This window comes from Methylophilus sp. YYY-1 (assembly GCF_029132825.1).
Taxonomy (GTDB): Bacteria; Pseudomonadota; Gammaproteobacteria; order Burkholderiales; family Methylophilaceae; genus Methylophilus; species Methylophilus glucosoxydans.
This window is the reverse complement of sequence record NZ_WOVG01000002.1, coordinates 115,344-171,182: the sequence shown is the minus strand read 5'-3', so window position 1 is coordinate 171,182 and position 55,839 is coordinate 115,344. Positions and strand designations below refer to the sequence as shown.

Below are 55,839 nucleotides of genomic sequence, written 5' to 3'. Positions count from 1 at the left end.
GCCGCCCCCGATCTGCGATCCACAACCAGCGCCCGTCTTTATGTTGCATGCGGATATCGCACTCATAAAAGGCAATCTCGCCTTTGAGGTGCTGTTCAACCAAGGCCATGGCCATTTTCCAGTCATCCGGATGCGTCAGACGTTTTGGCGCCTCTACGCCTAAAGGCTGGATCTCTTCGAGTTGATATCCCAAAATTTCTGCCCAGCGATGATTAAACTGGCACACTCCGGTTTGTACATTCCACTCCCAGGTGCCCGCACGCGTCGCATCAATGATTTCAGTCAGACGCAATCGCTCCAGCTCCAGCTCGGCACGCTTGCTTTCAATTTCAGCGGTTTTTCTTTTCACCGCGAGTCTTAGCATAAACACCAGCAATACCAAACTCACGGCAACGATGAATGCCACAGCCAACATCCATAACGCTTGCCCTTCATAGAGGTCTTGCTGCAAGGGACGGCCCTTCCATCGTGCCTCAATCGCAGCCATTTCAGCCGGGGTGATGGCCGCCATGCCTTTTTCAATCAAGGCCAGAATGGGCTCATTGCCCTTTTTCACCGCCCGGTGAAACTCGCCGTGATAAAGGGTAAAAGCACGCAGTACTTTTTGATCCGCCTTTGCGCGATACAGATAATAGCTAGCCGGATAATCATCCATACACAGGATCTTGATTTCGCCCTTGAGCGTGGCGGTGATCATCTCTTCATAATTGTTATATAGCCGAAACGATTGAACCCCGGCTTGCTTCAGGTGAAAAATACAGCCATCGCCTTTTTGCACACCGACGGTAAAGCCACTCAGATGGTTGGAAGATGCCAGGCCACCTATGCTTTTATGCGCATAAATGCCCACCGGGAGCGTGGCATAAGGGGTACTGAAACTGAAGCGCTGTTCACGTTCTGGATCCTGATAAATCATCTCGATCACATCAGCATGCCCGCTCAACAATTGCTGTAGCGCCTGCTCCCAGACCATGGCAAGCAGGGTCACCTTAACCCCGGTTTTTTGCTCCCACAACTTCCAGGTATCCACCACAATGCCCACCGTATTGCCATTTGCGTCCTTAAACAAATAGGGCGGGTAATTATCATCACTGGTAACAGTAATGGTCTGTTCTGCACATCCGATACCGGGCTGCATCAAGCCCATGAAGCACAGCATGCAACCAGCAAGTATCGATACCTTTCGCATGGCGAAATACCGTAGAGATCTCTTTGCACCCTGATGAATCACGTTGACGCCACCCCCGCGGCACCATAGAGATGGTCACCTTATAGATTGATAACAATTCTATGTCGAACAATTATTTATCTTGAGAAATATGATGCATATCGCACATTGATAAAGATACATGAAAATAGCAAAGGCCTCTATCAGAAAACGCAAATCTATTTGCGTTCTGCTGAGAGAGGCCAGTGAATACTGCTTTCGCAGAGTCTATGAGCGACTTATGAGGTCTGGTGTAAACTAAGCATCTGGTGCGCCAGCCTTGATCTTGGCGATCCAGTCTTCCACCTGAATGAAGCCTGCTTGTTGTGCTTTTTGTGCATCGGCTTCAGAGATCACGTCTTGCACAAACTCCAACCGTTTCCATTCAGCCAACGGGGTTTCGCATTGTGCAGAGGGGACGTAGCGCGAGGCACTCTCCCGCTGATAGCGGTGAATATAGCGTGGACAGTTTTGCCAGAGCTCAGACAAACTTACCTTGACAACAAACTCAGCCTCTTTGTAATGCGCCAACAAAGCTGGATCGGTTGAGACCTCACTGACGCCCTGCAAGCGGATACGATGCGGGCGCTCAAATGAAATAAACAGCAGCCCTACCTCGCCGTTACCCACCATATTGCCTACCGACAGCTGCATACCGTTGCCATTGTAGATCGGGAACATCAGCGTCTGGCTGTCCAGCACGCGGACAAATCCAGGAAAACCACCTTTGTAAGACACCGTAGGTCTGCCATTATGGTCCACCGTAGACAGGAAAAACATATCCAGTGACTCAATAAAGCCCTTGGCATCCTCATCAATTTCCGTTTTACAGGCAATTTCCTCAATACGGTCAGCCAGTTTTCTGGTGCCCTGCGCATCTTGCACCTGTCGATGTATCTCTCCGAATAAGCGACTCATAACTCCCCCAATTGGTTAAACGTAGGTTTGCAGCAATCAATCCATTGACTGCAGCTATCTTAGCTTGTTTGGCGCATCATACTTGATTTAAACGGCACTATGTATGGTCTGAACAGTGGTTTCAACGAAAGGGGAACGATGTCTACAGGCACCAAACCGGCAAGCATCGCAGATGGGAAAAGACAGGCGCGCTCAATCTGGTGATGCCGAATGCTGTTTCACCGCAGAGCCACAAACATCAAAAAGCCCCAGTGATTGAGGGGCTTTTTGATGCGTTTTTGATGATGTTAGGACTTGAAAAACTGGATAGGAAAACTGCGCTTCTGATCATCCACACAGATTCCATCACCAATCACGTAGACGCTACCCAGCAAGCCATCGCCCTCAATATTGATTTTAAAGTCACAATTAAGCACGGCTTTTTGGTTAGCAATTAAAAAGCTTTTGCCTGAATAGGCACGACGAACCACCGCATCAGAGGCACTTTGTGCATCCACCGTACGGATCACCGGGGCCACCGTACTGGTGGCGGTCCACTTGCCAGCAAGCTTGCCATAAGGTGAGTCGTCGAAGTCGATATCGCCATCGTTACTAATATCATTAATCATGATACTTCCCGTATAGACCGCCCCATCCGTACCGATCAATTGCGCTTTATTTTTATAGACGCCCAGCTTTACCATGTTTACAGAACAGCCCGCCAACAGCAATATCGCTGTCAGCAATACACCCATTTTTTTCATTCACCGGACTCCCTTAGCCAGTTATTTATTCAATGCACACCCTCATGCGCAGCCTTACCGGTTAACACCGTTATGATTAGTCTAACAGTCCTTCACTTATTTTTGATGACAGGTGCTTTCCGTTGTAGGCATAAGTTTGACGCCTCCGCGAACACGCATTATCCATCATAGTCTAACTTAACGCATACTCACAGTGTTATATAAAAAACTGTATAAAAGCCTTTATATTTTGCATTTCACGCCGTTATAGTCACATACAATTTACAGATAAATTATCCAAAAACCATTGGGGGTTGAATCATGGCTTGCCGCAGAGTGAAAGGGCTATGTTCGGTCGTCCATATTCTTGGTCGCCTGTGTCTGATGCTAGGCATAGGTTTTAGCGGAGCAATGCTACAGGCAGAAGAAATTTTGCCAGGCGAGTTCCCACCATCAAATGCATTGGCACTCACCACACAAGAGCGTGATTGGCTGCAGCAGCACCCACGCCTCAAGGTCGCAGTGAAAAGTGGCTGGATGCCCGTAGAGTTTCAGCTGGAAAATCACAACCATGCCGGTGTCTCCATCCAGTATCTGGAGCAGATCAGCCAGCTCACCGGTTTAACATTTGTTATTGTCAACGATCATGACAACCTCACCCCGGCTGACGCGCCGCTCATGACAGGGATACGTGGTCAAAATCCGCCAGCCGGCTTTCAATTGCTCAAACAACCCTATCTGGTCACAGTCAATGCCATTTATATGGCCGCTAATCACCCTCTGGCACATCATGAAATCAGCCTGCGTGATCTCACAGACAAAACGGTTGCCGTATTCAAGGGCGGCCCCGTCGCACAAAAACTTAAAAATGAATTCCCCACGATCAAAATCAAACTGATTGATATCGCGGATGAGGCGTTTGATGATTTGGAGTCGGGCTATGTCGATGCCTACGTTGGCAATGAGCTGGTCCTGGACTACCACATCGACTTGCATAAAATCCAGAACATCAAGAAAGTAGGCATCACCGCTATCACCAGTGACGTCTGGATGGGGGTAGACGCAAATCTGCCAACGTTGGTCAGCATACTCAATAAAGCGATACAACAGATTGGCACCAATCCGCCCGAGATTATGAATACCTGGAAAGCCTCGCCTGCGCCAGAGCGGACACAATACCTGATTGCGGTCCCGGGAGTGCTTGCCTTGCTTTTGTTTCTGCAACTGCTAAAAGTCTACCGCAGCAGCAAAAAACAGGCGGTGGCCGCACAGCAGGAGATTTGGTTCCAGGCTAATCACGACTTTCTCACCAAGCTCCCTAACCGCTTTCAGTTAAAAAATGAAATTGAGCAGGCCATGCAACAGGCCCGCGAATCCAAGCAGTCCCTAGGGGTCATCATTATTGATCTCGATAACTTTAAGCAGATTAACGATACGGCTGGGCATGCTTTTGGCGACGAAGTGCTGATCCAGGTCGCCGCACGCATACAATGCATGATACAACCGCCCAGCCTCACCGCCCGCTTTGGCGGAGATGAGTTTTTGATGATGCTGCCAGGCATTGATCAAGCAGGTCTACAGGCTCTGTGTGAAAAACTATTGCAAGTAATGTCGCCACTCTTCGAGGTTCAGTCCAAAACAGTAAGCGTGTCTATGAGTATAGGGGCGGCGCTTTTTCCCGACCATGGTCAAGATGCCGACGAGCTGATTATGTTTGCCGACCAGGCGCTGTATCAGGCCAAGAAGTCAGGAAAACATCAATGTGTGCTGTTCAATCAGGCCATTTATGAAGAGTTTGCACGCAAAATGCAACTGATCGAGGCGCTTAAAGAGGCAATTCCCCAACAGCAACTGTCACTGCATTATCAGCCCATCTTTCGCTTGAGTAATCTGCACTGTGAAAAACTGGAGGCCTTGTTACGCTGGCAACACCCGCAACTGGGCATGATCCCGCCAGACGTGTTTATCCCCATTGCAGAAGAACATAATTTTATTATTGCGCTTGGCGAATGGGTGTTTGCACAAATCATTCAAGACCTGCAACAGATCCAGCAACAGTTTGGCAAGGTAGAAATCTGCATTAATATTTCGTCCCTGCAATTTGCACACCCTGCCAGCCTGGAGCAATTTCTCGTCACCCTCAAAGCACAACATATTCCCGGAGAACAGTTCTGTTTTGAAATCACCGAACGGCTATTGCTGGACTCCTCAGTCAATACAATGGCGATGCTCAGCAATCTGCACCATGCAGGGATTAAACTGGCGATTGACGACTTTGGGACGGGCTATTCCTCGCTCGCCTATCTGCATAAATTCATGATTGATTATGTCAAAATTGACAAATCCTTCATCAGCAGCCTGACAGAAAATGAAAAAAATCAGGCCTTATGCAAAACGATGATTTATATGGGCAATCAGCTCAATATCAAACTGATTGCCGAGGGCGTAGAAACACAGGATCAAGAAACCCTGCTCAAGCAGATGGGCTGTCACTACTCACAAGGTTACTTAAGAGCAAAACCGCATCCACTGATTGCTGAAAAAGAATCGCTCATTCAGCAGGATTGAATCGCATCAGATCGTTAGACCACCCTTACTGAAGGGCACTGAGCCGATCAATCTCGAGGTTGTTTTCTATGGTATGACATTGCAACACTTCAGCATCGCCCTTCACCAGCGTCAGCTTCTCTACCGTATTGATATTGCTGGCAAACTTGCCATCCAGTTCGCCACATTTTTTTGTACGATGGCTAGCAAAATTCAAATACTCTTTTTTTCTGCCCTCAAGCTGAACGGCAGGTACCGCGCTATCGTTCATATAGGCCGCATAGGCACTTCTGAGCCTGAGTTCGGATACACTCCAGATATTAAAAACAATCATCTTTTTGGAGTTGTCTTTTTGTAAACTCTCTTCACTTGTTGCTGCAGGCACCGGATTCGCTGCCACATGTGCATGGGGTGCTACAACTGTCGTTGAGGCTGGCTGCTCGGTGGCTGGCTCAGGTGATGCATTTTTTTTGTGAGCAAGGGTATTCGTTTTTTTGCCCGCTTTTTTCACAGGCATCCCCTCTGGCTCAGGGGCTGGCGTCGTCTCAGACACAGCCTGTGTCAGCTCGCTGGTTACTTGTGCGCTCACCTCGGGGGCAGCCACGGCAGAGACCTGATTTTGAATACGCAGGGTTGCTGCACTGCCCTCTTCGCGCTCCTCTCCCTTGATAATCAGGCCAAGCAAGATGACGATCAGCACACCTATCAATAGCACATTGATTTTACCAATCTGGATTTCGCCACGCTGAGTAGGCGCAAAATGATATGAGCAGTAGATCATGGTAGGCAAACCCTTATCCCCAAGGGTTGTGTTTGATGTTGAAGACAATGCATATTTCCACAAATTCGGTCAGGTATAGTTTTACGCCAATAGGATATGCAATCTCTAACAATGCCTTAAAAAGAAATAAATTTCAATCATTGCCATTATGTTTACACCCTTTTTCATACATTCTCACAAATGCGTAGCCAATCAAGGCAGCGCATTTAAGCCATCACACGTTTGACTGCACGAAAATGAACCGGCTGCACAGGCAAATGAGCCGTTGCAAGATAAGTGCGGGCAAGGGGTACCTCTTGCTGCAAGCGCGGCTCTGCAGACGACGCCATCTCTTCCTCGGCTTCCTCACGAAACAAGGCATCTCTCAAATGCGTATCCGCACCATCCTCATTGATCATGGGCGCATTCGTGTAAGTCAACTTGCCATTGAATCCAACGAGTACTTGAGTATCAGCAGGCACGATCGCTGTCGCTTCCACCGCCTTTGCATGCACTTTGACTGACGTTGAATCATCTACCGACAGAATCGTGAAGTACATTCCAATGCACATCACAATTAAGGCCGCAGAGACCGCGCCCATTGTAATGGCAAGTAAAGAGAGTGCGCTTGTAAATGTTCGTGGTGATGTTGTTTTTGGCATATTAACCTCCCCAATCACTGATGACTGTTTTCACACAGCCTCTATGATCCAATAATCAACCACCTGAACGAATACACATCAGGCTGAACCTCTTGTAGGAATTTTCGTACAAGACAGGACAAAACCAGGATCAGTGGTGACCTTGATTTAAAATGAGAAGATTTCAGCCATACAAAGTAAAAAAGCACCTCCGAAGAGATGCTTTTTTTGCATTGAGATCAATATGCGTTTAATCGAATGCAGGGTTTGGTTTACCCCGCTGCACATAACCGAGGTTACGTTCAGTGGTCCTAGTGGTAAATCAAGCCCTCAGTCGCATCATGCCGGGATAGCACCAAGTTGCCTATAGGAGTTTTTCCCGAATTCATTCATCAACAAACAACCCTCCCTATTTGGTGATGGCTAAAACCATACCGCTAGCATCTTTCGTTGCCAGGCAGCGCCAGTTAGTGATGATGCTCATGCTTGTTTTCTTTGCTACCGTCTTCGTGATGATGCTCATGTTCATTTGCATGGCCGTCACTCCCATGATGGTGCTCATGTTCATCCGCATGACCATCTTTGCCATGGTGATGCTCGTGCTCATCCGCATGGCCGTCCTTACCGTGGTGATGCTCATGCTCATCCGCGTGTCCGTCTTTACCATGGTGGTGCTCATGCTCGTCCACGTGCCCATCGCTCCATTTATCCGCAGCAATCACATTCGTTGTAGCTGTCAAATAGAAAAAACCCAGCACTAAAGCCGCAATGACTTGTTTAGGATTACCCATCGTTTACCTTTCAAAAAATCGGACTTTCATTCTAGTAAGCGCGTGATTTTTAATCAAATACTTCATGGATTAATCCGTGTTGCAGCGGTAATGAAGATTCAGTTAGAGGATTATCGGATCGATGCAAGTTAAGCAACTAAGCCCGATGGCTTATGTACGCCAGTGCACGGAGCATTCAACTGTCGTCTGGAATACTTGTATGCACTAGGTACTAAGTGCCTCGATTCATACAAGGAGAAACACATGGCACACACATTACATTTACCACAGGCAAAGAGTCATCGCCTGTTGTCCTGGGGCTTGGCCCCCGCATTTACAGCATTGTTGCTGCTAAGTGGTTGCGCCTCAACACCCAAACCGCCAACTTCTGCTTTGCAAGCCGCGGAGCAAGCCATCGCGAGTGCAGAAAGAGCAAGTGTTGCGGATTATGCTGCAGTCGAACTGAGTACCGCACGCGACAAACTCTCTGCAGCGCACAGCGCAGTACAAGAACAAAAAATGATTCTGGCACAACGCCTTGCCCAACAGGCACGCGCTGACGCTGAGTTGGCCTCCGCCCTAGCCGAAGTGGCAAAAGCCCGTGTGGTTAACGAGCAGATGCAAAAAGGGACTGACACATTAAAAATGGAAATGAAGCGTAAGACAGGAGATCAATAATGAACACACAAATTTTTAACGCTAGAACACTCATATCCACCGCTGTGGCATCCGTCTTGTTGGTGGCATGTACAGCCAGACAAATACAACCAGAAGCGGTCAACAATGCCCAGACTCGGTTAAGGGCTGGCTAATGAAACAGGGCATCCATTCAGATCGCCTCGTGACTGCTGGCAAGGGTGAAACCTCACCAGTCTCGGGCAATGATAGTGCATCTGGGCGCCAGTTAAACCGTCGCGTTGAAGTCATCATTGAAAATACAGGTGCTAATGTAGATGAAAAAACATAATGACTCTCAGCTGTACCGAATGCGCATCCTCTACGCATAGCACAATAAGAAAAGGGCTTAGGATTCAACCTAAGCCCTTGATTCTATTGATGGCCCCTCTATGAGTCGAACAGAGCACCAACGGATTATGAGTTTTTACTAACACATTGTTTTATATATAAATTAACCCGTCAATGCTCGTCAAAAACCGCTAAAAATGTCACGTTACAAAATGAATAAAGCCTATGACTTCACATAAGCCTTTAATGTATTTGGTAGGGTGTGCCAATATCTACACCCAAGACAAACAGATTACAAGTTGCGTTAACTTATTGATTTTAATTAACATTCAACCGCCAACGCTCGCCATAAATCGCTAAATTATTGAACGCTCAAGGGTTCTTCGATGTTTGCGTATGTCTTGGAAGATAACGCATTCAGAATCCAGTTATCACGTCCTAAAAAAGCCGTTCCAATGGCTTATGTGAAGATTTCAAGCGAATATCTCACCTATCGCACACCAGCGCAGGCAGAAGCGCATTTGCGTGAATTACTAAGCCATTGGGGCGCTGTGCAGTCTATTGCCAATGTCAGTCGCATTGATCTCTATTTAGATTTTGTGAGCCATCAGGCTATGAATGAATGGGATGAGAATGCATGGGTCACGCATGCAGGGGCGATTAATCGTTATTCGATAGACCGACACTTCACCGGCTGGGCGATTGGCCTTGGTGGGGTGATTGCCATGCGTTTATACGACAAAGTGACTGAGATTATCAAAAGCCAAAAGAATTACTTAATCCCTTTATGGCAACAAGCGGGGCATCAGATGGGTGATCCTGTGTGGCGATTGGAGTTTCAGTTTAAGCGTGACTTTCTCAAACAAAAAGAAATTCAATCACTGGATTTGTGTTTAGCCAATCTAGGCGGGTTGTGGTCGTATGCCACCACTGAATGGTTAAAACTGACTATCCCGAATGAAGCAGACCAAACACGCTCGCGTTGGCCTGTGCATCCCCTTTGGGCGGCTTTATCGAGTGTGGATTGGGAAACCAACGATTCACCGTTAAAAAGCCGTTTTAAGAATGATAGAGCGCCATCTGAGGAAGCCTGTTTAGATCGTGGCTTTAGTGGACTCACCACCTGGATGGCAATTCATGGCATTGATGACCATCAAGAAGCTTTACTCAAATACACATCGGCAGTGAGTAAGCATATCTATGCAATAGCTAATCGTATGGGTATTCCTGTCGATGACTTCATTGTCGGCAAGGTCGCATTCAAGGCTCGGCTATTCAATACGATGAATAACAACCTGATCGAAGAAGACTTGGACTATCTCGCAGAGGCTTATCGTCGCGCAGCAGATGGGGAATAACACATGAAAACAACCGACCTGCCTCTGCCCGATAAGCGTTGTTTATCCAAAAAAGAAGCGGCCTCCTATTTGGGGATAGGCATCACCTTGCTGGCTGAATTGCGTATTCCTGCCGTTAAACTTGGTCGCCGTCTGGTCTATGACAAAGTTGACTTGGATTTATGGTTAGAGGAATATAAACGCGGCGAGCAGAGACGGGTTGGAAAGGATTTATTATGGACCAACCCAAAGACGGCGTTTTCAGACGCCCCGACTCCCGGTATTGGTGGATCAACGCCACCTTACCAAACGGACAAAGAATACGCGAGAGTGCTCGGACTGAAAACAAAACCGAGGCGTTAGCGTACCTTGCCAAGCTCAAGCATGAAGCCTATTTGGAAACATTTTTAGGTGTAAAGCCAAAGCGGAGTTGGAAAGAAGCAGTTCTTCGTTATCTCTCTGTCAAATCGTCCTTGAGAAGTTTTGCAGACGTAAGGCGTATTGTTCGGAATCTTGATCCTTATGTCGGCCATTTGATGCTGCATGAAATTAACGGCGACGTTATTTGGTCGATCATCCAAGGTGAATTGAACAAGGGCAATAAGCCTGCGACTGTGAATCGATACCTGGCAACCATTCGTTCACTGCTGAGAATGGCACGTGACGAGTGGCAATGGATCGATAACTTTCCTAAGGTGAGATTGCTCGGCGGCGAGGTGGAACGTGATCGTTGGCTAACAAGACAGGAAGCGGAAACATTAATCGCTTGTTGTCCTGAGCATTTAGCCGCGATGGTGCGTTTTGCTTTAGCAACAGGCTGCCGAGCCAGTGAGATTAAAGGTTTGGAATGGAATCGTGTCGATCTGGAAAGGCAGACGGCATGGCTTAACCAAACCAAAAATGGCACGCCGCGAGGTGTTCCATTAAATGCAGACGCGATTGCAGTTCTGGAAGCACAATTGGGTAAACATGCCCGCTATTGCTTTACCTACCAAGGTAAACCGATTCGCTGGGAGTTATCCAATGATGCTTGGCACAATGCCTTAGCAAAAGCCAACATTGAGGACTTCCGCTTCCATGATTTGCGCCACACTTGGGCTTCTTGGCATCGTCAGGCTGGCACCAGCACCGATGAATTGAAGGACTTGGGCGGATGGAAAACACGCAGTATGGTGGATCGCTATGCAAAGTTTGCCACAGAGAATTTGAGGTTTGCCGCCTCAAGGATAGAACAGCGCGATGGCAGCAACGTTATACCGTTGTCACGTTCTGGTCACGTTGAAAGAAAAACGGCTTAAGTGAAATTCACCTAAGCCGTTGATTTTAAATGGTGGCCCCTCTGTGAGTCGAACACAGCACCAACGGATTATGAGTCCGCTGCTCTAACCAAGCATGAGCTAAGGGGCCGGAAAGCGTGGGATTATAAACTAATCCTGACCGTTTTCTAAGAAGCTGCGCAGACGCTCCGAGCGGGTCGGGTGACGCAGTTTACGCAGGGCCTTGGCTTCGATCTGGCGGATACGTTCGCGGGTGACGTCAAACTGTTTGCCGACTTCTTCCAGCGTGTGGTCGGTGTTCATTTCAATACCAAAGCGCATACGCAGCACTTTGGCTTCGCGTGGAGTGAGTGACTCCAGCACTTCGCTGGTGGCGTCACGCAGGCTGGCGTAAACCGCTGCGTCCATTGGGGCCAGTGTGGTGTTGTCTTCGATAAAGTCGCCCAAGTGGCTGTCTTCGTCGTCACCAATCGGCGTTTCCATGGAGATCGGCTCTTTGCTGATTTTGAGGATTTTGCGGATTTTTTCTTCCGGCATATCCATTTTTTCAGCCAAGGTGGCAGGATCAGGCTCAAGACCAGTTTCTTGCAGGATCTGGCGGCTGATACGGTTCATCTTGTTGATGGTTTCGATCATGTGCACTGGGATACGGATAGTACGTGCCTGGTCAGCGATAGAACGCGTAATCGCCTGGCGAATCCACCAAGTGGCATAGGTAGAGAATTTGTAACCACGGCGGTATTCAAACTTGTCCACGGCTTTCATCAGGCCGATATTGCCTTCTTGAATCAAGTCGAGGAATTGCAAGCCACGGTTGGTGTATTTTTTAGCAATAGAGATCACCAGACGCAGGTTGGCCTCGATCATTTCGCGTTTGGCGCGACGGGCACGTGCTTCGCCGGTGGTCATTTGCTTGTTGATTTCACGCAACTCTTTAATTGGCAAGCCGACGCGGATTTGCAGGTTTTGCAACCGCTCTTGCTGGTCCAGAATAGAGTGTCTAAAACGCTCTAAACGCTCACCGTAGGCAGGTTTACCTGCCAGCTCATCATCCAGCCAGTTGAGGTTGATTTCGTTGCCAACAAAGCTCTTGATGAATTGCTGGCGTGGCATATTGGCTTTTTCTACGCAGAAATCCATGATTTTGCGTTCGTGCGTACGCACTTCTTCGACCATGTTACGCACTTGGTCGCACAAAGCTTCAACCTGTTTGGCAGAGAAGCGGAAAGCGGTCAGCTCGTCGAGCACTTGCTGATGCAAAGTCTTGTACTCGGCATCGTTGGTACCTTTAGCCTCGCGGATATTGTTCATTTTGGTATTGGCGGCACGAATCACGGCAAAGCGTGACAGGACCTCTTCTTTGAGTTTTGCCAAGGCCTCTGCCGAAAGCGCAGATGCTTTGGCATCGCTGTCTTCGTCCTCGTCTTCGTCTTCTTCGTCGGCGGCTTCCTCTTCTTCAGCATCCGCCACGGCCAAGGCGTCATCCAGACCGAGGTCGCTGTCGATCAAACCATCGACCAGCTCATCCACGCTCATTTCGTCTTTTTCGACTTTGTCCACCATCTCCAGCAGTTGGGCGATGGTGGTTGGACAGGCGGCAATCGCCTGCACCATATGCTTGAGGCCGTCCTCAATACGCTTGGCGATCTCAATCTCGCCTTCACGGGTCAACAGATCAACGGTACCCATTTCGCGCATGTACATACGCACGGGGTCAGTTGTACGCCCAAACTCTGAATCAACCGTAGCCAATGCCTGCTCTGCTTCTTCAGCGGCATCTTCATCTGTCACGGCAGGGGGTGCATCAGACATCAGCAACACTTCGGCGTCCGGGGCTTCTTCATACACCTGGATACCCATGTCGTTGATCATGCCGATAATGCTCTCGATCTGCTCGGAGTCTTGTACATCATCCGGCAGGTGATCATTAATTTCGGCGTAGGTCAGGTAACCGCGCTCTTTACCTAATACAATCAGGGTTTTGAGGCGTGTACGACGTGCCTCGGCATCCATTGCCTGGGTGGCGGGGTCTTTGTGTGTTTCGACTTCGTTGATTCCGAGTTCTTTGTCTAAACTTTTATCTGCTTTGGGTCTGGCCATGGCCGATTCCACCTCTAAAATGATTGATGCCGAGTGCTGGCAAACGCTGCAGGCACATCACTCGATTTAACATTACGGGAAACCCTCTATTTTACCAGATTTTTGCACGTTTTTTAAGCATGCCCTCACGGTTTTTAGGGAATTACCGACTAGCGCTTGCTGGTTAATTGCCGCAAGGCTTCACGATCTGCTTCAGACAACATTGAAAATGGCTTTTCAGTTAACTGCCCCAACAGGGAATTTTCACGTGCAGTGACCGCCATGTCTGATAATTGGGTACATGCCCCCTCAAATTCAAGCGTAAAGTCCAGGCTTTCATCCAACAAAGACAACTCGCGCTGCAATTGGTGTCGTAGCGACTCAGAAATATAGGGCGCAATCATCTGCAACAGCACCACAGGACGAGACTCAGGCTTGGCAATCGCTGCCTTCAACACCACGCGCAACATCTGCGCCTCATCACTCTCACCCGCCACCTGCTCGAGTAGCGCGGCCTGCGCCCATTGTGGCCGCATGAGCAACATCAACGCCAAACGCAGATGCAAAGATAACGGCGTACGCGAGCGTTGACGCACGGCTTTTTCCTTGGCTTTGGCGGTATTCGGCAATTTCAGCATGCGCTGCATTTCGCCTTGCGCCAGACCGGTCATCTCGGCGACCTTTTTACGCAACAGCATGGCATAACGCGGCGCCTGAATTTGCTTAAGAATGGGCTCGGCGTCATTCAAGAATTGCACTTTATCCTCTTGCGAGGCCAGCGGGTTATGCTCACTTAAATGCTGAATGATATATTGCGACAAGGGCATGGCCTGATTCATCTTGGCCTCAAAGGCTTCTTTGCCAAACTCGCGCACAAAGCTGTCGGGGTCATGCTCGGCAGGCAAGAATAAAAACCGCAACTTGAGGCCATCTTTGATGGCAGGCAAGGCATTCATCACCGCGCGCCAGGCCGCAGTCCGCCCGGCTTTATCGCCATCAAAACTGAAAACGATTTCATCGGTTTGCCGCATCAGCTTGGCAATATGAAAAGGCGTAGTCGCCGTGCCCAACGCCGCGACGGCATATTCAATGCCATACTGCGCCAGCGCCACCACATCCATATATCCCTCCACCACCAACACCCGCCCCGCATCACGGATGGCGCGGCGCGCCATAAACAAGCCATACAATTCGTGCCCTTTTTGAAACACGGGCGTTTCCGGCGAGTTGTAATATTTGGGACTGTCTTCAGGGTTAATTACACGCCCCCCAAAGCCGATGACTTCCCCTTTTTGGTTATGGATAGGGAACATGATGCGGTCACGGAAACGATCGTAGCGACGACCCTGCTCGTTTTGCACCACCAGCCCGGCAGTTTCCAGCGGCTCGGCATCATATTGCGGAAAAACGGTTTGCAAATTTTGCCACCCGGCTGGCGCATAGCCAATCTGGAATTTTGCCGCGACCTGCCCGCTTAAGCCGCGTGCTTTCAGGTAATCAATCGCCCGCGGTGATTTTTTTAACTCGGCTTTGTAATAATTGGCGGCCTGCTGCAAGGTCTCTTGCAAACTGAGTAGCACGGCTTTAGACGTTGGTGCAGGCTGGTTGGGATCACGCTGCTCCTGTGGAACGATCATGCCGACTTGCTTGGCGAGGTCATGCACGGCCTCGACAAAGCTCAAGCCGTTATATTCCATTAAAAAACTCAAGGCCGAACCATGCGCGCCACAGCCAAAGCAATGGTAAAACTGCTTGGTCGGACTCACGGTAAAACTGGGGGATTTTTCGTTATGAAACGGACAACAGGCTGAATAATTGGCCCCGGCTTTTTTCAGCGGAACAGACTTGTCGATGACATCGACAATATCTACGCGATTAAGCAGTTCTTGAATAAAACTTTCCGGGATCATAAATGCAAGTATCGCTGATGCGGGTCAAAAAAACAAAGGGCGCAAATGCGCCCCTGACTCAATGCCTGCAAAAACACACTATCCCAAGGCAACCTTGATCAAGCCAGACACTTTCGCCATATCTGCCTTACCGGCAACCAATGGTTTCACTGCACCCACCACTTTACCCATATCCTTGGCACCCGCTGCACCCGTTTCAGCAATCACTTTGGCGATCACCGCATTGATTTCTTCTTCGCTCAACTGGGCAGGCAAATAAGCCTGCAACACGGTGACTTCAAATTTTTCCTGATCAGCCAAATCCATGCGGTTAGCGCCTTCAAATGCAGCAATCGAATCACGACGCTGCTTGAGCATTTTCTCAATGGCGGCAATCACGGCATCATCGTCCAACTCAATACGCTCATCCACCTCGCGCTGCTTGATGGCGGCTTGCAACAAACGAATCACGCCCAGCTTGGGCATGTCTTTCGCCCGCATCGCGGTTTTCATATCTTCAGAGATTTGTGCTTTCAGGCTCATAGCGGGGATTATTCTCAATTAAAGAAGGACGTTAAAGCGTATGCTTTAAAAACAGCTAAAGGTTGCGGAAATCCACAACCTTCGCATATTTTTTTTCAAACCGGGTAGCCAAGGGATGACTTACCCGATTTGCACATCTACTTAAAAAATTAGTAGAGTTTGGTAGGCAACTGTTGGTTGCGCAGACGACGGTACTGACGCTTCACCGCGGCAGCTGCTTTACGCTTACGCTCCCAAGTTGGCTTCTCGTAGAACTCGCGAGCACGCAAGTCGTTCAACAAACCGGTTTTCTCAATCAAACGCTTGAAACGGCGCATTGCAACGTCAAACGGTTCGTTCTCTTTCACACGAATAGCGGTCATGTAATTCCCTATCCTTCAAATATTTGGTTAGACAATGGTGCTTGCGGATTGATGCAGCACTGAAAACCGCGTATTCTATCGCGCTTATTTGGATTTATCAATCCTTTCTGCAAAAAAACGTATGCGAGACTTATCTTAGATGTTGGTATTGGGTATCGAGTCTTCTTGTGACGAAACCGGAGTGGCATTATATGACACGCGCCGTGGGTTGCTGGCGCACGCCTTGCACTCGCAAATCGACATGCATGCAGCCTATGGCGGCGTCGTGCCGGAACTGGCCTCCCGTGACCATATCCGCCGTGCACTCCCACTCACGCAGCAAGTCCTGGCGCAAGCCGATAAAACCCTGCAAGACCTCGAAGGCATCGCTTACACGCAGGGTCCAGGCCTGGCGGGCGCCTTGCTGGTGGGCACCAGCATTGCACAATCGCTGGCCATGGCCCTGAATGTCCCGTCTGTGGGAGTGCATCACCTGGAAGGCCATCTACTGGCACCCATGCTCGAAGAAAACCCACCCGCCTTCCCGTTTGTCGCCTTACTGGTCTCAGGCGGACATAGCCAACTCATGCGCGTCGATGGCATTGGCCAATATGAACTATTAGGCGACACGCTGGACGATGCGGCTGGCGAAGCCTTTGATAAAACAGCGAAACTCTTGGGCCTGGGCTATCCCGGTGGCCCGGCGGTGTCTAAACTGGCCGATCAGGGCAAGTCACAGTTTCAACTGCCGCGCCCCATGCTCAACAGCCCGGATTTAAACTTCAGCTTTAGCGGCCTGAAAACGGCCGTGTTGACGCTGGTGAACAACCAGCCAGAATTGAATGAAGAAACAATTAAAGATATTGCCTGGGAATTTCAAGAATCCGTCACCGAGATTCTGGTGCACAAATGCCTGAAGGCACTCAAACAGACAAAGCTCAAACGACTGGTGGTGTCTGGCGGCGTAGGCGCCAACAAACGCCTGCGTACCCGGCTCAATGAAACCGCTGCCAAACGTGGTATCAGCGTCAATTATCCACGCCTGGAGTTCTGCACCGATAACGGCGCCATGATTGCCTTTGCCGGTGCGATGCGCCTGCACGCCATGCAGCCAGGCAAGCAGGATTACAGCTTTAGCATCCGGCCGCGCTGGGATTTGGCTGAGCTCAAAACCCCTCAGTGATTGCCTGCTAAAAGGCGTTGCTGAGCGGTATTTCTACCGCCGATAAAATCTAAAAAAGATTCTCAAAACGATCTCCCCAGTTTTCACATCTGGGCTTATCGGCAGTTAATTATTTCTTTCCAAAACGGCTTTCAGTCCCAGCCAACAGTTTTTCAATATTCGATTGATGGCGAATAATCAAAAACGCGGACATCACCACGACCACCGCCACATACACCGGGTAAGGTGACAGGAACTGCCAGGCAATCAACGGTGCCAATACGGCAGCGACAAGCGCAGACAACGAAGAAATGCGGCTGATTAAAAACACCGCCAGCCAGACAGCCACCACACTTAACGCCAGCCAGCCTGAAAAGGCAATCATCACGCCCAATGCCGTCGCCACGCCTTTGCCACCTTTGAATTTATGATAAATCGGATACAAGTGACCAATAAACACAGCCAACCCTACCAATGCCACCACATCCATCAACATACCCGCCTGCAGTGCCAACCATGTCGGCAACCACCCTTTGAACGCATCGCCCAGCAAGGTCAAAATCGCAGCGGATTTTTTACCGCTACGCGCCACATTGGTCGCGCCGATATTGCCACTGCCTACGGTGCGTGGATCTGGCAGGCGGTACAGCTTGCTGATAATAATGCCAAAAGCAATCGAGCCTATCAGGTAAGCCGCAGCGATCCACACCAATGCTTCAATATCAAAACCAATTTCGTTCATGCGCTTAATTCCACTGAAATGCAGCCGCTTAGCCAGCCACTGCACGATGTTGTATGATGCCGAATAATACTGGATTCCAGCCTGCGCGGAAATAAAAGGACACAGATTCATGGACACAATTTTTCTCGAACAAGTCAAAGTGCAAACCAAACTGGGCGTGCCAGAATGGGAGCGTACAGTGCCGCAAACTGTGATTCTGGATATTGAAATCGGCTACGACTTTAGTAAAGCCTGCCTCAGTGACGCGATTGAAGACACGATTGATTATGGTCAGGTAGTCGCCCGCATTCGCGAAACATTAGCCGAGCACAGTTTCAAACTGGTTGAGTCCTTGGGTGAACATATATGCCAGCTGATTTTGCAGGAATTTAAAGCGCAGAGTGTGAAGTTGAAGGTGAGCAAGCCGGGTATATTGCCGGGACTTAGAGCCCTAGGCGTGATAATAAACAGAACGTTATAAACGCAAAAATACTTAGGGAGATAGCAAATTGCTCAACGAAATTATTCAATCAACAGAATTTATATCCGCTTTAATTGGCTCTGTTATTGGGGGGGTGGTTGCGGGGTTTTTCAGCATCTTAGCCGTAAATAAAACGCATATTCATCAAAATCTACTGCTAGAGAAAAGCAATGAGGAGCTAATATCATCCTTATTGCAAGCCATTCACGACGAAATTGAAACCGTTTTTGAACGATATCAAGAAACAATGGGTGCGAGGCTTGAGTCATTACATGATGGTCAACCACTAAACTATTACTATCCTGTAGTCAGTGATTTTTTCACTGTATATAACGGCAATACTTTCCTGATTGGAAAAATCAAAGACAATGACCTTCGCCGGCAAATTATTAGAACATACACCTTAGCGAAAGGGATGACTGACTCATTTAGATTAAATAACGACTTAGTTAACAAACTTGAGTTCGCAAATAAACTCTTCTTAGAAACCAAGCTAGATTCGCATAAAGAACAAATGATTGCACATCAACATGGCTTAATCATTTATGCAGACAGTTTGAAGAAGTCCCACGCCCAATTAAAAAGTGAGGTTAAAACTCTCTTAAGAGCTTTACAAAAAAATGGTGTATTAAATGAGAAGTAAAAACAATCAACCTCTAGGATGATGCACCTTATGCAGCTGCTGCAACCTCTCCCTCGCCACATGCGTATAAATCTGCGTCGTCGAAATATCCGCATGCCCAAGCAACATCTGCACCACGCGTAAATCCGCGCCATGATTGAGCAAATGCGTGGCAAACGCATGGCGCAACACATGCGGGCTGATATGCTGTGAAATCCCCGCCTGCAAGGCATAACGCTGGATAATGTGCCAGAACGCATGCCGCGTCATGGCATCGCCACGTGTGGTGACAAATACCGCGTCACTCAGACTGCCTTTTAAAATTTCTGCGCGGGCGCTTGCCAAGTAACGGTCTATCCACTCGGCCGCTTCCTGGCCCATGGGCACCAGGCGCGTTTTGCTGCCTTTACCGGTGACGCGCACCACGCCATCTTGCGTACTCACTTCGCTGATTTTGATATTCACCAGCTCTGAGACACGCAATCCGCTGGCATAGAGCAGTTCCAGCATGGCACGGTCTCGCATACCAAGCGGCACATTCACATCCGGGGCATTGAGCAAATCTTCCACCTGCGACTCACTCAGCGTTTTTGGCAGTGACCTAGGCATTTTGGGCGCTTCGATATGCAAGGTAGGGTCTTGCTGAATCAGATTGGCGGCCAGCGCGTACCGGTAAAAACGGCGCAAGGTGGCTATCAGGCGGTTAATACTCCGCACCTTCACTTGCGGGAAACGATGGGCAAGATATGCTTGCACATCATGCGACTGCACCTCCCACAAAGTATGGGTGTGCTGCCTGCACCACTCGGCAAAACCTTTTAAATCATTGCGGTAGCTGGATAAGGTATTGGGCGACAAGCCATCTTCCAGCCAGAGCTGATCGATAAAGGTATCGATTTCAGGAAATGCTGCCGCCTCGGTCAAAGAATGCGCTTTTTGCTGCATCGGCGTTTATTTGCGGCCTTGCTCATGGGTGAGCAGCCAGCGTTTAATCTCCAAACCACCGTCTATGCCTTGCATAAATCCGCCCAGCCCATGGCTGGCAACCACCCGGTGACAGGGATTAAACAAGGGCAAGGGATTGGCGCCACATGCATTGGCCACGGCACGTGGGCCAGAGTCCACCGCTGCCGCCAACTGGCTGTAAGTCCAGGTTTCACCGACAGGGATCGCACGCATGGCCTGCCAGACACGTTGCTGAAAAGCCGTGCCGAGAGTGGAGTGAATAGGTTGCCAGACCATATGCGGATTTTTAAGATAAGTGGCGACTTGATCGGCCACGGCTTGCGCACGCGGATGGGGGCTGGCTTTGACGGGCAATGCATGTAGCAAGAATTGCAGCCGCTCACCGGCCTCATCGCTACGCACACCAACAAAGCCAAAGGGCGCAGGCACTAATGCATCGAGTTCATCATCAAGACGGTTCATGCGCCTATTTAACTGTAATCTTGGCCCGGGTGCAACCAACTATCATTAGAATATGGCAATAAAAAAGCCCTTCAACTGAAGGGCTTTTTGCTGCAACGCTTGAATTAAGAGTTGTCTGCTGCGATGTCTTTTTCGCGCGCAACCAGTTTCTCTTTAATACGTGCAGATTTACCTGAACGCTCACGCAAGTAGTACAGTTTAGCGCGACGCACGTCACCACGACGTTTCACTTCGATAGAAGCGATCAGTGGGGAGTAAGTCTGGAATGTACGCTCAACGCCTTCACCTGAAGAGATTTTACGCACGATGAAAGAGGAGTTCAGACCTCTGTTACGCTTGGCGATTACAACGCCTTCGTAAGCCTGCACCCGTTTACGGTTACCTTCAACCACGTTTACACCTACAACTACGGTGTCACCTGGCGCGAAGTCAGGGATAGCTTTGTTTAAACGAGCAATTTCTTCTTGCTCTAACATTTTGATAATGTCTGCCATGTCAGTTCCTTTTAATTGTAAAGTGACTCGTTCCTACTCGACGCCTTTTGATGCAACGTCTTTAAGTAGCCTAGCCTCTTCTTTCGTCAACGGCCTTTCAGCCAATAAATCCGGGCGTTTAGCCCTTGTTAGCAGCAGCGATTGTTGTAATCGCCATTGTCTAATCTTTTCATGGTGCCCGGACAACAATACGTCGGGCACCTTTAATCCTGCAAACTCTTCTGGGCGCGTGTAGTGCGGATAGTCGAGCAGGCCATTCACAAATGAATCTTCCTGCGCCGAATCAGCATCGCCAAGTGCCCCAGGCAATTGGCGGATGATAGCATCCAGCAACACCATGGCAGGCAACTCACCGCCACTTAACACATAATCGCCGATGGAGAGTTCTTCATCCACCAAGGTATCCAGCACGCGCTGGTCTACGCCTTCATAGCGGCTGGCTAACAGCACCAGCCCCGGTAATGCTTTGAGCTGCATCACTTTTTCGTGTGTCAGCGGTTTGCCCCGTGGCGATAAGTGGATCACCCTGGGCGTTATTTCTTTCGCACTTAAGCGCGCTTTGGCTTCGCCAATGGCATGCGCCAGCGGCTCCGCCAGCATCACCATGCCTGGTCCACCACCATATGGCCGGTCATCAACGGTGTGATGCACATCCTGCGTATATTGGCGCGGATTGGTCAGGGTTAACTGATACAAGCCACGCTGTCTGGCACGACTAGTAATCCCGTATTCCGTCAGTGCTGCAAACATCTCAGGAAACAAACTGATCACTTCAATCTGCATCATGAGCTGCGCTTTCTTTTAAAAATCGGCATCCCACTCCACAAGCACGGTCCCCGCCTGGATATCCACCTCTGGCACAGCGTCACTGGTAAACGGGATCAAACGCTCGCGATACTCTTCGCGCAGTTTGCCATCCTTGCCTTTGACCTGTGTCGGCTGCTTTTCACGCACGACCAGCACATCGTTCGCGCCGGTTTCCAGCACTTGCGTAATCTTGCCGAAATCCACGCCTTCAGTATTGCTGACTTGCAAACCAATCAGATCAGACCAGTAATACTCGCCCTCTTCTGTCTCGGGCAAGGCCTCACGCGGTACAGCAATTTGCTGACCTTTGAGCGCAAAGGCGGCATCTCTATCGCCCACCCCTGACAACTTGATCAGCAACACATCGTTATGGATTTTGGCTTGCTCTACCGTCGTTTCACGCCAATTCGGCGCTTTACCGATCCACCAGGCTTCGTAGTCCAGCAGGCCATCCAGATACTCAGTATCAGGCACGACTTTTACCCAGCCATAAACGCCATATGGGGCGACAATGCGCCCCATCACAACCATGTTCTCAAACGCCATCTGTATTCAGGCGTTGAAACAATTACTCAGCAGCTGGCGCTTCAGCGGCAGCTGCTTGTGCGGCGGCAGCTTCTGCAGCAGCAGCGTCGGCTTCTGCTTTAACCTTGGCAGCGGCTTCTGCAGCGGCAGCAGCAATGGCTTTCTCTTTGGCAGCTTCAGCTTTAGCAACTTCTTTCGCTTTCGCAGCAGCCATGCCTTCAACGCCTTTAGCGTGGAATTTAACCAGACGTGCTACGGTGTCGGACAGTTGTGCACCGTTCTCAACCCAGTATTGTGTACGTGCTTCATCGATACGCAGGCCTTCAGCGCCAGCGCGTGCAGATGGATTGTAGAAACCAACGCGCTCGATAAAACGACCGTCACGACGGTTGCGGGAATCTGCCACAACAACGCTGTAAAACGGGTTCTTTTTGGAGCCACCACGTGATAAACGAATAACGACCATAATCTTGTTCTCTTAAAAATGAATTTCTTTGCAGAAAGGCGCGGATTATACTTGATTTTTTAAAACAGTGGCAAGTCTTTTTCACTCACCTGACGATGCATTCCTGTACAGCGTCGGATCAGCCACGCCTGCTTGTATAAATCCTGCTTTGCGGAAGCGGCAGGAGTCACACACACCACACGCGGCGCCTTGACCATCGGCCTGATAACAAGAAACAGTTAAGCCATAATCCACGCCCAGCGCATGGCCGGTGCGGATGATGTCAGCCTTGGTCATATCGATCAACGGTGCATGCACGGTAATGGTTTGTCCCTCCACCGCAGCTTTAGTGGCCAGATTGGCCATTTGCTGGAAGGCTTTGACATATTCACCACGGCAATCAGGGTAGCCGGAATAATCCAGCGCATTGACGCCGATAAAAATATCCCGCGCCTGTAACACCTCGGCCCAGGCCAGGGACAAGGATAGCATAATCGTATTGCGTGCCGGCACGTAAGTGACAGGAATGCCCTGCGTCTCTTGCTCAGGGACTGCGATCGCATTGTCAGTCAGTGCCGAACCACCAAACAAGGACAAATCCAGCTGTACGGTTTTATGCTCGGCTGCCCCCAAGGCTGCCGCAACGCGTTGGGCGGCCTGCAGCTCAACATTATGGCGCTGATGATAATCCAGACTCAGGCAATAACAGTCGTAGCCTTGCGATTTGGCAATTGCCAATACCGTACTTGAGTCCAGGCCGCCCGATAATAAAATCACCGCCTTAGGGTTTGCTGCTGTCACGCTTATACTCCTTGTTTCTCGCCCCAGAGAATTTTATGTAATTGAAGCTGCATACGCACCTTGAGGTGATCTTGCAAAATCCAGCTGGCCAAAGTTTCGCCACTGACCTCATGAAAGCTGGGCGAAAATAACTGATCGCAATCGACCGGGAATGCCCGGGTCTGCAACATCAATTTGGCCCAGTCATAATCTTCCCGGCTGCAAATCACCCATTTCACTTCATCACCGGCTTTCAGCAAAGGCAAGTTTTCCCAGCGGTTTTTTTCTACTTCACCCGACCCAGGCGTTTTGATGTCCATAATGACTTTCACGCGTGAATCGACCTCGGCGATATCCATGGCACCACTCGTCTCCAAAGACACCTGATAGCCAGCATCGCCCAGCCTGGTCAGCAATTCGATACAGCCCTTTTGCGCCAGCGGCTCGCCGCCGGTCACGCAGACGTAACGGGTATCGTAGGCTGCAATCTGCTGCATGATGTCATCCAGCGTCATATTGCTGCCGCCTTTAAACGCATACTCCGTATCACAATAACCACAACGCAATGGGCAGCCGGTCAGGCGGATAAAAATTGTAGGTAGCCCGACACGTGAGCTCTCGCCCTGCAGGGAGTAAAAAATCTCGAAAATTTTGAGTGTGGTCATGGGGAAACTAAAAGTAAACGGGCAGATATTGCTATCTGCCCGCTATTATCGCTGAAATAAGGTCATTTCAATAACGAAAATCTGCTATTTGATCGTTTCGAGCACTTTCAAGCGTTTTTGCGCGCTAGGTGTCACTTCAGCCGATGGATAGGCCGCAATGAGATCCTTCAAGGTCTTTTTGGCGGCCGGAATCTGCCCCAACTGAATCTGACTATTCGCCAGATTGAGCATGGCATTCGGTGCCAAGGGATGCGTCGCATAACTCTCCAGAAACTTCTGCTGTGTGGCAGCAGAGGATTTGTAACTCTTGAGTGCAAACTGGGTATATCCCATGCCGTACATGGCATCTGGCACCAGCTTGCTATTAGAGTAAGTCTTCAGGAACGCATCATAGGCATTAAAGGCCTCTTTGTACTTGCCTGCCTGGTTGAGCGACTCTGCCTCGGCAAACGCGCTGGTTTCCTGCTGGGAAACATCAGCTTTTACATCGCCAGTCGTGCCACTCGCGCCTGCGACAGGTAAGCCTTGACCATTTGTCACTGATTGTGCCAAGGTTTCCAGCTTGCGCACACGCGTATCCAGATCGGTATAAGCCGCATTCTGCTTGGTACGCATATCCTCAAGCTGATGTGTCACCACTTCAAGATCACCCTTCAGTTGCGCCACATCCTGACGGAGCTGCTCCAGCTGATTCTGCATGTCCAGCAAACCCTTGCCGTTGATCAGCATTTCCAGACTTTGCACGCGTCTGTCCAGCGATTGCTGGGTGCGCGTCAGGTCTGTGATGGCTTTTTGCTGTGCATCATAATCTGCACCCTGCTTGGTTTCGAGCTCAAGAATACGCTTTCTGGCTTCAGTATCATCGAATAAAGCCGCCTGGCTGACGGTAGACACCGTCAAGCCAAGGGCCATCAATACCGCAGCGTATCGCAAATTACTGACCTGCATAAACGATGTCTACGCGGCGGTCTTGCTGGAAGCAACCGTCATCCGCGCAGTTTTGTTTCGCACGCTCTTCACCGTAGCTCACAGTTTCGATCTGGCTATCGCTCACGCCCAATACGTTGAGGGCATTTTTCACAGCCACGGAACGACGCTGACCCAATGCCAGGTTGTACTCGTGTGTGCCACGCTCGTCGGTGTTACCCTGCAGTACCACTTTAGTTTGTGGGTGGGCGATCAGGTATTTGGCGTGGTTAGCGATCAGGCTCTTGTACTCTTCACGAATCGCGTCGCTGTCGTAGTCAAAGAATACCTGACGCTTGGCCAATTCAGCGGCACTCAACTCGTCTTTGCTGGTATCCACATCAACGGTTTTGATATTGATTTTGTCTGTGTTTGCAGAGCCATCATTACCATTGCCGTTTTGTTTTGCCATTGGGCGAGTCACGCTGGAATCTTCAACCTTGGCTGGGTTCATCGGGGTGCTTTTACAAGCGGTCAGCACTAATGCCAGTGCTGCAATTGTCCAAATACTCTTGTTCATACTTTCTCCTTAAAAATGATTGACTGAATAAAATTAACCAAAAAGACGATAATTGTTACGACTACTTGGCTGAAGCTTGTGCAGGACCCCAGGCGGGCTCACGAATATCACCGCCGGCCTCAGACAGACGCTGTCTGACCAGACCATCCACGGTCACTGTCGCCAAGGTCCCTTTGCCGCCCACCCGGGTGGCATACATGATGGTGCGTGCGTTCGGGGCAAAGCTCGGCGACTCATCTTGCGCGCCATTGCTCAGCAGTTTGACATTTCCAGACGCCAACTCCTGAACGGCTACTTTAAAAGAACCGCCGTCATTGCGAATATAGGTTAAATACTTGCCATCGGGTGAAAAGCGCGGGCTCACGTTATAGCCACCCTCAAAAGTCACGCGCGAAGGGGAGCCACCAGAAGCAGGCACCTTGTAAATCTGAGGACGTCCGCCACGGTCTGAGCTGAAGTAAATAAACTGGCCATCAGGCGAGAACGCTGGCTCGGTATCAATCGCACTGCTTTTGGTGATTTGCTGCAAGTTGGAACCATCCGCAGCAATAGTATAAATCTGCGAGTTGGCGCCATAGGTCAACACCACCGCCAATTTGCTACCGTCTGGCGACCAGGCCGGGGCACTGTTATTCCCCTTGAAGTTAGCCACCACTTTGCGCTCACCCGTGTATAAGGACTGCACAAACACAATCGGTTTCTTTTTCTCAAAAGACACGTAAGCCATCTTGGTGCCATCTGGCGACCAGGCCGGTGAAATAATCGGCTCATTCGACGAAACCAGCGTTTGTGCATTGTAGCCATCGTAATCCGCAATTTGCAGCGTAAAGCGCTTACCTGTTTTGGTAACGTAAGCAATGCGCGTGGCAAAGGCGCCAGGCTGACCGGTAAACTTTTCATAAATCTGGTCGGCAATCATGTGCGCGACATGGCGATACTGACTAGCAGAGACGGTATAGGTCAGTTGCAGCAACGCCGTTTGCCGCAATACATCCATCACCTGCACCGAGATCTTGAGATTGCCGTTGCCTGTTGACTGCACTTCACCCAGGCTCAAACCTTGTGCCTTGAGCGCAGTCCAGTCGGTATATTTGATTTGAGAAGCATTGGTCGGCAATGCCGGCATACCACTGGTATTGATAATACGGAACATGCCACTGCTACGCAGGTCGTTACTGATGATCTCATGCAAACGGCTTTGTGCTTGCGGATTGTCTGTCTCGGCCATCGGCAGAATCGCGACTGGAATCTGAATGGCACTACCGCCACTGATCTCAAGCTCTAGTGCCGCATGGGCAGGGATAACCGACAGCAGCGCAACGAATCCGGCAAAAATAGCCGTAGCAAATGCGTGCATCAAACCTCGTGTGTGTGTTTTCATGGTGACAATATTATTCATCTGGTTTGCTTATATATCTGAATTATAACGAAAAGCCGCTTCATCGTCATTGCTTGCTTAGCCACGTGGCTTCAACTTCAAGCGAATCTGATCTACCATTTTTCTACGTGCAGCAGGATCATCCGGCAAATCGAAGGGCTTGGCCGCCAAAATGGCACGGATCACTGCATCATCACAAATGGCATCGCCCGACCCTCGCACCAGCTTGGGCATGCCGGAAATATCTCCCGAATTCATCATCTGGATATCCACCAGCAACTCGGGGTTAGAGACGGGGCACAAGCCGGGGTTCACATTGCTACGGATTTTGCGGCTCATCAAGCCCATGTAATAACTGAGCACAGACGGATCAACCGCTGCAGCCGCCGCCGACTGCTGTGCGTCCAACTCTTGTTGGCGCATCGCATCCTGAATTTTTTTCAGCTTTTCTTCCTCCTCTTGTTTACGCAAGGCTTCCTGAATTTTTTTCAGTTTTTCTTCCTGCTTTTTCTGCTCAAGTTCCTTCTTTTTCTCTTCATCTAGCAGGCGCTTCTTCTCTTCCTCCTGCTTTTTGAGTGCAATTTCCGCCTCTTGTTCCGCTTGCTTGACTTGAGGCGCAGGCTCAGGCTTGGGTTGCGGTTTAGGTTCTGGCTCAGGCGGCTTGGGCGGCGGTGTCGGTTCTGGTTTGGGTTCAGGCGGTGGTGGTGGCGGTTCTACCGGCTTTTCCACTGGCTTGGCAGGCTGTTTACTGGGCAAGCTATCCCACAAGGTCGCCTCCATCACACTGGGGGTCACGTGGACCGCTTTCCAGTCAACCATAAAGATCATGCCCAAGCACAGCAACACGTGCATGAGCACGGATAAGATGGCTGCCCGTTTGCGTATCGCCTGATCTTGTGGGGAGTAAGTAACTTTCATGCGCTTTAAGCAACCTGCCCGTTATTTCTCATTCTGAAACAGCAAACCAACTTGATTCACCTGCGCCTGTTTGAGCAAATCCATGACGGACACCACCTCACCATAAGGCGTGTTTTTATCTGCAGACACCACCACCGGCTTTTGTGTCTCAGACAGGCGCTGACGGATCAAAGCCAGCATATCGTCACGCTGCATCTCTTTGCCTTCCATCATCACTGTGCCTTCTTTTTGCACGGTGATCACAATCGGGTCACCACTCTGCTTGAGCGCCTGCCCGACTTTGGGCAACTCCACCATACCGGGATTGGTCATGGGCGCGGTCACCATAAAAATCACCAGCAACACCAGCGTGACGTCGATATAGGGGACGACGTTAATCTGGTTCATCATGCGACGTTTACGCGTTCTGCTCATCGCGGCTCCTATCAGGCTCTACGTTGCAAAATGTTGGTAAATTCTTCGATAAAGCTCTCGTAACGGACAGAGAGGCGGTCTACGCCCGCGGCAAAGCGGTTATAGGCGATCACGGCTGGGATCGCGGCAAACAACCCGATCGCAGTCGCCACCAGCGCCTCGGCAATGCCAGGGGCAACCTGGCTCAATGTCGCCTGCGCAACGTTAGACAAGCCACGGAAGGCGTTCATGATGCCCCATACTGTGCCGAACAGGCCGATGTAAGGACTGACCGAACCTACGGAAGCCAAGAATGGCAGGTGCGCATCCAGATAATCCAGTTCGCGGTTATACGCTGCACGCATGGCACGACGCGTCGCCTCCATCACATCACTGACTTCGGTATCTTTTTGCTGCTTGTAACGGATAAATTCTTTTAACCCGGCCTGAAAAATGCTGGCCATGCCTTGAGGTGTTTTGCGACCAGTCGTGATGCGCTCATACAGCTCGTTCAAATCACCGCCGGACCAGAATTGCGCTTCAAACTGATCCACATTTTCGTTGGCAGCCTTGAGTGAAAAAACCTTAATGAAGATATACCACCAGGACGCTAGTGAGGTCAGCAGCAGAATCAGCATCACCAGCTGAACTGGCAAACTGGCCCCGCTCACCAGGGTAAAAATCGACATATCGTTCGCTACATTCATGAAGACTCCAGTGCAATTTTGATACGGGCCGGAATACCCGTGGGTTTAAATGAATCCGCATCGACACAGGCGACTTTCACCTGTGCCTCAATTAAAATCGTTTCATCACGCATGACCTGCTGCTGGCAGCTAAAACTGCCACGCCCCATCTCCAGCAACTGCGAAACCACCCGCAACTGGTCATCCAGCCGGGCCGGTTTTTTAAATTGTAGCTGCATGCTGTGGACGACAAACAACACTTGTTCTTGCTGCTTGAGCGCGCTTTGGTCAAAGCCCGCAGTCCGCAACCACTCGGTGCGCGCACGCTCCATAAAATTCAGGTAGCGGCTGTGATAGACCACACCACCGGCATCGGTATCCTCGTAATACACACGTACAGGAAACTCAACCATGTTATTGCCCGGCATCTTGCCATAAATCGACTGACACCATGCTGACAGGCGCTTTCAAGCCAAAATGCTGGTAAGTCAACTGCGTGGCCACGCGTCCGCGCGGCGTGCGCATCAGATAGCCTTGCTGAATCAGATAGGGCTCCAGCACATCTTCTATGGTGTCACGCTCTTCACCAATGGCCGCGGCAAGATTGTCCAGTCCCACTGGCCCGCCACCAAACTTTTCAACCACCGCCTGCAATAACTTGCGATCCATCACATCCAGCCCTTGCTGATCGACATCCAGCATTTTCAAGGCGGCATCGGCAATCGTATCGGTCACAATGCCATCCGATTTGACTTGCGCATAATCCCTGACCCGACGTAGCAGGCGGTTGGCAATCCGCGGTGTGCCGCGTGAACGTCTGGCAATCTCCAGTGCCCCGGCCGCTTGCATTTCAACCTCGAGCAAGTTGGCCGACCGCATGACAATCTTGGAGAGCTCGGCGTGACTGTAAAACTCCAGCCGCGCCACAATGCCAAAGCGGTCACGCAAGGGGTTGGTCAACATGCCCGCGCGCGTGGTCGCCCCCACCAGCGTAAAAGGCGGCAAATCCAGTCGCACACTGCGTGCTGCAGGTCCTTCACCGATCATGATATCGAGTCGGTAATCTTCCATGGCCGGATACAATATCTCCTCAACCACCGGGCTCAGGCGATGAATCTCGTCAATAAATAAGACGTCGTTGGGTTCAAGATTGGTCAGCAATGCAGCCAGATCGCCGGCCCGCTCCAACACCGGGCCCGAGGTCATGCGCAGGTTCACGCCCATCTCTTTAGCCACAATGTGAGCAAGGGTGGTTTTACCCAGACCAGGCGGGCCGAACAGCAGCACGTGATCAAGCGCCTCTTGCCGGCCACGGGCCGCATTAATAAAGATTTCGAGTTGACCGCGCGCCTTCTCCTGCCCCACATACTCATCCAGATGCTTGGGGCGCAAGGCACGCTCAAGCGCCTCTTCTTGAGTGCTGGCAGTAGCGGGAGCGACGAGTCTATCGGTTTCTATCATGGGTGATGGGCGATGAAGTGCAATGCAATACTCAACAATGAAGGCCTCATGCCGCGATTGAATCAGTTATTTTTGTCATCATACCATGCAGCGTATGACTATTACAGACTCGCGCTCGGCCTGGCCGGACTACTTGGCCAGATACTTGAGCGCCTGCCGGATACCATCGCTCACACTAATGCCAGGTTCCAGCAACTTCAGGGTCGCAGCCGCCTCACGCTCATGGTAACCAAGCGCCACCAGTGCATTGAGGATATCATCTGTCGCCGCTTTGACGGCCGGTTGCGCCGAGGTGGACCCCGTCACCACAAATTTGTCTTTGAGCTCGAGTAACAAACGCTCGGCCGTTTTTTTGCCGATGCCGGGAATACGCGTCAGCAAGCCGACTTCTTGCTGGCTGACAGCGAGCATCAAATCATTCACGCTGACACCACTCAAAATCGCCAGCGCAGACTTGGCACCAATGCCATTCACCTTCAACAATTGCTTGAAGGTGTTTTTCTCTTGCTCACTGCCAAAGCCATACAGCAGTTGCGCATCCTCGCGCACCACCATATGCGTCAAAATCTGCACAGGTTGCCCCAGATCGGGCAAATTATAAAAAGTGCTCATCGGCACCTCTACTTCATAGCCCACGCCATTGCAATCCACCACAATCAAGGGTGGGGACTTTTCCAGCAAGCGGCCATTCAGGCGTGCGATCATATCAATCTTCCATTTCTAACTCTGAAGCCGGTCGTCGCCAAAGCCCCCAGGCCCTGACCGCCATGCGCATGACAAATCGCGCAAGCCAAGGCATCCGCAGAGTCCGGGCTAGGCGTAGCTGGTAATTTAAGCAGGCGCTTGACCATCTCTTGCACCTGCTCTTTTTGCGCATGGCCGTTACCCACGACCGATTGTTTCACTTGCAGCGCCGTATATTCGGCCACCGGCAGTTGACGGATCACCGCCGCAGAAATGGCAGCGCCGCGCGCCTGACCCAACAATAGCGTGGACTGAGGGTTGACATTAACAAACACTTTTTCAATCGCCACTTGCGTGGGCTGATAGGTTGAAATCACCTCAAACAAGCCATCCAGAATGACCTTCAGGCGCTCGGGCAAGGCCTCTTTTTCTGACTCGCCCTCTGCGGTTTTTTTGGCTGATGCGGTTTTAATCACGCCACTGGTCACGTAGGACAATTTGCCATCTATGGCCTCGATGACGCCAAAACCCGTAATTCTCAGGCCGGGGTCTATGCCCAAAATACGCTGACGACTCACGTCAAGACCCCCAGTTCAAGCCGGTTGGCCAGAAAGGCGTGCACCGCCAATCGCGCCATTTAATCTTCTTCAATCACGGCAGAAGTGTAGACCTCTTGCACGTCATCAAGGTCTTCGAGCATGTCGAGAATTTTTTGCATTTTGACCGCATCCTCGCCAGTGAACACCACTTCATTCAGCGGCTTCATGGTCACTTGCGCCATCACCGCCTTCAGGCCCGCAGCCTCAAGCGCTTCTTTCACCGTGACAAAATCGCTAGGGGCCGTGATCACTTCTATGCTGCCATCTTCATCAGCAATCACATCTTCCGCGCCAGCTTCCAGTGCCGCTTCCATGACGGCATCTTCTGACACGCCAGGCTCAAACACCAACTGACCGCAGTGCTTGAACATAAAGGCCACGCTACCATCGGTCCCGAGGTTGCCGCCATGCTTGGTTAAGGCATGGCGCACATCCATCACCGCACGCTGACGGTTATCGGTCAGACAATCAATAATGATGGCTGCACCATTAATGCCATAGCCTTCATAACGAATTTCTTCGTAGTTAACACCCTCGAGCTCACCCGTGCCTTTTTTGATCGCACGCGTGATATTGTCTGAAGGCATATTCTCTTCTTTGGCCGCTGCCACGGCCGCACGCAGACGCGGGTTCATGGCTGTATCACCGCCACCCATGCGCGCAGAGACCGTGATCTCTTTAATCAGCTTGGTGAAGATTTTGCCGCGCTTGGCATCCTGACGACCTTTACGATGTTGGATATTGGCCCATTTACTATGTCCAGCCATATGACTTCCTTGTATTTTTTAACAACGGGATGAAATGTTTTAACTGGCGGATTTTACCACAGGCGCAAGCAGGCTTGGCGGCGGCTTGATTGAGGGCAGATAGGCAAGACCAATAAGAACAGGGCCTGATTTACGCAAGCCCTGCGCAATGAAAAAACCGGGGGATCAGCGAAAAATGGCGCTAAACGTTGGCACTCGCCGGCGGGATACCGTGATAGGCAGGCCGCATCATCAGAATGGAAATCAGGCTGAGGGAAAACAGAATCAGTGCCATGCCGATCATCTCCATGCCATCCGGCACTTCATGTAACTGTATCCAGGCCGCAATCACCCCAATCACGGGCGCCAGCATGGAGGCCATACTGGCCACCCCGGCGGGCAACCGTTGCAAGGCAAACAGCCAGAGTAACCAGGCCAACGCACCACATAACACCACATTAAACAATACCGCGCCGATCAGATAACCAGACCATTGCATAGTCGGCGCAGGGACCAGAAAGGCAATCAGCACCATAGGCAGCGAACCCAGCAACATAGGCCAGGCCGTCAGATTGATCAGGTCTAGCGTTGGATGACGTCTATGCAATTGCTTGGTCATAATCGCAGACACCGCCCACGACACGCCAGACAGCACTGCCAACAGCATGCTGAAGCTGTCTGCGCGCAAATGCAAAGGATCAAAAATAAACAGCATGCCCAACACAGCCGAAATCACCGCCAGCCATTGCCAGCCGTGGATACGCTCACCGAGCATGGGCCAGGCAAATAACAAGGTCCAGAAAGGCATGGTGTAAGTCAGCACCGCCGTCTTGCCCGCGCCCCCCTGCACCAGCGCCCACATGAGCACGCCGGTGAACCCTACATTCTGCAAGATGCCGAGCAGCAGCATGGTTGGAAACTCGGTCAAGCCCATTGGCCGCCGCGTCACATACAGCACCAAAAACAACACCAGCGCGCCAAAAAAGGTACGCATGGCGGCAAACTGGAACGGCCCCGCATATTGCAACGCGCTTTTCATCACCACCCAGTTATAGCCCCAGATCAGCGTCAGCACCAGCAGTGCTGTCAGTGCCTGTGAACGCTGTTTAAGCAATTGATCCATGACTTTATCCGCTGATTTAGTTCCAGATATGGGTCACTGCCAACCACTGCCCATCAGGCTGCTTTTGAAACACCACTTGTACATTGCCGCCAAACTGCTGCTTGACGCCATCCTCAGCCATCATGGCTGCTGCCCAATGTCCGGTTTGAGTGACCAGCGTTGCGCTGACCACCGCCTCGTTCATCGTCAGCGCATGTTCAATGACCCCAGCCTGAATCAGGCCAGCAAAAAAATCTGCAACCGCCTGACGGCCCTTCACGACCTGGCCAGCGGGCGCAGGCATCACGATCGCCTGCTCTGCATATAAGGCCGCAATCGCCTGTGGATTTTTGCTGTTAAAGGCAGCATCAAACTGCTGGTTTAACGCTATGAAGTGATCAACATTAGTCATACAAAACTCCTGAATAAAAGACACATTACTATTTAAAATCCCAGGCTGAGATGCCCTGGTCTATCACCCCTAACAGCGCTTGCAAATCCTGGCGCTGCTGCTCGTTTAACCCTTGCATAGACTGGCGCAGCCGCGTGTAATAATCCGGCATCACGGCATCCAGCCGGGCTTGCCCGGCTTCAGTCAGACGCACTTTGACACTGCGCCTGTCTTCTGGCACCAAGATACGCTGGACCAGGCCACCTTGCTCCAGGCCATCCAACAACCCAGTCATGGTGGCGCGCGTCACCCCCAGCTTTTCTGCCAACACCGAGGGCGTAGAAGTCAGGTCAACTTCGCGCATCAACAAAATCAACACCCACCAGCGCCCCTGCAACAAATCGTGTTTACTCAGGCAGGCATCCAGCGCCACTGACAAATCGGTGGCCACACGCAGCAACATCAAGAAGCTCGCAATGGCCGTGACATCGGCTTCCGGATAGCGCTGGGCAAACCGTTGCAGGACTTCTGGGGTAGGAAGATCTCTAAGTTGTAACATAATTAGCCACATTATAGTTAGCCGGCTAATTATGTCAATAAAAATCTGAGGTTTTACTCCACGACACATCGGTGTATATTTAGACGCTCGTGCCCTATGAAAGGAGGAAGTCATGAAGACGCTTCAGCAAGTACTCACTCATAAAACACATCAAGGCATCATTAGTATTGCGCCCAACCGACCGGTGTTTGACGCACTGGTGATTCTGGCGGAATACCAGATTGGTGCACTGGCTGTGATCAAAGACGGCGAACTGGTGGGAATCTTCTCGGAACGCGATTATGCGCGCGAGATTATCCTGAAAGGCCGCTCATCCAAAACCACGCAAGTCAGTGAAGTGATGACGGAAAAAGTCATCACAGGCAAACCGGGTGACCTGGTTGAGTCGGCCATGAACACCATGCTGGAAAAACGTATCCGCCACTTGCCCGTGGTCGATCATGGCAAACTGCTAGGTATGCTTTCGATCGGGGATATTCTCAAAGAGACGATCGACTATCAGCAATCACTGATCAAGCAACTGGAAAGCTATATTCATAGCTGATGCATTTCAGCAGACAACAAAAAAGGGGAGCTCACTCCCCTTTTTTGATTGCCCAGATTGATTCGCACTTACAGATATTTGGCAACCATGGCATTATCCAGGGCAGATGCGGCAATCGGCAGTTTGACAAAATGCCCGCTGCCAGCGGCCTGCTGCACGGCTTCGCCCCGCTTATCAAAAAGCTGCTCCACCACAATGTCGCGGTTACCACTGGGGTGTATCAGTTGCAATTTGTCACCTACAGCAAATTTGTTACGCGCCTGAATGGAAGCCAGCCCCTGCTCTGCATCATAGGCCACCACATCGCCGACATACTGGCTGCGATTGGCACTCGAGTGCCCCTGGACGTAATTTTGGTGCTCGGCGGTATGGTGACGCTGGTAAAAACCATCGGTGTAGCCCCGGTTGGCCAGGTTCTCCAACTCGCCCAACAAACGCCAGTCAAACGGACGCCCGGCTACGGCATCATCAATCGCCTGGCGGTAATTCTGGCTGGTACGCGCCACGTAGTAGCGCGACTTGGTACGTCCTTCAATCTTGAGCGAATCGACGCCAATGGCAATTAGCTTCTCCACGTGCTCAATCGCCCGCAAGTCCTTGCTATTCATGATATAGGTGCCGTGTTCGTCTTCCATGATAGGCAAAAGCTCGCCAGGACGGCCTTTTTCCTCGATCAGGTAAACCTGGTCTGCCGCCGGATGGCGCGGTAATGAGCCACAGGAAGACAGATTGGATTGTTCCAGCTCGGCCTGAAAATCAAACTCTTTTAAACGGATCACGCCTGCGGCATCGGGCTGGGCATCATGCACCTTGTAATCCCAGCGGCAACTGTTAGTACAGGTCCCCTGATTAGGATCGCGCGAATTGAAATAGCCTGACAGCAGGCAACGGCCGGAATAAGCGATACACAAGGCACCGTGAATAAACACCTCAAGCTCCATATCCGGACACTCCTGGCGGATTTCGGCAATCTCGTCCAGCGATAACTCACGTGACAAAATCACCCGTGTCAGGCCCATGCGCTGCCAGAACTTAACCGAAGCGTAATTGACCGCATTGGCCTGCACCGACAGATGGACAGGCATGTCCGGCCATTGCTCGCGTACCATCATGATCAGGCCAGGGTCGGCCATAATCAATGCGTCGGGCTGCATTTCAATCACCGGCGCCATATCGCGCATATAGGTTTTGACTTTGGCGTTATGCGGTGAAATATTGCTGGCGACAAAAAACTTTTTGCCGCGTGCATGCGCCTCCTGAATGCCAATTGCCAAGTTTTGCATTGAAAAATCATTTTCACGCACGCGCAAGCTGTAGCGCGGCTGTCCGGCGTAGACCGCGTCTGCGCCGTAATCAAACGCCGTACGCATGCGATCAAGATCACCGGCGGGCGCTAACAATTCAGGGGATTTCATTTCAATTTAGTCCATTAAAAAAGCTTATAGCTCAATCACTTGCAGCGAATGCCATTTATTCGCCGATAATTTTCACCAGTACACGCTTGTTACGGCGGCCATCAAACTCACCGTAAAAAATCTGTTCCCATGGGCCGAAATCCAGCTTGCCTTCAGTAATCGCCACCACCACTTCGCGGCCCATGATCTGGCGCTTGATATGCGCATCTGCATTATCCTCACCAGTATCGTTATGGCGGTAGCCACTCACCGGCTCGTGCGGCGCCAACTTTTCCAGCCATATTTTGTAATCATGGTGCAGGCCGCGCTCATCGTCGTTGATAAACACGCTGGCAGAAATATGCATGGCGTTAATCAGCACCAGGCCTTCTTGCACGCCACTTTCACGCACACACGCAACCACGTCACTGGTGATATTCTTGAAATCCATGCGTGCCGGAATGTTAAACCACAGCTCTTTACGAAAACTTTTCATGCTTTCCCTTTCCCCAAATAATGTTATTTTAACATTGACGGTGAGCAGGCCAAACGCGCCCACGCAGCGCAAATAAAAAAGGCCTCCTGAGAGACCTTTTTATGCATGCATCACGACTAACTATGGACATCCAGGCTTTGGCTAAACGTTTTGCCTTCATTATCCGTGGCGACCACTTCGAGCTTGCCCGGCGCATCGGGGATAAAACTAAATTTCATGTAAGGATCTTCACTGGTGCCCACACCGACATCGACCGTCATCAACTCCTTGCCGTTGTAGGTAAAGGTGGTTTTGTTGATATAAAACGCAGGCACATAGCCTTGTGAAACCAGGTCGCGCTGCAAGCCGGTCCGCATCACATGTTTAATGTTGAACGTGGCCGTGGCAGACTCACCAAATTTTGGCGCATCCACACTCATTTTGATCTTGCCCGCCGCCGCCCGCACTTCGGATTCATTATTATCGACGGTACCGCCACAGCCGCCCGCCGCACGAATCTCGCGCTTACCCATATACAGCTTGCCATCTGCAGTTTCGCCAATCAGGCGCACATAAGAATCGGTTTCCTGACGAATACGGGTCGCCATCTGAAAGCCGTTCAAGCCGTCGGTTAAATGATAAGTGGACGCCAATTGTATCGGGTTAGCATCGACGATCACATACAGTTTCTTTAACTGGATGCCGTTGGCCGCCGCCTTGTCGTAAATGAAAGTGACGGGCACCTGTGCGCCGCTCTCGGCGCGGCGTGGCCCCTCCACTTTCAGGAAGTCAACTTCCTGAATCTCCCGTTTGGGGAAAAAAGCCTCTTTCACTACTGTCCATAACTTGGGATCCGCCTCTGCATGCACCACACTTGCCGCACAGAAAGCCAACAAGCCTACGACCATCATCCATGTTTTTTTCATACGATTCCCCATCTTCCATTTTTATCTTAGATTGCATGAAAAGGATTTTCTTATGCTTTGACAAATACAATATGTGATACGCATCACATTGACCCTCACATTTTGCTCGGGTCGCCAGATGGCCGCATCACATACGCCGGGTCACGGTACTCTTCAAAATTCAGCTCCACGCCATTACCGGCCGGATCCCGCAAGTTGATCTGACGAACCCCATTGGCCAGGATGCGCGTGGTGTAAGTGATGCCGTGCGCCTGCAAGTGCGCCTCCATGGCAGGCATGTCTGTGCAGGTGAATGAAACATGGTCATAGGTGCCATGCACATGCAACTGCGGCGCTTCTGCCGTTTTGTACTCGGCCAGATGAATCACATCGTTATCACCGATATACAGCCAATAGCCATAGGTGGTACTCGCCACCCGCTTGCCCACCGTCAGCCCAAGCACCTCGCAATAAAAATCGCGCAGTTTGTGCATGGTTTCGCGGTCAGAGCGAAAATTGACATGATTGATTTCGGTCAGTGGCATAGTAATCCTGTGAGGTCCCGTGTGTTAAGTGGCATGCAAGTCGGCCACTATAGTACAAAACTTAATCGCCCTCAAATTGATACAAGGCAAAGCCTTGGACGCCAGCATTGGCTAAATGTTGCATCCCGCCCAAATCGGGCAGATCAATGATAAAAGCAGCCTGCGTTACCAGCCCGCCCAGCTGCCGAATCAACGCGACCGCGGCCAGTGCGGTGCCACCGGTAGCGATCAGATCATCCACCAGCAAAATGCGCTCATTTGCCTGAATCGCATCGGCATGAAGCTCCAGTGTATCGGTGCCATATTCGAGACTGTAAGACTGCTTGATGGTCTGCGCTGGCAATTTGCCCGGTTTTCGCACCGGCACAAAGCCTGCTCCCAGGCGTGCAGCTAATGCTGCGCCAATAATAAACCCCCGCGCCTCCACGGCGACCACCTTATCTACAGTCATCTGGGAACAATGTGCTGCCAGCGCATCCAGCACCGCTGCAAACCCGTGCTTATCCTGCAACAAAGGCGTGATATCCCGAAACTGAATGCCGGGTTTTGGGTAATCGGGAATCGTGCGTATCAGTGACAACATTCTCTAAACATCCAATAAAAAACGCGCCCGTCTGGGCGCGTTGATGACAAAACAGAGACCTGCAACAATCATGTGGCAAGTCGCTCGCATGTTAGCTGCCAGCAGCGTTTTGCTGACGTACGCGAATATGCAATTCACGCAGTTGCTTCTCGTCTACCTCGTTAGGCGCATTGGTCATCAGACATTGTGCACGCTGGGTTTTCGGGAAGGCAATCACATCACGGATAGATTCAGCGCCAGCCATCAGGGTAACCAAACGATCCAGACCAAATGCCAAGCCGCCATGCGGTGGCGCACCGTATTGCAGTGCATCCAGCAAGAAGCCAAATTTCTCTTGCGCCTCTTCCTTGCTGATCTTCAATGCATCAAACACCTTGGACTGCACCTCTTGCTTGTGGATACGCACGGAACCACCACCCACTTCCCAACCGTTGAGCACCATGTCATACGCTTTAGACAAGCAAGCGCCTGGATTGCTGACCAACAGGTCTTCATGACCATCTTTCGGTGCAGTAAACGGGTGATGCAAGGCGACCCAACGATCCGCATCTTCGTCGTGCTCAAACATCGGGAAATCCACCACCCACAATGGCGCCCACTGACGACCATCGACATGGCCTTTTTCATGGCCAACCTTGGTGCGTAGCGCGCCCAGGGCTTCATTTACGATCTTGGCTTTATCCGCGCCAAAGAATACGATGTCCCCGTTTTGAGCACCCGTGCGCTCAATCACGGCTTGCAAGGCATTGACGTGAATGTTCTTCACAATCGGGCTTTGCAGACCTTCTTCGTTCAGTTTGGTGATGTCGTTGATCTTGATGTAAGCCAGACCTTTGGCGCCATAAATTTTGACGAATTCGGTATAGGCATCAATCTCAGAGCGGCTGATGGCCGCACCGTTAGGCACGCGAATGGCAGCCACGCGGCCACCGGCCATATTGGCAGCACCGGCAAACACTTTAAAATCCACATCCTTCATCACATCGGTGAGCTCAGTGATTTCCAGTGTCACGCGCATATCAGGCTTGTCAGAACCGTATTTGTTCATGGCCTCAGAGAAGGGCATGCGCGGGAATTCGGCGGGCAGGTCGATGTCCTGCACCTTTTTCATCATACGACGAATCATCTCTTCGACGATGTCCATGATGTCGTTTTCTTCCAGGAAAGAAGTTTCAATATCCACCTGGGTAAATTCTGGCTGACGGTCTGCGCGCAGGTCTTCGTCACGGAAACATTTGGTGATCTGGAAGTAACGGTCAAAACCGGATACCATCAGCAATTGTTTGAATAGCTGCGGCGATTGTGGCAGTGCAAAAAACATGCCGTGGTGTACGCGTGAAGGCACCAGGTAATCACGTGCGCCTTCTGGCGTCGAACGGGTCAGCATCGGCGTTTCAACTTCGATAAAGCCATTTTCATCGAGGTAGTCACGCAGGTTTTTCGCCACTTTGTAACGCAACATGAGGTTTTTCTGCATGGCCGGGCGGCGCAGATCGATATAGCGATGCTCCAAACGAACGGTCTCGGTCAGGTTGTCGTCATCCAGCATGAACGGCGGTGTCAGTGAAGCATTCAGTACTTCGATCTCTGTCGCCAGCATCTCCACTTCGCCGGTTGGCAGGTTGGGATTCACGGTGCCTTCAGGACGGGCACGCACTTTACAGACCACTCGCAACACAAATTCATTACGTACGGTTTCTGCGATGGCAAATGCGTCTTTGGTATCCGGGTCAATCACGATTTGCGCCAGACCTTCGCGGTCTCGCAAATCAATAAAAATCACCCCCCCGTGGTCGCGACGACGGTGAGCCCAGCCACACAGGGTCACGGTTTGTCCAATATGTTCGCGGTTCAAGTGACCGCAGTAATGTGTACGCATCATAATAATTTTATAAAGTTTAAAGTGGTGTTGCGGTTAATGTTGTTTAGGCAAGGGCGCCACTGTACCCATGCTGATGATGTATTTCAAGGCCTGATCTACACTCATATCCAGCTCAATCACATCCGCCTTGGGCAGCATCAAAAAGAATCCTGAGGTCGGATTAGGCGTGGTCGGCACATACACACTGACATATTCTCCCTGCAAGTGCTTGCTCACATCGCCACCCGGCGTGCCGGTTAAAAAAGCGATGGTCCAGACGCCCTGCCGTGGGTACTGAATCAACAACGCCTGGCGGAATGCGTTACCGGAGTCAGAAAACAAAGTGTCTGATACTTGCTTGACGCTGGAATAAATAGACTTGACCACAGGCACGCGGACCAGCAAGCCTTCCCATAACACAATCAGTTGCTGGCCAAAAATGTTGGTCGCTACCAGACCGGTCGCCAAAATAATGCCCACGGTCAGAATCACGCCAAAGCCTGGAATATCCACACCCAGCCAAGCTTCTGGCCGCCAGGCGGCGGGCAACAGCAGCAGACTCTGGTCCAGCGTTTGCACTAAAGTTTTTAGCACCCACACCGTAATGAACAGTGGAACCAGTACCAACAACCCTGTAATAAAGTATTTTTTCATGCTTGTCTTTTTAGTGGCAGGCGCAACCCGGTGAGCACTTGGCAGCGTCTCCGGCACTGGCAGATTCAGATGAAGAGCTGCTCTTGGCTGACTGGTTATTTTTGAAATCGGTGGCATACCAGCCACTGCCGGTCAGCTGAAAATTGGGCGCCGACACTTGCTTGCTAAAGGTTTGCTGCTGGCATTGCGGACAAGCCTCCACTGCGGGCGCAGAGACCTTACGCATCAACTCTTGCTGGTAACCACAGGCGGTACAATGAAAATCGTAGATAGGCATTTTGAACGTCAACCGAAAGATAACTTGCTTAAAAACTGAACAAAGACAAATTATACCCGATTCGCGTTACAAATCATAAAAAGCAGCGCGATGTATTTGAATTAAAAAGACTTTAAGGAACCCGCCATGCAATCACTGTCACTTAAAATACCCCTTAGCCTGATCGCACTATTTTTTCTGAGCTTAGCCAGCCGCGATTTGAACATCCATCACACCATGTTATCGCTAGATCAAAAAGCCGACACAGTGAAAGTAGCCTCCCTCACGTCAGCCGAATTGGCAGCCACCAAGCGCCCGCTCAGGATTAAACAGGCGGACTAAGCAACCCCCAGCTAAACCATCAGCCACTAAAGCTGTGATTCATAAGCTGATTGGTCAAGCAGCCCTTCTGCACCACTGGCAGTCGCTGCCAGCTTGAACAACCACGTGTCATAAGGATGATCATTAATGCGCTCAGGTGAAGATAAAGCCTGTTCATTGACGGCGTCCACGACCCCGGTCAAGGGCGCATAGAGGTCAGAACCGGTCTTGACTGACTCAATCAGGCCGCACACCGTTCCTTGTTCAACAGACTGCCCCACTTTGGGCGGGTCGACAAACACCACATCCCCCAGCATATTTTGGGCGTAGTCAGTAATCCCAACCAGCCATAATCCATCTTCGCCTTGCGCTGCCCAGGTGTGGTCTTTGGAAAAGAAGTATTTCAAGCCTGCTGACATAGAATTTAAAAATCAAAAGTTTAGTAGATAATTATTGTGCCATAGTCTGCACAACGCGCCAAAACTTATTCAGACAGGCAAGCAAATTGCTTAACTTTTCACACGAAAAAATTGCGATAAGTGATTGACGCTGAATAATTACTGGGCAATAATGAGGCGGGTTTCAGGAAGGTTGATTATGAGTTTTTACAAGCACTGTTTTAAAGTTTTACTAATGTGTTCAATTGCTTTTGCACCTGCGGGTCAAGCCATTGCCAAATCATCCTCCAAGAAACAAACCGTTTCTGCGAGCAAAAGTAAAAAATACAGCGCGCGCGTTTCTTCGCAGTACCGCGTTAACCCTGAAAAAACCAAAGGGATGCGCCCGGTGAAATTACACTCGCATGCCAGAAAAGCGGCGCGACCGACAGTCGATGCCGAGATGTTTGATTCGTTCCAAGGCAAATCGCTCAACAATGGCAATTTGTCCATCGCCTCAACCAAGGCGCTGGTGATGAACCAGAACACGCACGAGATCATTTACTCCAAAAACCTCGATACGCCGACACCGATTGCCTCCGTCACCAAACTCATGACTGCCATGGTCGTGCTGGACGCAAAACTTAACCTGAATGAAGAAGTGTCCATTACTGAAATGGACGTTGACTACCTGAAAGGCACTTCTTCACGCCTGCCAGTCGGCACCACCATGACACGTGCCGACCTGTTGAACCTGGCTTTGATTGCCTCCGAAAACCGTGCAGCTTCTGCGCTGGCAACGCACTATCCAGGTGGTAAGGCCCGTTTTATCCAGGAAATGAACGCCAAAGCAGCCAGCCTGGGCATGATGAATACGCATTTTGAAGACTCCACCGGCCTGACCAGCAACAATGTCTCAACCGCCATGGACTTGGCCAAAATGGTTCACGCCGCGTATCAGTACCCATTAATACGCCAGATTACGACGACGTCTGACTACGACTTATATGTGAATAGCAGACGCCAGCCGATACACTTTCACAATACCAATGCCTTGGTGCGTGACAGCTCCAACAGCAGCTGGGAAATTGGCCTCTCCAAAACAGGGTATATCAGTGAAGCAGGCCGCTGCCTGGTAATGCAGGCAACCATTGCGGGTGAACCGCTCATCATGGTGTTGCTGGACTCCGTTGGTAAATTGACCCGAATTGGCGATGCCAAACGCATCAAAAAATGGATGGAACACAACTACAGCACCCTGACCTCCCAGAGTGCAGGCTCCGGCATTGTGCTGACCGGCCTGTCGATGAGCAAGTCTCTGAATGAAGAAGCCAACTAATCCTGAACTCTCATAAAAAAGGCCCGCATCCAGCGGGCCTTTTTTATGAGAGAAAGTTTAATGCTCTGCGCCATCAAACTCAGGATCATAACCTTCACTGATCGCCGATTTTTGCTTGTGCTGCTGCCACTGTTTGCGCAAAGCTTCTTTTTTCTCGGGACTCAAGCTTTGAAACTGCTGGTAACGTTTGCGCGCATTCTCGCGCTCGTAGGGCGTCATGCGGCTCCATTTCACCAGTTGATGCTGGATGCGCTGCTGCTTCTGCGCATCCATTTTTGGATACTCCTTGGCAATATCGAGCATTTTTTCACGCTGCCATGGCCGCAAGCTATCCCACTCACTGGCCAAAGGCGCCAACACGGTTTTCTGCTGTTCCGTCAACTGTGCCCAAGTCACATTGGCCGCAGGATCGGCCGGGGCCAGGTCATTCTTGATCGCCCCGATATCGGCCATCGCCATCACGCGCGAGGCAGCGGCCTCGCCCGGGAACGCTTCTGCAGCCACAAAACTCGGCAACGAAGTGCCGAAACAGAATATCCACCCTATCCACAAAGAATGATTTCGTATCATTTCTCATTATTCCATGAAAGCATTTTGTATCGCCCGGCGCACAACCCTACCCAAAGCGCCATCAAATATCTTCTGAATACTGCCAGGCAGCAAACCCGTTATCGACAAATGCCTCGACAGGCATATCATCGCTGAGCAACAGCGCATCATCATTCTGGCTGTTAGAGATAAACATCAAGCCCACCGCAAAAAAGATAGAGAACACGGCCATCCCGGCGACACGGGGATGCCCCCATGAAGCCGATGACAACACATCCGACCAACCGGAACGGGCCTGATGCGCAGCTGCATGTTGCGCCAAAGCAGCCTGACGGGCCTTCGCCAACCGGTCTTGCACTGCGGCAGACAGCGGCCGATCATCCTGCTTGAGTGCCTGCACCCCTTCGCGCAGAGGGGTGGGCAAGTCATCATCCACGTGACGTTGTATCCTCATGCCTTACTCCTTGTTTGGCAGTTTCCGGCGACCAATGCCGGCCTGCTCCATTAACGTTGATAACGCACTGACTGCTCTGGAGCAGTGCGTTTTAACACTTCCTTCTGAACATCCCATCACCGACGCTGTTTCAGCAACGTCTAATTCCTCCCAATAACGCAGGACGAAGGCTTCCCGTTGACGTGCCGGTAATTTTGCCAGGGCTTTTTCAATCAGGCGCATCACTTGTGACCGCTCGAGTTGCTCGGCAGGATCCCCTTCCTGGGTTTCCACCTCTATCGTTTCAAGTGGGTCATAGTCTTCATCCTCTTGCGAACCGAGTGACGAAAACAGACTGGTCCACAAGTTGCGCACTTTCTGCCGCCGCCAGTAGTCGCGCATGGTATTTTGCAAAATGCGCTGAAACAACAATGGATATTCTTCAATCGGCTTGCTGGCGTATTTTTCAGCCAGCTTCATCATGGCATCCTGCACAATATCCAGTGCGGCATGATCGTCACGCACCGCATACGCCGTTTGCCTGAAGGCCCGTTTTTCAACCTGGCGTAAAAAATCCGATAGTTCTTGCGCACTCGCCACTACAAATTCCCATTCCCGCGATCGTCAGTTTCTCATGCTGACAAAGGTGCCATTTTTGCGACATTGTTGTGAGTGTTTATCCGTCTAAAACAAATATGCACGGTTTTATCTCCCTCTGGCAGGGAGTATATCAGTTTTAAATTTAATTACTGTTAGAATAAGCCTGCGAATTGCCACGTGATAACGGCCACAAGCTCAATAGCAAAAGCACACTATTTATGCTCACAATTAAAAAATAATGTTTATGCCTTCTCCAGTAAATTGCCAAGTAGTGCAAGCCGCCGCTCGGCAAACCTCCGTTTTTTCTGCGTGCGCCTTATGATGATCAGCACGATTGAAAGAACCCCTGATATCCAGCACTTGCGCCTGTACACGCTCTTCAGGCTCGGGGCCTCGGGCATGCTGTTTGGTAGCCAGTTGTGGCCATTTTTTCGCAACGCCCCGGCAGAACCCTCACTCACCTTTTGGGCATTGCTGTTATTCTTTTTGTACGCGATTGCCGTCAGTGTCAGCTTTGAGTCCCTGCAATGCAAGCAAGGGCTAGCCGTCAAGATCCAGACCAGCCTCGACATTGTTTTTATCGTGCTCATGCTGCATTTTTTACCTGGCAACCAGAGTGCGATTGGGTTGCTGCTCATCATCAATATCATCTTTGCCGGGCTGATCAGCGATGGCCGCTTTGCCATGTTTTATGCCGCCATTGCCACCATAGGCATTCTGCTCGAGAACACTTTTCAGCTGTTAAACCGCAACGTGCCCATGAACGATTACAGCAATGCAGTGCTATTGTCATTGAGTTGCTTTGCCACGGCCTGGCTGGCACAAACGCTGACTGCACGCATGCAAAGCAGTGAAAAGCTGGCCAGCCAGCGTGGGCGTGATATTGAACATTTAGCCAAAACTAACGCCCTGATCACGCAAGAAATGCCTAACGGGGTGCTGGTGATAGACCAGCACCAACAGCTCAAACACTACAACCTGCAAGCCTGCAAGCTGCTGGGGTTGGAAGAATCACAAATGCTGGCAGCGCTGGAACTCTCCACCCCGGTGGAGCAACTGATTCCGGCAATCATGCAATTATTGCGTACGACGCCCTCGGCCAAACTGGCCTCGCCAGATGCCACCAAACTCAGTATCAACAATCGCGACCTCGGTATCCGCTTTCACGCCATCTCAGAAAATGCAGACAATGGTGTGGTGATTTTTATTGAGGACTGGTCACAAATACAAACCCAGGCCCACCAGGTAAAACTGGCAGCACTGGGCAGGCTGACAGCGAATATCGCGCACGAGATCCGCAATCCGCTGAGTGCGATTAGCCATGCGACACAACTCATGCAAGAAGACTCGCAGCAGCCTGGCACGCAGCGCATGCTGCAAATTATTTCTGACAACGTGCAGCGGCTGGACCAGATTATCAAGGATGTGCTGGAGTTGAATCGGCGCGACCGCACCAATCAGGAAAAATTAAATATCAACAGCTTTGTGCTGGAGTTTTATCAGCAGTTTTGTGCGGTAGAAAAGATTGCCCTGAGTGATTTCACACTTAGTTTGCCTGCAGCAGAAACCGGCATTATTTTTGATCGTCGACACATCAACCAGATTTTATGGAATCTGTGTAAAAATGGATGGCGGCACAGTCAGCAACAGGTACAAAGCCTGCAACTGAACGTCGTGAGCGATAAAAGCGGACAGTTTATTCACCTGCTGGTCAAAGACGATGGTCAAGGCGTGGACCCGAAAATTCAACCCCACTTGTTCGAACCGTTCATGACCACGGAGAAAACCGGGACCGGGCTGGGCTTGTTTATCGCAAGAGAGCTGGCTGAGGCCAATGGCGCAAAATTAAGTTATACCACGGGAGCCGGTGGCACCCAATTTTCACTGACAGTTAAAAAGGCAATTGTTTAAATGGCAAACACTTATCGTTGTCTGGTAGTTGATGACGAAACCGATATTCGCGAACTGGTCGTCCTGACACTGGAACGTATGGGCATACAGGCCGAGAGCGCCAGTACCGTCACAGATGCAAAACATATGCTGCAGTCTTTCAGCTATGACTTGTGCCTAACCGATATGCGCCTGCCGGATGGCTTGGGCCTGGAACTGGTACAGCACATCAATGCACAATTTCCGGGGCTGCCCGTCGCGGTAATTACGGCTTATGGCAGTGCAGAAAATGCGGTTTCTGCGCTCAAGGCCGGGGCCTACGACTACATCACCAAACCGATTTCACTCAAACAGTTGCGGCCATTGGTCGAGTCTGCGCTCAAGCTTTCCTCGCAAAAAGAATCTCAAGGAGCCAACACCGTCGATTTGATTGGGGCGTCTCCGGCCATGGGCTATGTCAGGACCATGATTGCCAAGCTGGCACGTAGCCAGGCCCCTGTTTACATCAGCGGGGAGTCTGGCAGTGGTAAGGAGCTGGCCGCACGCCTCATCCACCAGAACAGCGCCCGCAAGGACCAGTCTTTTGTCGCAGTTAACTGTGGCGCCATCCCCGAGAACCTGATGGAAAGCGAATTCTTTGGCTATAAAAAAGGGGCTTTTACCGGCGCCGTTCAGGATACGCAAGGCCTGTTTCAAGCCGCCAGTGGGGGCACCTTGTTTCTGGATGAAGTAGCCGACTTGCCACTGGCCATGCAAGTCAAACTGCTGCGCGCGATTCAGGAGAAAAAAGTCCGCGTGGTGGGGAGCACCATTGAAGAGGCCGTAGATGTACGCATCATTTCTGCCACGCACAAAAACCTTAATGCCATGATGGAAAAAGGCGAATTCCGGCAGGATTTGTATTACCGGCTCAATGTGATTCAGCTCAAAATGCCGGCCTTGCGTGAGCGCCCCGAAGACATTCCGGAGCTGACAGAACGTTTGCTGACCAAGTTGTGCCAGACACAAGGCATAGACATCCCGGTGATTGCCGATGATGCCAAAGTGTTTATTCAGCAACTGCCCTTTCATGGCAATGTCCGTGAACTCGAAAACATGCTGGAACGCGCACTGGCGCTATGCGATGGCCAGACCATTACGGTAGAGGACTTGTCGCTGGAGGACATGCCTGCGCAACTGAGTGATCGCCCGGTGTTGCCCTGGAAGGCCCCTGTATTGGAGCGCGCCAACGAACCCGTGGCGAAAGCGGCTGACGTGGTCCCGCCAGCCAGCACCGCACCCGCAACGGTCCCTGGAACCATGTTGCCGATGGATGTGAGCTTGTCTGATTATCTGGAAGACATTGAAAAGCGCACGATTCTGCAAGCCCTGGAGAAAACTAACAATAATAAAACTGCGGCGGCCAAATTACTGGGCATCAGTTTCCGCACTTTGCGCTACCGTTTATCCAAGCTAGGATTATCGAAAGAGCAAGACGCGGACCTGGACGACGCAGACGGCGACGAAGAGTAAAACAAAAAGGCGACCAGAAGGTCGCCTTTTTTCATCCAGTCAGGGTTAGCTTAATACAATCGCCAGATAGGCCAGGTAGAACAGGCCGTTGACAAGCAGGTGCCATACCAGCAAACCACCTTTGGCAATGCGGTAACGCACCCAGATGGCCGCCAGCAAGGTGATCAGGATGCCCAGCGCGACCTCTTGTCGCGGAGACCAGTCAGTCAACATAATGCCGATTGCCGGCAACAAAGTGCCTTGAAACACCATGGCACCGGTAATATTGCCAAACGCCAGCGTGTCTTTGCCTTTGCGTATCCACAAAATGCTGTTCACCTTTTCGGGCAATTCTGTAGCAATCGGGATAATCAGCAAAGACAGCAACAAGGCTGACACGCCCAAAATGGCGGCCGCAGTTTCCACCTCGTTGATAAAGCCTTTGGCACCGACGATAAGCAAGCCCAAGCCAAGCAACAATTGCAGCAGAATGGTGACCATGTTGGTGGGCAAGCCCAACCGGGATAACATCATGACATCCTCGGCCTCGGTCGCATGCCCCTCCTCCACCAGGCCTTTAGACGCCTTGATGGTCATCAGCACATACACAAAGTAGATCAGAATCATGAGGATACTGATCGCGTAGCGCACCATGGGGACGGTGTGCGGAATAAACATGGCTACTGTGGCAAAGACAAATGCCAGAATAAAGAAATTCAGATCACGGATCAGGCCAGTGCGCTCGGGACGGATATGACCCTGTGCGCCACGACGTTTTAAAACTGAAAAGGCCATCAAACTGATGGATAAGGTTGCCAGCATCAAGGGCGCGCCCAAAATCGCACCCACCCCTATGTCATTGCCGGCATGGCTATCGCCCGTGGAGGACGTATAGGAAAAAATCGCCAGCAATGGCACCAGCGTCTCGGGCAACGCAGTCCCCACCGCCGCAAAAATTGAGCCAGTCACGCCTTCAGAAATCCCCAGGCGCTCCCCCAAATGTTCCAGCGCGTTGGTAAACACCTCTGCGGCCACTAAAATCAGCACCAGCATCAGCAATAATTGTAAAAAAACCATACCTGTCCCTGTCTGGCGGTCATCAATCCTGCATGCGTCCACCGCCCGATTCGCATGTGCATGCCAAAGGTGTGCACGCGGGCGAAATCATAACGCAATTCGGTCAAATTCACCTACAATGTTCGTATGTCACGTCATTTGTCACCCATGATAGAAATTGATCATGCTGGCTTTGCCAGTCATGCGCGCATCATCACTTCGCCCAATCAGGACGACCGGCCTGAGCATGCAGCCATCGACATGATCGTGATCCACAACATCAGCCTGCCACCGCAACAATATGGCGGCGAGGGCATTACACAGTTATTCACCAACCGGCTGAATGCGGACGAACACCCTTACTACGCAGAAATTGCGCAACTCAGAGTATCTTCACATTTTCTGATCCGCCGTACCGGTGAGCTATTGCAGTATGTGAGTTGCGCACAACGTGCCTGGCATGCCGGCGCTTCACAATGGCAAGGCCGCGAACGATGCAACGACTTTTCAGTTGGCATTGAACTGGAAGGCTGTGATATTGAGGCGTTTGAAGATGCGCAATATGTCACCTTGCAAGCCTTGGTCAAGGCGCTACAGCAACGCTATCCTATCCAGCATATTGTCGGCCACGCAGACATTGCGCCGGGGCGCAAAACCGACCCCGGCCCGTTTTTTGACTGGCAGCGCCTCTCTACGAATGCTTAAGCCTTCGTAGCCTTATCCAGGCTCACTGCCATCACCCCGGCCAGCACCAGCAGGGTGCCCAGCCCCTGTATCCAGGAGAGATGCTCGCCCAGAAACAGGTAGGCAAGCATAATGGTCGAAACCGGGCCTATCGCACTGATCAGCGAGACTTTGCGGCTCCCCAATTGTTGGATGCCGAGATTCATCAACACCGAAGGCAGTACAGTCGCCACCAGCGCCATCAGCAAAGCCAGCATGTATACCGCCTGCGGGAATGAGGCCACCTTTTCGTACGAGCCATTGCAAGCAAAATGCGTAGCGCTCGCAAGCGCAGCCAAGCCCATGGTCAACGCGGTAAAGCGGCTGGCCCCCAACTTGGGAATCAGTTGCCCGCTCACCAGTAAATAACTGGCATAGACAATCGCACTTAGTAACACCAGCCCAGCGCCATACAAGGTGTCTGCAGAATCGAATCCCGCCAGCACCACATCATGCCAGACCACCAGCACGACACCTGCATAGCTGGTCACCATGGCAAACCACTCACGCCGGGTAATCTGGTGTTTAAGAAAAATCGCACTCATGACAACGACCAAGGTTGGGTATAGGAATAAAATGACTCGTTCCAGCCCGGCAGAGACATAACGCAAGCCTTCAAAATTAAGCCACATCGACCCATACCCGCCAGCCATCGCTAACAATGCCAGCTTCCACCAGTCGTGGCGCGCCATACGCACAGGCGTGCCTTGGCGCATAGCCCACCAGCCAAGTGCAGCGAAGAAAGGAATAGCAAACGCCATCCGCAAGGAGATCAAGGTCGCTGCATCTACATGATAGGCATAGGCCAGCTTGACCATAATCGCTTTTGACGAAAAGGCCACGGAGGATAACAGTACCAACATGGCACCGTAATAGGGGTGTGTCGCGTCTTTCATATGTGCCCTAAATAAAAGGGCTCGCCGGGAGGGAGGGACAACAGATCAACCGCGGAGAGCCCGCGGTTGCATGAGATTTACGACAAGCAGCAACCGCGGCACGCTGTGGCGACCAGCCACAATGCCTTTCGGTGCATTGCCAACACAATAGTTGAGAAAAATTGCTTGTTCATAATGTTGGGCAATTTACGTGGATTGGCAAAAATGGTCAAGCGTCTTGTGATACACCGACGACAATTGCCTGATGTTGGATGATTGCCACGATAGCCTCAACTTAAGCCAAGCGGCTTTTGCAGGGTGATCAGCTGCATGTTTTCGACCTTGGCCTGCCACATCTCTGGCTGGTAGGGAAACGGCCTGACCTCCCCGGTCGGCTGATAACCCAGCCGCTGATAAAACGCGATTAATGCCTGCCGCAGACTGACAACCGCCATTTGGCTGGCCCGCACCTGCCAATGCTCCACCGCCCATTGCTCAGCCGCCAGAATCACTGTTTTGCCATACCCGCGGTTCTGCGCAGTCGGCTCTACGGCTATCATGCCCAGGTGCACGGTCTGCTGTACAGCATGCCATTCGGCACACAGCGTCACCGTCAATTGTGATGCCAGCCAGCCTGTGAGTATCTGAATATCATCCCGAGCGAGAAAACTCAGCACCTCCTCTGGCGTGGTACGCTTGCCATCGAGCAAATCAGCCTCCGTGGTCCATCCTGCCCGGCTGCTCTCGCCGCGATATGCACGATTCACCAGTGCCGCGATGATGTCGGCCTCCTGCGCTTGCGCAGGTCTAATCACTAACTCAGTCATGACCTTATTGTGCTAATTTTTCAATGCGATGTTGTACCACCAAACTGCCTATCATATCGCCCTCGACATTCACGGCAGTACGGACGGTATCGAGCAAGCGGTCTATAGGCAACAAAATGGCAATGGCTTCAGCCGGCAATCCCACGCTTTGTAACACCATCACCATGGTCACCATGCCCGCACTGGGAATCCCCGGGGCCCCCATGGCCGCGATCATGGTGGTTAAACACACCACCAACTGCTGCCCCAGCGACAAATCAATCCCGGCCAGTTGTGCCACAAACAAGGCCGCTGCCGCCTCATACAGGGCCGTGCCATCCATATTCATGGTTGCCCCTAGCGGCACCACAAACCCGGCAATCTCAGGCTTCACATGCATGTTTTGCGTCGCACAACGCATCGTCACCGGCATGGTCGCATTGCTAGAACTGGTGGCAAAGGCCGTCACCAATGCCTCCCTGGCTTGCCGCAAAAACCACACGGGATGTTTGCCTGTAAACAGAAACAACAAGACCGGTAAAACAATCACGCCATGAAACAAGGTCGTCCCGGTCACCACCAGCATAAACTTGGTCAAAGAGGCAAACAGGCTCACATCCTGCGTTGCGACCAGCTTGAATAACAGTGCAGCAATCCCCCATGGTGCCAGCCGCATGATCCAACCAATCATCTGCATGCTTAGACCCATGCCCTCTTCAAACAACGCCAGCCATTGCGGATAGCGCTCGGACGCCATCACCAGCGCAATGCCCAAACACATGGCATAAGCAACAATCGCCAGAATATTACCCTCGGCCAGCGCCTTGAAGGGATTCATGAATATGCCGTGCAAAAACTGTGTGAAAAACTCGGGCAGGCTCATCTGCCTGGATTCAAACTGCTGCATGGCATGCGAAAACATTTCCAGATGCAGCCCTGCCCCCGGTTTAAAAAGATGACTTGCAGTCAACCCAATTACCACCGCGATGATGGTCGTGGTAGCAAAAAACAGCAAGGTTGTTTTCCACACCACATCAATCTGACGATGCTGGCGCAGATTGGCGATGCCAGTCACAATCGCGCAAAACACCAATGGGATCATCACCATTTTCAACAAATCAATGAACAAAGTACCCACTAAGTTCGCCGCATATAACACACCCTCTGGCGCTTTTCCCTGCGCAAATAACCCCAGCGTTACAGCCACTACAACAGCCAGTAGAATTTGTCCGTTCAGTCCAAGCTTACTCATGTGCGTACCCTAAAATTGTCGGCTGAGGTTGCAATAAACAAAGAGGCAGCCAAAGCTGCCTCATCAATGGCATTAAGCAAACTCGTTACAGTGAATACCTAAAAATGAACTTGTCTCGTATATTGCAAAGATGGATGGCCGCAGTGACAGCGAGGAGCCTAACTCAATCTACCGCCATAACGTTACACTTCAGTAAGCGCCGATGTTTTGATCTCTACTTTACCAAACTTCGATATAAATCAACGTAAGATTTAACCATTTGGTCCGCTGTAAAATGCTCCCAATATCTTTCTTCAGCCCGCCTTCCCATTTCAGCCGCCTGATCAGGATGCTCCCATAAATACTGCATCGCTTGACGTAAAGCCGCAGGATCACTTGGGGGCACAACCAAACCCGTTTCATTTGCAATATTAATAAAAGTGGTGCCGGTGCCGATCTCACTAGAGATCATCGGTTTGCCATACATGGCCCCCTCCAGCAATGAGATGCCAAATGCCTCCGACCTTAAGTGAGAAGGAAAAAGAACGCCATAACACAAAGTTAGCAACGCAACTTTATCCTCGTCCGGCAATTGTCCCAGAAAGTGAATATTGCGTAGCCCCAGCTTGAGTGCTTGCTGCTTCAGCTCCCCCTCAATGGGACCTGCACCGACAATTACAATCGGATAATCCAGCCCTTTTGCGGCCTCTAACAAAATGTGCAGGCCTTTGTAATAACGGATAACGCCTACAAACAAGAAAAACTTCCGGCCAACCCTACCATGCCAGTAGTTCAGCCTTTCGGCTGATGGCACTGGATAAGTTGCCTTATCTAATCCAATCGGAATAACGCTGACTTTATTCTTGTACTTTGTGAGTACATCACTGGTCGCCAAATAATTAGGGGACGTTGCGACAATACTGTTGACCGCGCCAAGAAACTTCCTCTTCAAAGGCCGATAAAACTTGAGGAGATGCTTCTGGCGAATAATATCCGAATGATAGGTTAATACTGTCGGCTTTTTCACCATGGTCGCAAAGTGAACAACATCCATGAACGGCCAAGGAAAATGGTAATGAATCACGTCAGCCTTTTTGGCTAGTTGCGCAAAACGCAAAAACGCTGACACTGAAAATCCAGTTGAAGCAATCTGTAAATCTAGTCTAGCGCGATGTATCCTATAACCGTCAAGCTCGATAGTTCGAGGCAACTGTTCGGTAGTTAGGGATAAAACATCTGTTTCAACCCCAAGTTTTTGTGATCCTATTGCAATTTGGTTAATAACTTGCTCAACCCCGCCCATTGAGTCAGGGAAGGCTGTCTTATAAAAATGCAGTACTCTCACAATATAGTATTCAATTTAATAAAGTCAGCCGCTTTAACTAAAGTAATTTACACCAAACAAAATATATTCTAGTAGCTCATTTTAGTAAGATTATTTACACAAGCTTTTAAGTCGTTTCATGACTGATAAATTACTTTGTCTATATTTGGAGAAATTAAGAGCCTTTTCTAGAAGTAACCTGATCACAGATTACTTCAGCAACTTGTTTAGCAATAACTACTCTCTACCGACACTAACTTTAAAGCCCTGATTTTTGAGTAAAGCATGTTGTTTAGCCTTATCCAAATCAAAGGCAACCATTTCAGCAATCATTTCATCTAGAGTAATCTTTGGCACCCACCCGAGTTTTGTTTTCGCTTTACTAGGATCGCCAAGTAGAGTTTCAACCTCACTGGGGCGGTAATATCTAGGATCAATCCTTACAATTTCATCACCCACTTTGACAGAGGGCGACTTATCTCCTACAGTTTTTGCAACTCGGCCAACTTCATTTACACCAGTACCTTGCCATTGAATTTCAATGCCTAATTGAGCTGCTGACTTCTCAATAAATGAACGAACACTATACTGCACCCCCGTGGCAATAACAAAGTCATCAGGCTCCTCCTGTTGTAACATTAGCCATTGCATTTCAACGTAATCTTTAGCATGCCCCCAATCACGAAGAGCGTCAATATTTCCCATATATAAGCAATTATCAATACCTTGAGCTATATTGGCCAAACCTCTTGTAATTTTTCTAGTAACGAAAGTTTCCCCACGGCGTGGGGACTCGTGGTTGAACAAAATCCCATTACAAGCGTAAATACCATAAGCCTCGCGATAATTCACCGTTATCCAGTAAGCATAAAGCTTTGCGACTGCGTAAGGTGATCGAGGATAAAAAGGAGTAGTTTCCTTTTGTGGTATTTCTTGTACAAGACCATACAACTCTGATGTGCTTGCTTGGTAGAAGCGTGTCTTTTTCTCCAACCCGAGAAACCTTATACCTTCCAATAATCGTAAAGTACCCGTTGCATCAATATCTACAGTATATTCTGGAGACTCAAAGCTTAC

The 55,839-nt window shown here is 50.7% G+C and carries 66 protein-coding genes and 1 tRNA gene (2 of these 67 running past the window's edge); 15 read left to right on the top strand and 52 right to left on the bottom strand.

Annotated features, from left to right (window positions below):
- The 3 genes from GOC95_RS07465 to GOC95_RS07455 form a co-directional block, all read right to left on the bottom strand.
- On the bottom strand, positions 1–1,189 hold the beginning of the coding sequence (locus GOC95_RS07465) for an EAL domain-containing protein (RefSeq protein ID WP_275356526.1). The gene continues 1,409 nt to the left of window position 1, outside the view; 1,189 of the gene's 2,598 nt are visible here — the first part of the coding sequence; its start codon is at positions 1,187–1,189; its stop codon lies beyond the left edge, outside the window.
- Between the two features lie 276 nt (positions 1,190–1,465).
- On the bottom strand, positions 1,466–2,125 hold the full coding sequence (locus GOC95_RS07460; RefSeq protein ID WP_275356525.1) for a pyridoxamine 5'-phosphate oxidase family protein: 660 nt from the start codon (positions 2,123–2,125) through the stop codon (positions 1,466–1,468).
- Between the two features lie 287 nt (positions 2,126–2,412).
- Positions 2,413–2,868: a hypothetical protein gene (locus GOC95_RS07455; protein WP_275356524.1), complete on the bottom strand. Its 456-nt coding sequence runs from the start codon at positions 2,866–2,868 to the stop codon at positions 2,413–2,415.
- Between the two features lie 300 nt (positions 2,869–3,168).
- Between GOC95_RS07455 and GOC95_RS07450 the strand changes: the two genes are divergently transcribed.
- Positions 3,169–5,415 (top strand): EAL domain-containing protein, encoded by a 2,247-nt coding sequence (locus tag GOC95_RS07450; protein WP_275356523.1) that lies wholly within the window; start codon positions 3,169–3,171, stop codon positions 5,413–5,415.
- A 25-nt stretch (positions 5,416–5,440) separates the two neighbouring features.
- Here the strand turns inward: GOC95_RS07450 and GOC95_RS07445 are convergent, their stop codons facing one another.
- The 3 genes from GOC95_RS07445 to GOC95_RS07435 form a co-directional block, all read right to left on the bottom strand.
- Positions 5,441–6,175 (bottom strand): hypothetical protein, encoded by a 735-nt coding sequence (locus tag GOC95_RS07445; RefSeq protein WP_275356522.1) that lies wholly within the window; start codon positions 6,173–6,175, stop codon positions 5,441–5,443.
- Positions 6,176–6,381: 206 nt separating this feature from the next.
- Positions 6,382–6,816, bottom strand: coding sequence for a hypothetical protein (locus GOC95_RS07440; RefSeq protein ID WP_275356521.1), 435 nt, complete (start codon positions 6,814–6,816; stop codon positions 6,382–6,384).
- A gap of 446 nt (positions 6,817–7,262) precedes the next feature.
- Positions 7,263–7,586: a hypothetical protein gene (locus GOC95_RS07435; RefSeq protein WP_275356520.1), complete on the bottom strand. Its 324-nt coding sequence runs from the start codon at positions 7,584–7,586 to the stop codon at positions 7,263–7,265.
- A 243-nt stretch (positions 7,587–7,829) separates the two neighbouring features.
- On the opposite strand from GOC95_RS07435, the gene GOC95_RS07430 reads away from it, so the two are divergent.
- The 5 genes from GOC95_RS07430 (at position 7,830) to GOC95_RS07410 (ending at position 11,166) form a co-directional block, all read left to right on the top strand.
- Complete coding sequence (locus GOC95_RS07430) at positions 7,830–8,243, top strand: DUF4398 domain-containing protein (RefSeq protein ID WP_275356519.1); 414 nt, start codon at positions 7,830–7,832, stop codon at positions 8,241–8,243.
- Between the two features lie 133 nt (positions 8,244–8,376).
- On the top strand, positions 8,377–8,532 hold the full coding sequence (locus GOC95_RS07425) for a hypothetical protein (protein ID WP_275356518.1): 156 nt from the start codon (positions 8,377–8,379) through the stop codon (positions 8,530–8,532).
- Positions 8,533–8,917: 385 nt separating this feature from the next.
- Entirely contained in the window at positions 8,918–9,889 is a 972-nt protein-coding gene (locus GOC95_RS07420) for a replication initiation factor (RefSeq protein WP_275356517.1), read from the top strand.
- Positions 9,890–9,892: 3 nt separating this feature from the next.
- Positions 9,893–10,231, top strand: coding sequence for a helix-turn-helix domain-containing protein (locus tag GOC95_RS07415; RefSeq protein ID WP_275356516.1), 339 nt, complete (start codon positions 9,893–9,895; stop codon positions 10,229–10,231).
- A complete protein-coding gene (locus GOC95_RS07410) occupies positions 10,159–11,166 on the top strand; it encodes a site-specific integrase (RefSeq protein WP_343223977.1) in 1,008 nt (335 codons plus the stop codon). Before GOC95_RS07415 ends, GOC95_RS07410 begins: the two co-directional genes overlap by 73 nt.
- A gap of 30 nt (positions 11,167–11,196) precedes the next feature.
- Here the strand turns inward: GOC95_RS07410 and GOC95_RS07405 are convergent.
- From GOC95_RS07405 to rpsU, 5 genes are all read right to left on the bottom strand, one after another.
- Positions 11,197–11,275 (bottom strand) — tRNA-Ile (locus tag GOC95_RS07405).
- A gap of 20 nt (positions 11,276–11,295) precedes the next feature.
- Positions 11,296–13,245: an RNA polymerase sigma factor RpoD gene (gene rpoD, locus GOC95_RS07400; RefSeq protein WP_194749144.1), complete on the bottom strand. Its 1,950-nt coding sequence runs from the start codon at positions 13,243–13,245 to the stop codon at positions 11,296–11,298.
- Positions 13,246–13,394: 149 nt separating this feature from the next.
- Positions 13,395–15,134 (bottom strand): DNA primase, encoded by a 1,740-nt coding sequence (gene dnaG, locus GOC95_RS07395; protein WP_275356514.1) that lies wholly within the window; start codon positions 15,132–15,134, stop codon positions 13,395–13,397.
- A 78-nt stretch (positions 15,135–15,212) separates the two neighbouring features.
- Positions 15,213–15,656: a GatB/YqeY domain-containing protein gene (locus GOC95_RS07390; protein ID WP_194749142.1), complete on the bottom strand. Its 444-nt coding sequence runs from the start codon at positions 15,654–15,656 to the stop codon at positions 15,213–15,215.
- Positions 15,657–15,805: 149 nt separating this feature from the next.
- Positions 15,806–16,018: a 30S ribosomal protein S21 gene (gene rpsU / locus GOC95_RS07385; protein ID WP_018987466.1), complete on the bottom strand. Its 213-nt coding sequence runs from the start codon at positions 16,016–16,018 to the stop codon at positions 15,806–15,808.
- 139 nt (positions 16,019–16,157) lie between these two features.
- On the opposite strand from rpsU, the gene tsaD reads away from it, so the two are divergent.
- The gene (gene tsaD / locus GOC95_RS07380; RefSeq protein ID WP_275356513.1) at positions 16,158–17,180 is read left to right on the top strand and encodes a tRNA (adenosine(37)-N6)-threonylcarbamoyltransferase complex transferase subunit TsaD; all 1,023 of its coding nucleotides are present in this window, start codon (positions 16,158–16,160) and stop codon (positions 17,178–17,180) included.
- Positions 17,181–17,289: 109 nt separating this feature from the next.
- Here tsaD and plsY read toward each other — a convergent pair whose 3' ends face one another.
- Positions 17,290–17,901: a glycerol-3-phosphate 1-O-acyltransferase PlsY gene (gene plsY / locus GOC95_RS07375; protein ID WP_194749140.1), complete on the bottom strand. Its 612-nt coding sequence runs from the start codon at positions 17,899–17,901 to the stop codon at positions 17,290–17,292.
- Between the two features lie 109 nt (positions 17,902–18,010).
- Between plsY and folB the strand changes: the two genes are divergently transcribed.
- Both folB and GOC95_RS07365 read left to right on the top strand, forming a co-directional pair.
- Positions 18,011–18,361, top strand: coding sequence for a dihydroneopterin aldolase (gene folB / locus GOC95_RS07370; protein WP_275356512.1), 351 nt, complete (start codon positions 18,011–18,013; stop codon positions 18,359–18,361).
- Positions 18,362–18,389: 28 nt separating this feature from the next.
- The gene (locus tag GOC95_RS07365; RefSeq protein WP_275356511.1) at positions 18,390–19,004 is read left to right on the top strand and encodes a hypothetical protein; all 615 of its coding nucleotides are present in this window, start codon (positions 18,390–18,392) and stop codon (positions 19,002–19,004) included.
- A gap of 6 nt (positions 19,005–19,010) precedes the next feature.
- Here GOC95_RS07365 and xerD read toward each other — a convergent pair whose 3' ends face one another.
- The 22 genes from xerD to GOC95_RS07255 form a co-directional block, all read right to left on the bottom strand.
- Complete coding sequence (xerD, locus tag GOC95_RS07360; RefSeq protein WP_275356510.1) at positions 19,011–19,928, bottom strand: site-specific tyrosine recombinase XerD; 918 nt, start codon at positions 19,926–19,928, stop codon at positions 19,011–19,013.
- 6 nt (positions 19,929–19,934) lie between these two features.
- Complete coding sequence (locus GOC95_RS07355) at positions 19,935–20,411, bottom strand: methylated-DNA--[protein]-cysteine S-methyltransferase (protein WP_275356509.1); 477 nt, start codon at positions 20,409–20,411, stop codon at positions 19,935–19,937.
- A gap of 104 nt (positions 20,412–20,515) precedes the next feature.
- Positions 20,516–20,905 (bottom strand): 50S ribosomal protein L19, encoded by a 390-nt coding sequence (gene rplS / locus GOC95_RS07350; RefSeq protein ID WP_194749841.1) that lies wholly within the window; start codon positions 20,903–20,905, stop codon positions 20,516–20,518.
- Positions 20,906–20,938: 33 nt separating this feature from the next.
- Positions 20,939–21,688, bottom strand: coding sequence for a tRNA (guanosine(37)-N1)-methyltransferase TrmD (gene trmD / locus GOC95_RS07345; RefSeq protein WP_275356797.1), 750 nt, complete (start codon positions 21,686–21,688; stop codon positions 20,939–20,941).
- Between the two features lie 18 nt (positions 21,689–21,706).
- Positions 21,707–22,243, bottom strand: coding sequence for a ribosome maturation factor RimM (rimM, locus tag GOC95_RS07340; RefSeq protein WP_194749839.1), 537 nt, complete (start codon positions 22,241–22,243; stop codon positions 21,707–21,709).
- Positions 22,244–22,280: 37 nt separating this feature from the next.
- Positions 22,281–22,703, bottom strand: coding sequence for a 30S ribosomal protein S16 (gene rpsP, locus GOC95_RS07335; protein WP_275356507.1), 423 nt, complete (start codon positions 22,701–22,703; stop codon positions 22,281–22,283).
- Between the two features lie 81 nt (positions 22,704–22,784).
- Positions 22,785–23,483, bottom strand: a complete 699-nt coding sequence (gene queC, locus GOC95_RS07330; RefSeq protein WP_194749837.1) for a 7-cyano-7-deazaguanine synthase QueC — start codon at positions 23,481–23,483, stop codon at positions 22,785–22,787.
- 2 nt (positions 23,484–23,485) lie between these two features.
- Positions 23,486–24,127: a 7-carboxy-7-deazaguanine synthase QueE gene (queE, locus tag GOC95_RS07325; protein WP_275356506.1), complete on the bottom strand. Its 642-nt coding sequence runs from the start codon at positions 24,125–24,127 to the stop codon at positions 23,486–23,488.
- A gap of 84 nt (positions 24,128–24,211) precedes the next feature.
- Entirely contained in the window at positions 24,212–25,075 is an 864-nt protein-coding gene (locus GOC95_RS07320) for a YbgF trimerization domain-containing protein (RefSeq protein ID WP_275356505.1), read from the bottom strand.
- Positions 25,062–25,613, bottom strand: coding sequence for a peptidoglycan-associated lipoprotein Pal (gene pal, locus GOC95_RS07315; protein WP_194749834.1), 552 nt, complete (start codon positions 25,611–25,613; stop codon positions 25,062–25,064). The genes GOC95_RS07320 and pal overlap by 14 nt, the downstream gene beginning before the upstream one ends.
- A 61-nt stretch (positions 25,614–25,674) precedes the next feature.
- Positions 25,675–27,012, bottom strand: coding sequence for a Tol-Pal system beta propeller repeat protein TolB (gene tolB / locus GOC95_RS07310; protein WP_275356504.1), 1,338 nt, complete (start codon positions 27,010–27,012; stop codon positions 25,675–25,677).
- A 57-nt stretch (positions 27,013–27,069) separates the two neighbouring features.
- Positions 27,070–27,909 (bottom strand): cell envelope integrity protein TolA, encoded by an 840-nt coding sequence (gene tolA / locus GOC95_RS07305; protein ID WP_275356503.1) that lies wholly within the window; start codon positions 27,907–27,909, stop codon positions 27,070–27,072.
- Between the two features lie 21 nt (positions 27,910–27,930).
- The gene (locus GOC95_RS07300; RefSeq protein ID WP_194749831.1) at positions 27,931–28,323 is read right to left on the bottom strand and encodes an ExbD/TolR family protein; all 393 of its coding nucleotides are present in this window, start codon (positions 28,321–28,323) and stop codon (positions 27,931–27,933) included.
- 11 nt (positions 28,324–28,334) lie between these two features.
- Positions 28,335–29,009 (bottom strand): protein TolQ, encoded by a 675-nt coding sequence (tolQ, locus tag GOC95_RS07295; RefSeq protein WP_194749830.1) that lies wholly within the window; start codon positions 29,007–29,009, stop codon positions 28,335–28,337.
- Positions 29,006–29,401 (bottom strand): tol-pal system-associated acyl-CoA thioesterase, encoded by a 396-nt coding sequence (gene ybgC / locus GOC95_RS07290; RefSeq protein ID WP_275356502.1) that lies wholly within the window; start codon positions 29,399–29,401, stop codon positions 29,006–29,008. The genes tolQ and ybgC overlap by 4 nt, the downstream gene beginning before the upstream one ends.
- 1 nt (position 29,402) lies before the next feature.
- Entirely contained in the window at positions 29,403–30,449 is a 1,047-nt protein-coding gene (gene ruvB / locus GOC95_RS07285) for a Holliday junction branch migration DNA helicase RuvB (RefSeq protein ID WP_275356501.1), read from the bottom strand.
- Between the two features lie 129 nt (positions 30,450–30,578).
- A complete protein-coding gene (gene ruvA / locus GOC95_RS07280; protein ID WP_194749827.1) occupies positions 30,579–31,154 on the bottom strand; it encodes a Holliday junction branch migration protein RuvA in 576 nt (191 codons plus the stop codon).
- Positions 31,151–31,711, bottom strand: a complete 561-nt coding sequence (gene ruvC, locus GOC95_RS07275; RefSeq protein WP_275356500.1) for a crossover junction endodeoxyribonuclease RuvC — start codon at positions 31,709–31,711, stop codon at positions 31,151–31,153. The genes ruvA and ruvC overlap by 4 nt, the downstream gene beginning before the upstream one ends.
- 59 nt (positions 31,712–31,770) lie before the next feature.
- Entirely contained in the window at positions 31,771–32,499 is a 729-nt protein-coding gene (locus GOC95_RS07270) for a YebC/PmpR family DNA-binding transcriptional regulator (protein WP_275356499.1), read from the bottom strand.
- 181 nt (positions 32,500–32,680) lie between these two features.
- Positions 32,681–33,601, bottom strand: a complete 921-nt coding sequence (locus tag GOC95_RS07265) for an EamA family transporter (RefSeq protein WP_275356498.1) — start codon at positions 33,599–33,601, stop codon at positions 32,681–32,683.
- A gap of 16 nt (positions 33,602–33,617) precedes the next feature.
- Positions 33,618–33,992 (bottom strand): nuclear transport factor 2 family protein, encoded by a 375-nt coding sequence (locus GOC95_RS07260; RefSeq protein ID WP_275356497.1) that lies wholly within the window; start codon positions 33,990–33,992, stop codon positions 33,618–33,620.
- 28 nt (positions 33,993–34,020) lie between these two features.
- The gene (locus GOC95_RS07255) at positions 34,021–34,530 is read right to left on the bottom strand and encodes a MarR family transcriptional regulator (protein WP_275356496.1); all 510 of its coding nucleotides are present in this window, start codon (positions 34,528–34,530) and stop codon (positions 34,021–34,023) included.
- A 112-nt stretch (positions 34,531–34,642) separates the two neighbouring features.
- On the opposite strand from GOC95_RS07255, the gene GOC95_RS07250 reads away from it, so the two are divergent.
- Positions 34,643–35,074 (top strand): CBS domain-containing protein, encoded by a 432-nt coding sequence (locus GOC95_RS07250; RefSeq protein WP_194749821.1) that lies wholly within the window; start codon positions 34,643–34,645, stop codon positions 35,072–35,074.
- Positions 35,075–35,142: 68 nt separating this feature from the next.
- Here GOC95_RS07250 and yegQ read toward each other — a convergent pair whose 3' ends face one another.
- The 8 genes from yegQ to GOC95_RS07210 all read right to left on the bottom strand — a co-directional run bounded on the left by yegQ (position 35,143) and on the right by GOC95_RS07210 (position 41,768).
- The gene (gene yegQ, locus GOC95_RS07245) at positions 35,143–36,489 is read right to left on the bottom strand and encodes a tRNA 5-hydroxyuridine modification protein YegQ (protein ID WP_275356495.1); all 1,347 of its coding nucleotides are present in this window, start codon (positions 36,487–36,489) and stop codon (positions 35,143–35,145) included.
- A 55-nt stretch (positions 36,490–36,544) separates the two neighbouring features.
- Positions 36,545–36,964, bottom strand: a complete 420-nt coding sequence (locus GOC95_RS07240; RefSeq protein WP_194749819.1) for a secondary thiamine-phosphate synthase enzyme YjbQ — start codon at positions 36,962–36,964, stop codon at positions 36,545–36,547.
- Positions 36,965–37,080: 116 nt separating this feature from the next.
- On the bottom strand, positions 37,081–37,869 hold the full coding sequence (locus tag GOC95_RS07235) for a quinoprotein dehydrogenase-associated SoxYZ-like carrier (protein ID WP_275356494.1): 789 nt from the start codon (positions 37,867–37,869) through the stop codon (positions 37,081–37,083).
- Positions 37,870–37,964: 95 nt separating this feature from the next.
- Positions 37,965–38,393, bottom strand: a complete 429-nt coding sequence (locus GOC95_RS07230) for a VOC family protein (protein WP_275356493.1) — start codon at positions 38,391–38,393, stop codon at positions 37,965–37,967.
- Positions 38,394–38,454: 61 nt separating this feature from the next.
- A complete protein-coding gene (locus tag GOC95_RS07225; protein ID WP_275356492.1) occupies positions 38,455–38,976 on the bottom strand; it encodes an adenine phosphoribosyltransferase in 522 nt (173 codons plus the stop codon).
- Between the two features lie 91 nt (positions 38,977–39,067).
- Positions 39,068–40,858 carry an aspartate--tRNA ligase gene (aspS, locus tag GOC95_RS07220; RefSeq protein ID WP_275356491.1) on the bottom strand — a complete coding sequence of 597 codons (1,791 nt, stop codon included), beginning with the start codon at positions 40,856–40,858 and terminating at the stop codon, positions 39,068–39,070.
- Positions 40,859–40,891: 33 nt separating this feature from the next.
- Complete coding sequence (locus GOC95_RS07215) at positions 40,892–41,491, bottom strand: DUF502 domain-containing protein (protein ID WP_275356490.1); 600 nt, start codon at positions 41,489–41,491, stop codon at positions 40,892–40,894.
- Positions 41,492–41,501: 10 nt separating this feature from the next.
- Positions 41,502–41,768, bottom strand: a complete 267-nt coding sequence (locus GOC95_RS07210; RefSeq protein WP_275356489.1) for a zinc ribbon domain-containing protein — start codon at positions 41,766–41,768, stop codon at positions 41,502–41,504.
- A gap of 126 nt (positions 41,769–41,894) precedes the next feature.
- Here GOC95_RS07210 and GOC95_RS07205 point away from each other — a divergent pair, with 126 nt between their 5' ends.
- Complete coding sequence (locus tag GOC95_RS07205; RefSeq protein ID WP_275356488.1) at positions 41,895–42,089, top strand: hypothetical protein; 195 nt, start codon at positions 41,895–41,897, stop codon at positions 42,087–42,089.
- Positions 42,090–42,115: 26 nt separating this feature from the next.
- Here the strand turns inward: GOC95_RS07205 and gcvH are convergent, their stop codons facing one another.
- Positions 42,116–42,487: a glycine cleavage system protein GcvH gene (gcvH, locus tag GOC95_RS07200; protein ID WP_275356487.1), complete on the bottom strand. Its 372-nt coding sequence runs from the start codon at positions 42,485–42,487 to the stop codon at positions 42,116–42,118.
- A gap of 214 nt (positions 42,488–42,701) precedes the next feature.
- On the opposite strand from gcvH, the gene pbpG reads away from it, so the two are divergent.
- Complete coding sequence (gene pbpG, locus GOC95_RS07195) at positions 42,702–43,784, top strand: D-alanyl-D-alanine endopeptidase (RefSeq protein ID WP_194749810.1); 1,083 nt, start codon at positions 42,702–42,704, stop codon at positions 43,782–43,784.
- A gap of 57 nt (positions 43,785–43,841) precedes the next feature.
- Here pbpG and GOC95_RS07190 read toward each other — a convergent pair whose 3' ends face one another.
- The 3 genes from GOC95_RS07190 to GOC95_RS07180 all read right to left on the bottom strand — a co-directional run bounded on the left by GOC95_RS07190 (position 43,842) and on the right by GOC95_RS07180 (position 45,366).
- Positions 43,842–44,237, bottom strand: a complete 396-nt coding sequence (locus GOC95_RS07190; protein ID WP_228518968.1) for a DUF3106 domain-containing protein — start codon at positions 44,235–44,237, stop codon at positions 43,842–43,844.
- Between the two features lie 178 nt (positions 44,238–44,415).
- Positions 44,416–44,787 (bottom strand): DUF3619 family protein, encoded by a 372-nt coding sequence (locus GOC95_RS07185; RefSeq protein ID WP_275356486.1) that lies wholly within the window; start codon positions 44,785–44,787, stop codon positions 44,416–44,418.
- A gap of 3 nt (positions 44,788–44,790) precedes the next feature.
- Complete coding sequence (locus tag GOC95_RS07180) at positions 44,791–45,366, bottom strand: RNA polymerase sigma factor (protein WP_275356485.1); 576 nt, start codon at positions 45,364–45,366, stop codon at positions 44,791–44,793.
- Between the two features lie 318 nt (positions 45,367–45,684).
- On the opposite strand from GOC95_RS07180, the gene GOC95_RS07175 reads away from it, so the two are divergent.
- Positions 45,685–47,277 (top strand): ATP-binding protein, encoded by a 1,593-nt coding sequence (locus GOC95_RS07175; RefSeq protein WP_275356484.1) that lies wholly within the window; start codon positions 45,685–45,687, stop codon positions 47,275–47,277.
- A complete protein-coding gene (locus GOC95_RS07170) occupies positions 47,278–48,768 on the top strand; it encodes a sigma-54 dependent transcriptional regulator (protein ID WP_194749805.1) in 1,491 nt (496 codons plus the stop codon). It begins immediately after the preceding gene.
- Between the two features lie 45 nt (positions 48,769–48,813).
- Here GOC95_RS07170 and GOC95_RS07165 read toward each other — a convergent pair whose 3' ends face one another.
- On the bottom strand, positions 48,814–49,824 hold the full coding sequence (locus GOC95_RS07165; RefSeq protein ID WP_275356483.1) for a sodium:calcium antiporter: 1,011 nt from the start codon (positions 49,822–49,824) through the stop codon (positions 48,814–48,816).
- A gap of 126 nt (positions 49,825–49,950) precedes the next feature.
- Between GOC95_RS07165 and ampD the strand changes: the two genes are divergently transcribed.
- The gene (ampD, locus tag GOC95_RS07160) at positions 49,951–50,508 is read left to right on the top strand and encodes a 1,6-anhydro-N-acetylmuramyl-L-alanine amidase AmpD (RefSeq protein ID WP_275356482.1); all 558 of its coding nucleotides are present in this window, start codon (positions 49,951–49,953) and stop codon (positions 50,506–50,508) included.
- Here ampD and GOC95_RS07155 read toward each other — a convergent pair.
- From GOC95_RS07155 to gmd, 5 genes are all read right to left on the bottom strand, one after another.
- A complete protein-coding gene (locus GOC95_RS07155) occupies positions 50,505–51,422 on the bottom strand; it encodes a DMT family transporter (RefSeq protein WP_275356481.1) in 918 nt (305 codons plus the stop codon). The genes ampD and GOC95_RS07155 overlap by 4 nt on opposite strands.
- A gap of 269 nt (positions 51,423–51,691) precedes the next feature.
- On the bottom strand, positions 51,692–52,228 hold the full coding sequence (locus GOC95_RS07150; protein ID WP_275356480.1) for a GNAT family N-acetyltransferase: 537 nt from the start codon (positions 52,226–52,228) through the stop codon (positions 51,692–51,694).
- A 4-nt stretch (positions 52,229–52,232) separates the two neighbouring features.
- A complete protein-coding gene (locus GOC95_RS07145) occupies positions 52,233–53,459 on the bottom strand; it encodes a dicarboxylate/amino acid:cation symporter (protein ID WP_275356479.1) in 1,227 nt (408 codons plus the stop codon).
- A 214-nt stretch (positions 53,460–53,673) separates the two neighbouring features.
- Positions 53,674–54,783, bottom strand: a complete 1,110-nt coding sequence (locus tag GOC95_RS07140; RefSeq protein ID WP_275356478.1) for a glycosyltransferase family 4 protein — start codon at positions 54,781–54,783, stop codon at positions 53,674–53,676.
- A gap of 216 nt (positions 54,784–54,999) precedes the next feature.
- Positions 55,000–55,839, bottom strand: the 3' portion of a protein-coding gene (gene gmd / locus GOC95_RS07135) for a GDP-mannose 4,6-dehydratase (RefSeq protein WP_275356477.1). It continues 276 nt past the right edge of the window; the window shows 840 of its 1,116 coding nt (coding positions 277–1,116); its start codon lies beyond the right edge, outside the window; its stop codon occupies positions 55,000–55,002.

Coding starts and splice junctions, on each gene's coding strand:
- GOC95_RS07460 (WP_275356525.1), bottom strand. CDS start 2,125: ATGAGTCGCTTATTCGGAGAGATACATCGACAGGTGCAAGATGCGCAG.
- GOC95_RS07455 (WP_275356524.1), bottom strand. CDS start 2,868: ATGAAAAAAATGGGTGTATTGCTGACAGCGATATTGCTGTTGGCGGGC.
- GOC95_RS07450 (WP_275356523.1), top strand. CDS start 3,169: ATGGCTTGCCGCAGAGTGAAAGGGCTATGTTCGGTCGTCCATATTCTT.
- GOC95_RS07445 (WP_275356522.1), bottom strand. CDS start 6,175: ATGATCTACTGCTCATATCATTTTGCGCCTACTCAGCGTGGCGAAATC.
- GOC95_RS07440 (WP_275356521.1), bottom strand. CDS start 6,816: ATGCCAAAAACAACATCACCACGAACATTTACAAGCGCACTCTCTTTA.
- GOC95_RS07435 (WP_275356520.1), bottom strand. CDS start 7,586: ATGGGTAATCCTAAACAAGTCATTGCGGCTTTAGTGCTGGGTTTTTTC.
- GOC95_RS07430 (WP_275356519.1), top strand. CDS start 7,830: ATGGCACACACATTACATTTACCACAGGCAAAGAGTCATCGCCTGTTG.
- GOC95_RS07425 (WP_275356518.1), top strand. CDS start 8,377: ATGAAACAGGGCATCCATTCAGATCGCCTCGTGACTGCTGGCAAGGGT.
- GOC95_RS07420 (WP_275356517.1), top strand. CDS start 8,918: ATGTTTGCGTATGTCTTGGAAGATAACGCATTCAGAATCCAGTTATCA.
- GOC95_RS07415 (WP_275356516.1), top strand. CDS start 9,893: ATGAAAACAACCGACCTGCCTCTGCCCGATAAGCGTTGTTTATCCAAA.
- rpoD (WP_194749144.1), bottom strand. CDS start 13,245: ATGGCCAGACCCAAAGCAGATAAAAGTTTAGACAAAGAACTCGGAATC.
- dnaG (WP_275356514.1), bottom strand. CDS start 15,134: ATGATCCCGGAAAGTTTTATTCAAGAACTGCTTAATCGCGTAGATATT.
- GOC95_RS07390 (WP_194749142.1), bottom strand. CDS start 15,656: ATGAGCCTGAAAGCACAAATCTCTGAAGATATGAAAACCGCGATGCGG.
- rpsU (WP_018987466.1), bottom strand. CDS start 16,018: ATGACCGCTATTCGTGTGAAAGAGAACGAACCGTTTGACGTTGCAATG.
- tsaD (WP_275356513.1), top strand. CDS start 16,158: ATGTTGGTATTGGGTATCGAGTCTTCTTGTGACGAAACCGGAGTGGCA.
- plsY (WP_194749140.1), bottom strand. CDS start 17,901: ATGAACGAAATTGGTTTTGATATTGAAGCATTGGTGTGGATCGCTGCG.
- folB (WP_275356512.1), top strand. CDS start 18,011: ATGGACACAATTTTTCTCGAACAAGTCAAAGTGCAAACCAAACTGGGC.
- xerD (WP_275356510.1), bottom strand. CDS start 19,928: ATGCAGCAAAAAGCGCATTCTTTGACCGAGGCGGCAGCATTTCCTGAA.
- GOC95_RS07355 (WP_275356509.1), bottom strand. CDS start 20,411: ATGAACCGTCTTGATGATGAACTCGATGCATTAGTGCCTGCGCCCTTT.
- rplS (WP_194749841.1), bottom strand. CDS start 20,905: ATGGCAGACATTATCAAAATGTTAGAGCAAGAAGAAATTGCTCGTTTA.
- trmD (WP_275356797.1), bottom strand. CDS start 21,688: ATGCAGATTGAAGTGATCAGTTTGTTTCCTGAGATGTTTGCAGCACTG.
- rimM (WP_194749839.1), bottom strand. CDS start 22,243: ATGGTTGTGATGGGGCGCATTGTCGCCCCATATGGCGTTTATGGCTGG.
- rpsP (WP_275356507.1), bottom strand. CDS start 22,703: ATGGTCGTTATTCGTTTATCACGTGGTGGCTCCAAAAAGAACCCGTTT.
- queE (WP_275356506.1), bottom strand. CDS start 24,127: ATGACCACACTCAAAATTTTCGAGATTTTTTACTCCCTGCAGGGCGAG.
- GOC95_RS07320 (WP_275356505.1), bottom strand. CDS start 25,075: ATGCAGGTCAGTAATTTGCGATACGCTGCGGTATTGATGGCCCTTGGC.
- pal (WP_194749834.1), bottom strand. CDS start 25,613: ATGAACAAGAGTATTTGGACAATTGCAGCACTGGCATTAGTGCTGACC.
- tolB (WP_275356504.1), bottom strand. CDS start 27,012: ATGAATAATATTGTCACCATGAAAACACACACACGAGGTTTGATGCAC.
- tolA (WP_275356503.1), bottom strand. CDS start 27,909: ATGAAAGTTACTTACTCCCCACAAGATCAGGCGATACGCAAACGGGCA.
- GOC95_RS07300 (WP_194749831.1), bottom strand. CDS start 28,323: ATGAGCAGAACGCGTAAACGTCGCATGATGAACCAGATTAACGTCGTC.
- tolQ (WP_194749830.1), bottom strand. CDS start 29,009: ATGAATGTAGCGAACGATATGTCGATTTTTACCCTGGTGAGCGGGGCC.
- ybgC (WP_275356502.1), bottom strand. CDS start 29,401: ATGGTTGAGTTTCCTGTACGTGTGTATTACGAGGATACCGATGCCGGT.
- ruvB (WP_275356501.1), bottom strand. CDS start 30,449: ATGATAGAAACCGATAGACTCGTCGCTCCCGCTACTGCCAGCACTCAA.
- ruvA (WP_194749827.1), bottom strand. CDS start 31,154: ATGATCGCACGCCTGAATGGCCGCTTGCTGGAAAAGTCCCCACCCTTG.
- GOC95_RS07270 (WP_275356499.1), bottom strand. CDS start 32,499: ATGGCTGGACATAGTAAATGGGCCAATATCCAACATCGTAAAGGTCGT.
- GOC95_RS07265 (WP_275356498.1), bottom strand. CDS start 33,601: ATGGATCAATTGCTTAAACAGCGTTCACAGGCACTGACAGCACTGCTG.
- GOC95_RS07260 (WP_275356497.1), bottom strand. CDS start 33,992: ATGACTAATGTTGATCACTTCATAGCGTTAAACCAGCAGTTTGATGCT.
- GOC95_RS07255 (WP_275356496.1), bottom strand. CDS start 34,530: ATGTTACAACTTAGAGATCTTCCTACCCCAGAAGTCCTGCAACGGTTT.
- GOC95_RS07250 (WP_194749821.1), top strand. CDS start 34,643: ATGAAGACGCTTCAGCAAGTACTCACTCATAAAACACATCAAGGCATC.
- yegQ (WP_275356495.1), bottom strand. CDS start 36,489: ATGAAATCCCCTGAATTGTTAGCGCCCGCCGGTGATCTTGATCGCATG.
- GOC95_RS07240 (WP_194749819.1), bottom strand. CDS start 36,964: ATGAAAAGTTTTCGTAAAGAGCTGTGGTTTAACATTCCGGCACGCATG.
- GOC95_RS07235 (WP_275356494.1), bottom strand. CDS start 37,869: ATGAAAAAAACATGGATGATGGTCGTAGGCTTGTTGGCTTTCTGTGCG.
- GOC95_RS07230 (WP_275356493.1), bottom strand. CDS start 38,393: ATGCCACTGACCGAAATCAATCATGTCAATTTTCGCTCTGACCGCGAA.
- GOC95_RS07225 (WP_275356492.1), bottom strand. CDS start 38,976: ATGTTGTCACTGATACGCACGATTCCCGATTACCCAAAACCCGGCATT.
- aspS (WP_275356491.1), bottom strand. CDS start 40,858: ATGATGCGTACACATTACTGCGGTCACTTGAACCGCGAACATATTGGA.
- GOC95_RS07215 (WP_275356490.1), bottom strand. CDS start 41,491: ATGAAAAAATACTTTATTACAGGGTTGTTGGTACTGGTTCCACTGTTC.
- GOC95_RS07210 (WP_275356489.1), bottom strand. CDS start 41,768: ATGCCTATCTACGATTTTCATTGTACCGCCTGTGGTTACCAGCAAGAG.
- GOC95_RS07205 (WP_275356488.1), top strand. CDS start 41,895: ATGCAATCACTGTCACTTAAAATACCCCTTAGCCTGATCGCACTATTT.
- gcvH (WP_275356487.1), bottom strand. CDS start 42,487: ATGTCAGCAGGCTTGAAATACTTCTTTTCCAAAGACCACACCTGGGCA.
- pbpG (WP_194749810.1), top strand. CDS start 42,702: ATGTGTTCAATTGCTTTTGCACCTGCGGGTCAAGCCATTGCCAAATCA.
- GOC95_RS07190 (WP_228518968.1), bottom strand. CDS start 44,237: ATGGCCGATATCGGGGCGATCAAGAATGACCTGGCCCCGGCCGATCCT.
- GOC95_RS07185 (WP_275356486.1), bottom strand. CDS start 44,787: ATGAGGATACAACGTCACGTGGATGATGACTTGCCCACCCCTCTGCGC.
- GOC95_RS07175 (WP_275356484.1), top strand. CDS start 45,685: ATGATGATCAGCACGATTGAAAGAACCCCTGATATCCAGCACTTGCGC.
- GOC95_RS07170 (WP_194749805.1), top strand. CDS start 47,278: ATGGCAAACACTTATCGTTGTCTGGTAGTTGATGACGAAACCGATATT.
- GOC95_RS07165 (WP_275356483.1), bottom strand. CDS start 49,824: ATGGTTTTTTTACAATTATTGCTGATGCTGGTGCTGATTTTAGTGGCC.
- ampD (WP_275356482.1), top strand. CDS start 49,951: ATGTCACGTCATTTGTCACCCATGATAGAAATTGATCATGCTGGCTTT.
- GOC95_RS07155 (WP_275356481.1), bottom strand. CDS start 51,422: ATGAAAGACGCGACACACCCCTATTACGGTGCCATGTTGGTACTGTTA.
- GOC95_RS07150 (WP_275356480.1), bottom strand. CDS start 52,228: ATGACTGAGTTAGTGATTAGACCTGCGCAAGCGCAGGAGGCCGACATC.
- GOC95_RS07145 (WP_275356479.1), bottom strand. CDS start 53,459: ATGAGTAAGCTTGGACTGAACGGACAAATTCTACTGGCTGTTGTAGTG.